Here is a 55,871-nt window from a genome sequence, read left to right on the forward strand (position 1 = left end):
ACCTGCTCCAACCTCTTCCAACGGGGCGATCAAACTACCCGCGGTTGATAGGTGTTTCGGACCGGGACTGGTTCATTAACTCTGACGCGGAAGGATCCTGAGTGACCAGTTTTAGCAGGAGTGATGCGAACCCACTCGCATCTGATGCATGATTCATGCGTCTGATGGCGGGAGGCGTTCCGTGGGTGAAGGCAAAGAGCTGCTTCCGGGATCGGCTCGTCTTGAGCTGGTCGACGGCGTGACGCTGCTGCACCCCGAGGATGCTGTCCTGGAGGCGATGCTCGACGGCTGGTTGAAGCAGCAACAGGCACGGCGCCTCGATCCCTCGACGATCAAGGACCGCCGGTCGGTGATCTCTCGGTTCGTCGACTTCAGCGGTGAATATCCGTGGAACTGGACCTCAGGCCAGGTGGACGACTGGTCGTCAACCCTGGTGGCGGACGGCGGGAAGGCTTCCACGCTCCGCAGCTACCAGGGGGCGCTACGCCTGTTCTGCGACTACATCACCTCACCGCACTACGGCTGGGCAGCCCGGTGCGAGGCCCTGTTCGGCACGCATCCAGTGCAGGTGTGCCACGAATGGAACACCGCCGCGCACCTGACCGGCTACGAAGGCGATCCTGACCGCCGGCCGATGACCCGGGAGGAGATTCAGGCGTTCTTGGATCACGCCGATAACCAGGTCGAGCGGGCGGTGCGACTGGGGCGCAAGGGCGCGCTCGCCGCCTACCGGGACGCCACCGTTTTCAAGACGATCTACGGGTGGGGGTTGCGGTGCGCTGAGTCATGCGGCCTGGACACCACCGACTTCTACCGCAATCCAGCGGCCCCCGAGCTGGGGCGCTACGGGAACACGAACGTCCGCTGGGGCAAAGGCTCACGAGGGTCGGGGCCGCGCCGCCGCATGGTCGCCAGCGTCATGCCGTGGGCGGTGGACGCGCTGGAGGACTACCTGATCAACATCCGGCCCCGGTTTCGGAACCCTCACGATCTGAAAGCGGTGTGGTTGACCGAGCGCGGCGGGCGCCTTCAGCCCCGCCACGTCGAGGCCCGGTTCGCCGCCTACCGCGACGAGCTCGGCATGGATGCGGATCTGGTCCCGCACTGCCTCCGCCACGCCTACGTCACGCATCTGGTGGAAGACGGCGTCGACCCGAAGTTCGTCCAGGACCAGGTAGGCCACCGGTTCGCCTCGACCACGGCGATCTACACGGGCGTGAGTACGGACTTCATGAACACGATGATGCGCAAGGCCCTGGACCGGGCCTTCGAGCAGGAGCGGGAGAGAAGATGACCGCCAAGCTGGACTACCGGTGGCACCTGCGCGAGGTCATGGCGACCCGCGGCATGTTCTCCACCACCGATCTGCGGCCGCTGCTGCTGGAGCGGGGCGTGAATCTGTCGTCGAGCCAGATCTACCGGCTGGTCGCCGAGAAGCCCGAACGGCTGAGCATGAAGATCTTGATGGCTCTGCTGGACATCCTCGGCTGCCGAATGGAAGAGCTGATCGAACCGGTCCGGGAGACCGGCCGCCGCCGCAAGACCGCCTCCGGAGAGCAGCCCGAGGATACAGGCGGCCCAGAGCCCGGTGTCGGTGACTTCCGTCCGCGACGGGCCCGCGTAACCCCTGAGCCCTGATGACGACGCCTTCCCGGGTGCTGACCGAGCCCCGCGAATTGATCATCGAGGCCGTGGCCGAGGCGGAACCCGCCCTCAAGGTCGGCTGGATCGCGGTGGCGGTCGACCAGGTCGCCGACACTGTGGCGAAGCTTCGGCGGCTGGCCGTTGCGTTGGCGAAGGACGCCGACCTGCTCACCAGCGGCCGGCCTGAAGGTCCGCGCCTGATCGAGCTGCTGATCCGTGAGCTCCAGCCGCACAACCCCACGCGGATCACGCCACCCCGGTGCGGCCGCTGCGACAGGCCTGGCAACCTCGCTCGGGTCGTGGAGGGGCGCCGAATGTGCCAGGCCTGCGCCGCTTCGACCGTTGGCAAACCCAGATCGCCCTGCGCGGTGTGCGGCAAGACGCTCGAAGTGTCCGGACGTGACCGGGACGGCCGTCCCCGCTGCCGGCAGCATCGGCCCGAGCCTCAAGACGAGATCGCCGAGATTGCCGTCATCGTGAACACCCTCGACACCGGCCTGAGTGGTGAAACCCTCACTCAGATCTTGGAGGAAGTCCTTCCAACCGCCGCCCAGCGACGCGGGGTTCTCCAACAGCTCCGCGACCGGCCGACCTTGCTCACCGGCGAAGGAGCCCACGGGTCGCCGCGGGTGATCGCGCTAACCGAAGCCCTGATCAGCCGCGGTGCCCGCTCGATCATCGCGCCATCCTGCCCGATCTGCGGCCGCACCCTCCCACTGAGGTTCAAGCACGGTGACCTGCGCTGCTGCCGCCGCTGCTACGCCATCGGCCTTCGCCGCACCTGCGGACGCTGCGGCGAAGTCGGGGATATCGCCTCCCGGACTCCGGACGGCGATCCGGTCTGCGATCGGTGTACCAAAGCCGACCCCGCAAACCATGAGACGTGCGGCGGGTGCGGACGCCGGGCCCCGTGCCGACGCGGCCCCGCCGGTACACCCTTGTGCAGGTCCTGCCATACCGAGCCGGTAGCGGTCTGCTCCCGGTGCGGCAAGTCCAAACCCTGCTACCGGTCCACGACCGAAACCCCGATCTGCCTGTCCTGCTCACGAGGCAAGGCGCCGTGCGTCCGCTGCGGCAACGTCCGGCTGATCGCATACCGGGCCGAAGACGGCGGCGCACTCTGCCAGGCGTGCGGAGAGACCACCGAGCCGTGCTCGACCTGCGGCCGCGACTCCCGCGTCATCACCCGGACGTCCGACGGGCCGATCTGCCGCAACTGCCATCGCGCCGACCCGCGGTTCCTCCGTGAATGCCGCACCTGCGGCACCGTCGAGCACCTGTATCACGACCTGCTATGCAACCGCTGCGCCGCGATCCGCTGGCTGCGTGACCTGTTCGCCGACCCCGACGGAGCCATCCGCCCCGACCTCGAGGGCATCGTCCAAGCCCTCACCTCCGGCCGTCCCCTGCCGCTGCTCAACCTCTTGGAGAGGACCAGCAAACGCGAGCAGCTCCAGCGACTCCGCACCGCGGATGGCGGCCTCGACCACGACTTCCTCGACCAGCTCGGCACTTCTCGCGATATAGCCAGCCTCCGGGCAGCGCTCGTCGCCGCGGGCCTCCTGCCGTTGCGCGATGAATACCTCGTCGCGTTCGAGGCTTGGCTGACGAAGACCATCAACCAGGTAGAGAAACGCGACGACCTGAAGCTCATCCGCAGCTTCAGTACCTGGTCGGTCCTTCGACAACTGCGTCGGGCCTCAGCCCGCAAGCCCTTGAGCTACGGCCAGGTCGCCCCGCCACGAACCGAGATCCGCGCCGCGATCCGTTTCCTCAGCTGGCTCCGCGACCACGACCGCACTTTGGCCACCTGCACTCAGGCCGACCTCGATGCCTGGCTCACCTCCGATGGCCCCGGCCGACAGGAGGTCCGCCGGTTCATCAGCTGGGCCACCAAGCAACGCCACCTCAGCGCCGTCACCTTCCCCAACACCGACCGTCCGTGCCGGGGCCAGACCGCCATTGAAGACGACGAACGCTGGCGCATCGTCCACCAGCTCCTGCACGACGACAGCCTCGACACCCGTACCCGCGTGGCCGGCTGCCTCGTCCTGCTCTACGGCCAGACCGTCAGCCGGATCGCATCCCTGACCGCCGACCAGATCATTGCCAGCCCAGGCCGGATGCGTCTCCGACTCGGCACCAGACCGGTCGACGTCCCGGCGCCTCTGGGTGAACTCCTCCGCAAGCTGGCCGCCGCGGGCCACCATCCGGCCGTCCTCGGGGAAACCGGCCACCGCTGGCTGTTCCCCGGCCAGTACGCCGGAAAGCACATACATCCTGCGAGCCTGAACCACCTCCTGAACGCGGTCGGAGCGCACAGCCGCCCCGGACGCAGCACCGCGCTGATGGACCTCGCCTCGCACCTGCCCGCCGTTGTCGTCAGCAAGCTCCTCGGCCTGCACATCTCCACCGCTACCGAATGGACCCAAGCCGCTGGGAACACCCGGCCCGGCTACGCCGCTACCGTCGCCCGCAGACGGCGATGACCTCAGGCGGGACGACAGCCGCTCGCACTTCTGCGCTCGGACCCTGCTCGGCGAGATTGGGGTTGCATCCGATACTTAGGTACAGGCTTACCGTCGGGGTGTGGCCGCCGCCGGGGTAGCCGGAGAAGGGCGCCGATGATGAACGACCTGCCGATCATGTGCACGTTGACGCCGAACAAGATGGTCGACCGGCTGACCGATTTCGAGGCGCTGTTCGCCACGAGCCTAACCGGGATGGAGCGTGAACCGCTGCGGCTCCGGCTCACCTTCGACGCTGGCGCCGATGCGGCCCGAGTGCGGGAGTTGTTCGAAGCCGAGCAGCAGTGCTGCGCGTTCCTGGCCTTCTCCTATGAGAACACCGAGACGGGCCTGGCGGTCTCGATCGCGGCGCCTCCGGACGCCGAGCCGACGCTGGACGGATTCGAAACCCTCGCCCGGCGCAACGCCTCGCCGGAGACGGTCGCTGACGGGTGGACGGGATGAGCGGCTACGAGGGGCTGCGCAGCGGCGAACTCGCCGACGCCGCCGGGGTCAACCTCCAGACGCTGCGTTACTACGAGCGGCGCGGCCTGCTTGCGGAACCCGAACGCACCTTGGGCGGCCACCGTCTCTACCCCGCCGAGGCCGTCACCGTCCTACGGGTGATCAAAGCGGCCCAGCGGCTCGGATTCACCCTGGACGAAGTCGCCGAACTGCTGGAGACCGCCACCCACCACCACGGCCGCGCCGACACGGCGTTGGCCGAGCGGGCGAAGTTGAAACTCATCGAGGTCAACGAACGCATCGCCGACCTCACCGTGATCCGCACCGCGCTCGAGCAGACCATCGAGGCCGGTTGCTCGGATCTGCTCGAATGCGCTCAAGCGGGCTGCTGCCCACTGCCGTTCCTCCAACTCGCCCGCCCCGAGCAGCCGGAGATCACCCCGTGAACAGCACCTCGAAGAGCGGCACCGGCTTGAGTGTTCTGGCTGGGATCGCGTGCGTCGTGTAGGATCCGCAGTTTCGTGTCGGATGGCAACGTCTGGACCTGCGCTTGGTGGACAGTCCGCGCGATCTGTCGGGTGCGCTGGTCCGCGCGGGCGTGTCGAATCCTCCCGTCATGTCGGCTCGCTTGGAAGCTTGAGTCGAGTGGACTGAAACCCTGATCTGCCGGTCCGCCTCGGCATGTCGAATCCGACAACCAACTGACACGGAGGTGCGGATTTCGACAGAAGAACGCGGATCCTACAGATTGGCGTGCCCGCGGCCCTCGCCCGGCGGAGCAATCGTTATCTTGGGTTCTTGGCCTCTTCTCGCAGGTCAGAGTGAGATGATTTTTTAAGGCATGTCAGGCACGTTGGCTGGCATTGAAGGCATGTTGCATCAATGGCGGAACCGATGTCGGAGCTGGGGGGCTGGCTTGGTCAGCGGGTGCGTCGACGACGGGCGGAGTGGTGCTCGGCGGTGATGCGAGCGGAGATTGCTTCGCCCAGGCGTGACCGGGTCAGGGGCAGATCGGCTCGTAGGCTGTGCCTGATACATGTTTGGCCCATTCGGCTTCGGTGATCTTGTCTCCCGCGGTCGCGCAGATCTGGTGGATGACGTGGTCGGGTTCGATGTCCCAGAGGTTTATGTCGCCTGTCGCGGCGGCCAGGTCGCTTGTCGCGGCGGCCAGGATGCGTCCGTCCGGGCTGAACTGCACGCTCCAGGCGGCCCCCTTCGGTGACTGAAGGACGGCCAGCGGGAGCGGGTGTCGTTGATCGGCCATGTCCCAGATCCACGTCTGTCCGGTGCCGCTGCCGCCCGCGAGCTTCGACCCGTCGGGGTTGAACGCCAAAGCATTGAGGACGCCGTCGGGTCCGGTGATCGGTTCTCCCAGCTTGATCGGTGCGGCGGGATCGGCGATGTCCCAGAGGCGGACGCTGCCGTCTCCTATTCCTATGGCGAGGGTGGTGCCGTGTGGACTGATGGCGAGCGAGCGGGCGTCATCGAGGGCCACGGCGATCGGCCGGCCGATCGCCGTGGGCTGTCGCGGGTCGCGGATGTCCCAGAGCAGCAGGTAACCGTTCTGCGTCGCGGCGGCGAGAGTATGTCCGTCGTGGCTGAACACGGCGGCGTAGATGAATCCGATGCGCGGAGTGAGGGTGGTCAGGGCGGTGGGGCGGTGCGCGTTCGTGGTGTCCCACAGCCGTACCGTGCCGTCGTCGTCGTCGCCGTCGCCGCCGTCGTCGCTGGTGCTGGCGAGCAGATGACCGTCATCGCTGAAGGTGACGTTCCGGATCAACGCCATGTGGCCGGGCAGGCTGATGGGTTGCCCGGGGCGGTCCGGGGCGGTGATGTCCCACAGCAGGACGGTGCCCTGGGCGAGGGTTCCCGAAGCGAGGGTGTGACCGTCCGGGCTGAGGGCGACCGTGCCGGTCAGGCGATCGGAGCCGGCTGGGGCGCTCAGCGGCCGCCCGACGGGCGATGGCCGGTCCAGGCTGGTCAGATCCCAGATCTGCAGATCCGTCCCCCCGTCGACCAGCAGTGGACTGCCGGGATGGAAGACCAGCGCGGTGATGGAGCGTCGCGCTGTCGGCAGGGTCGGGCCTGGCACCCTCCACTCGCGGATGATCCCGTCGGTGCTGTTGGTATAGAGAACGTGATCGTGGTCGCGGAAGGCGACAGCGGTGACCGGCTCCGCGTGCGGGAGGTCCAGTTGCCGTTCGTGGCGCTTCATGTCCCAGATCTGGACCTTGGCGCCGTCGTTGGCGACGGCCAGGCGGGTTCCGTCCGCACTGAACGCGATCGCGTTGACCCAGCCTGATCCTCCGGTGAGCGTCCCCGCCGGGGCCGGTCGAGCGGGGGCGGTCATGGTCCACAGGCGCACGGTGCCGTCGATGCTTCCGGCCGCGAGGGTCGCGCCGTCAGGGCTGAACGCGACGGCGTTGACGGGGGTGGGCAACCCCAGGGGTGGGCCCAGCGGTCGATGGCGTGGGTCGGCGAGGTTCCAGACGTGCACGGCTCCGCCCGCGTCCGCGGCGGCCAGCAGGCGGCCGTCGGAGGTGAAGGCGATGGAGGTGAAGGCGATGGAGATGAAGGCGTCGGAGGTGAAGGCGTCGGATTGCACGGCGTCTGCCGCTCCGGTGAGCGCCGGGCCGGTCACGACTGGATGTTCACGCTCGCGCACATCCCAGAGCCTGACGGTTCTGTCGCGGCCGCCCGCCGCCAGGACGGTGCCGTCCGGGCTGAACTCGACTGCGAGGACCTCGCCGAGCGGTCCGGTGAGGGGCCTGCCGAGCAGGCCGGGATGCGCGGGGTCGGAGACGTTCCACAGTCGCACCGTCATGTCGGCTGATCCGGTGGCCAGCGTCCGGCCGTCAGGGGAGAACGCCACGGCGGAGATCGGTGCGGTATGTCCGGCCAGCGGTGCGCCGAGGAGCGCGGGCCGGTCGGGCCGGCGCAGGTCCCACAGCAGGACCGTGGTGTCGGACTCGGTCGCGCCGGCCGCCGCGACCAGGGTTCCCGCCGGGTTGACGGCAATGGCCTGCCGCGCACCGTCTGGACGCAGCATGCGCGTCACCGCCGGGCCGGCGGAGGAGGCGATCAGGCTCGAACGTGCCTCGACCGTGGGAGCGATCTGGTAGGCCGCGACAGCCAACTGCGCGGCCAGCGCCGGATCCCTGTCGCGTAATCGGTTCGCCGTGCTCGCGACCTGCCGGGAGATCGCCGAGTTGCGTTCCCGCTCGGCGATCGCCTGTTGCTGGACCGAATAGACCGCGGTGACCCCGGAGAGCACCAGCAGCGTGGCGAGCGCCCCGGCCAGCCAGCGCAGACGTTGTGTCCGGGCGCGTTCCCGTAGACGTTCGGCCCGGCTGACCTGGCTGCTGGCGTCGACGAACTGCTGCTCAAGGCGGTTGAGCACCTCGCGATGGTCCTGCCTGTTGACCCAGTCGAGCACCGCGTCGAGTCGTACACCGCGATACAAGGCGGTCGGGTCGCGATCCGCGTCCTGCCAGCTTCGGGCGGCGTCGGTCAACCGCCGATGCAGACGGTGGCCGGCGCGATCGGTGTCGATCCACTCCCGCAGTCGCGGCCAGGCCCGCAGCAGCGCCTCGTGGCTGATCTCCACCCCGTCGGCGTCGGCCGTGATGAGCCGCTGGTCGACGTAGCGGCCGAGCAGTTGCCGGGTCTCGGCATAGAGGGCCTCCTGCGGGCTGCCGGTGAGTTCCTCCAGACGGACCCGGCGGTGGGTGTCGGGCGTGTCGTCGCCCACGTGTACCAGCCGCAGGAACAGCCGCCGCGCCAGACCCCGCTCCGCGTCGGTGAGGTCGGCATAGACCGCCTCCGCGGTCTTGGCGATGGCCCCGCGGATTCCACCCGTCGCCGCGTAGTCCGCGACGGTCATCGTCGGATGCGGGCTCTGCTCCCAGGTGGCCAGCAGGGCATGGGACAGCAGCGGCAGCACACCGATGTCATGGGCGCCGCGGGCCGCGTCGGCTGGGGCGAGCTCGCGGAGCAGCAGGTGCATGAGCCCGTCGTCGACCTCCATACCGGCGAGACGGGCCGGCTCGGCTATGGCCTGCCGCAGCTCGGATTCGGTCATCGGTCCGACCGTCACCTGGTTGTCCTGCAGCGCCCGGGCCAGCAGCGGCCAGCGGAGCGCGTCCGGATAGAAGTCCGCCCGCATGCCGGCCACCACCCGCGGTCCAGACTCCGGCCGCTCGGCGTCGCCGGTCGGCGCCCACAGGGCCTGCAGCGCCGCCAGGAAGGCGCCCTGCTCGGCGGTGTCGTCGCACAGAGTGAAGATCTCCTCGAACTGATCGATCACGATGATCAGCCGGTCGGTCACCAGCCGCCGTATCCGCTGCGCGGTGAGCGCCGGTCGAGCCCGCAGTTCGGCTTCGAGCAGGTCGCCCGGAATATCGCCCAGCACCGCGAGCTGGGCCGCCAACGCCGAAACGGGATGCTCGCCCGGTGTCAGCACCACACCGTGCCATGGCCGGCCACCGGTCTGCGTGTCCCCGCACAAGGTGGCGACCAGGCCCGCACGTAACACCGACGATTTACCCGAACCCGACGGGCCCACCACGATCACCAGACCCGGTGGCTCCGCTGTGGTGGTGACGCGCTTCAGCAACGTCTCCGTCAATCCTGACCGGCCGAAAAACCACTCGGCGTGCTCGGTCTGAAAGGGCTCCAGCCCACGGTACGGGGTGGAGACGCCTGTTCGCCGCTGGCCCAGCGGACGGCGCAGCCGCAGCCAGCAGTCGACCCACTTCTGCAGGCGGTCGTCGTCGGTCACCCCGCACTCCGCGAGCAACCGGAGGAACATCGCCTTCTGCGACAGGGTCGGCAGGTGACGACCGGTGCCCCAACCACTCACCGTCCCGGACGGCACGTCGGCTTTCCGGGCAAGATCCCTTACGGTCAGGCCTGCCGCCTCGCGCGTAGCCGTCAACAAATGGCCGAAGCTTTTCTTCGTCGACACGGTCGACAGGTCCGGGTCCCCAGTGCTGTCGCCCATCTGGACTCCTGAAGGCTGTATGGACTTGTGCGGACCGTCCGGCAACCTTTCCCAGATCAGGTTAGAAGTGGTCAACTAGGGGCGCAAGGCACCTGGCGCACGACAGTCAAGTGATCGCGACAGTCCGGTCAACGGCGCATGCGCACGCTGTTGATCATGAATGGCTCCCGCACCAGGCGGGCTGAGACCGCAGCGTCTCGTCGAGCCCGCTCATCGCATTCGGGCAGCGCTGTTCCGCCGCCGGGACGAATATCGCTCACCTCGCCACACCGACCATCGGCGTACGTCCGCGACGGCGTTCTTCGGCACCGCATGCCGTTTTACCTGGAGGTCAGATGAGAACAACGTGGATCGGCCCGATCGTCGCGGCTGCCGCCGTCGTGCTGATCGCCGGCGATCACCCGGATCTACCCGCGCTCCTGCGAGATCATCGATTACGGCAGCGACGAGTTCAGCACCTTTGGCCGCGTACCGATCGTCTACGACCTCAACGACCTCCACCAGTACGCCCTCGGCTGCCAGATGCACCCCCCGAACGGGAAATTCACCCTCCGGAGCGGCTTCCCGCCCCAGCTGAACGCCGAACTCGGCCAGGTCGACCTGCATCAGGTCGGCGCCGGCTACATGGGCCACATGTGGTTCACCCACGTGTACCCGCCGGTCAACCGCCTCGACCCGACCTACAACACCAACCACCAGGTGACCGCGACCTGGTCCCCGGACCTGGAAGGCACCGGACACCGGCGTTACGACGTCGTGGCCCACCTGCCCAGCCACGGCGGCGAGTACGAGCACGCCGAGTACGTCATCTGGCCGGACCGCACCACGGACGGCGACCCCGGCACCTGCGAGATCGACCAGCGCACCACCGGCTGGTTCGACGACCTGGGTGAGGACGAATGGGTTTACCTCGGTAACTACGACCTCTATCCCGGGGCGCGGGTGCAGCTCAACAACATCGGCGACGCCTCGGCCGACAGCACCATCAACATGGCCTTCGACGCGATGGCCTTCATCCCGATCCAGGGAGCCGGTAACGAATGCGGCGACGAATTCTGACCGGCCGAATCAACGACACGGAGGAAGAATGAAGATCTGGAAATCGCTCCTGATCAGCGCTCTCGTACTCGTCACCACCACACTCGGGCTCACCACACCGGCATCGGCCGCCGGAGCGATGGGCGCCACCGTACCGGCCCAGGCGGCCTCCACGCAGAACCCGGGCAAGGTCGTCGCGACCCACCCGGCAGCGCCCGCGGACGCTCGAACCCGGTCCCTGGCCGCAGCGTCACCGGGGATGTCCCCGGCACCGGGGCGGAACTACCACAGCGACCCCGGCAGCCCCTGGGTCTGCGCATCCCAATGGCTCTGCATCATCGTCTGGGACTACTCCGTCGGCAAGTGGGAGGACTTCGAACTCCTCAGCTGTAACCGATACGGGCTTTCCAACTGGGAAGACACGGGCTACTTCCTGGACAACCAGACCAATAACGTTCTATCCACATTCTATGATCAGGGCAGCAATGTGCTGAGGACGTTCAGGCCGGACAATCAGGTGCACGACCAGTACTGGTCGCCCGTCTGGTCCATCCGCAATTGCTGACCACCTCGTGGTGAGCTGAGCCGGTATTAGTTCCTTATTCTCCACGAAACCGCTCCGGCGCGCGCCGGAGCGGTTTCGTGGTCAAAGTGATGGATGGCGCCGGCCGCCGTCGAGCAGAGCAGGGCGAGGATCGGTCACAGGTAGGCGCGCTCGGCGCGGATCTCCACCTTCGACGAGTCGTCCGTGCTCGTCGCCGAGGTCGAGACCACGGCGCGGCTGAACGGGTCGGCCACGGCCACGCTCGGTGTGAGGTGCAGCTCCGGCTCCCCGACGGCAGCACGCGCACGCACGGCCCGGTCCGAGACCGAGCCCGCCGCGATCGCCGCATTCGCCGAGGACAACTCCTAGCCACCGATCAGTAAGAAATAACCCCTGAGTTCCCAGCCATCTCTACCGCCCCTGTTACCGCCTTTCTGGCCTGGGAGCTGGAACTTTCTGCCTTCTCAAGTTCGATCACGTTGAGTTGATGTAGCTTCACTCTTCGTGAAGCTCTGTCGATACGGCCGAGCTTCCTGCCGCTCAAGTGAAGGCGAGGAGGCCGACGTTGGGTCTGGCGGTGGTGAAGGATCTTCGGGTGGCGCGGGCCCCGGCCACCGCCGAAGACGTGGAAGCGCTGGAGACCGACGTGCTGGCCGGGTTCGTGCTCGCGCGGGCGGCGGCGGGATTGTCGGACGGGACGATCTCCTCCGACGTGATGCACCTGGAGCAGGTGCGTGCCTGGTTCGGCCGCCCGCTGTGGGAGATGGAGCCCGCCGACGCCGACGTGTACTTCGGCAAGGTGCTGCGCACCACGGCCAAGGGCACCCGGCTGTCACGAGCGCAGGCCTTAAAGACGTTCTTCCTGTTCCTGGAGTTGCGGCACAAGGTGGAGATCCACCAGATGACCGGCCGCGTGGTCGAGTGCCCGATCGATGAGATGAACCGGCCCCGCGGCCGGCAGGAGGCCCGGCTGCGGATCCCGCCCAGCGCCGAGCAGGTCGGCCGGTTATTCGCCGGCTGGCGCGAGGACCTGGCCACCTGCCGCAAGTTCGCCCCGGCCGCGCGTAACTACGCCGCCGCCAAGCTGATGAGCGAGGTCGGGCTCCGGGTGAATGAGGCCTGCAAGCTCGACCTGGCCGACATCAAGTGGGACCTGGGTCACTTCGGCAAGCTGCACGTCCGGCACGGCAAGGGCGCCCGCGGCTCCGGCCCGCGCGAGCGGATGGTCCCGCTGATCAACAACGCAGCGGCCACGCTGCGCTGGTTCATCGAGGATGTGTGGGGCCACTTCGGCGACGACCACGCCCGCCCCGGCGTCCCTCTGCTGCCCTCCGAACGCAAGAACACCGACGGCAGCGCCGCCCGCGTCGGCGACGAGACACTCCGCTCAGCGCTCGCGACCAGCGCCGAACGCCATCTGCCGGATTGGCCCGATGTCCTCACGCCGCATGTGCTGCGGCACTTTTGCGCCTCGGAGCTCTATCTGGGCGGGATGGACCTGCTGGCCGTCCAGTCCGTCCTCGGCCACGCCTGGGTGGCCACCACGATGAAGTACGTCCACGTCCCCGGCACTCACATCGAGGACGCCTGGATCGCAGGTCAGCAACGTGCCGCCGCCCGCCTGACGGGATTGCGAAGGGACCGGCCATGACCGCACACCCCGCCGGACCGGCCGAGAGCTACTGGGCCCAGAAGGATCTGGCCTGCGCGCTCATGCTCGGCGCCACCGGCCTCACCTGCGTCCACGCCGGGGTCGAACTGCTCATCGACACCGACATCTGGCTGCGTCGCCCCGACTTCGTCGAACAGTTCATCACCATCGACGACAGCGTGGCCACCGCGCTGGCCTTCATCGACTGGGACGCGGCGATCACGGCGCTGAACGCCGGCCGGCTGCCCTGCAGCGGCGGCGAACGCGCCGTGCTGCGGATCGCCGCGAGTATGAGCGGCGGCATCTCGGTCGACCTGCGCGACGCGCTCACCAGCCTGGACCCGGTCAACCTCACCCTGGCGGCAACCGCTATGAGCATCGCGGCCGGGTCCCCGACCAGACCGCCCACCCTGAACAGGGAGAACACATGAGGTGGAACCTGCGGCTGGCCGCCGCCAACCGCGGCATCTGGAAGGCCAGCGAACTGCAGCGGATGCTCGCTGAGCACGGCTTGAAGATCAGCGCCGGGAAGATGTCCGGGCTGTGGTCGGGCGAGCCGGCCAGCATCAAGCTCGACGACCTCGACGTCATCTGCGCCGTCCTCGGCTGCGGCGTGGAGGAGGTCCTTATCGCCGAGCCCGACAAGGTCAAGCGTGCCGACGAACCAGCCGAGCATAAGCCCGCGGTGGCCTCCTCAGGAGGCCCCTCGGTGATGCCCAGGCGGCGGGACGGACGCTCGTTGCCGCCGGTGTGACATGGCCCGCCACCGCGGATGCCCGCGACCGCCCTCGACCTGCACTGGCTGCCTGGCTTGGGGATCATTGCCGCTGCGGCTGTTTTGCGGAGCCTGTCAGTCCTTCGGCGTGAACCATGAGCCCGGCCAGTGCGCGGCCTGTCACCGGACCGTGCCGTTGAAGAAGGGATATTGCCGGCTGTGCTGGATCCAGGCCAGCTTGGAGGCCAAGGACTCACCCCAGGCACGGGGCACGGTCCTGGAACCGTTCCTGCGCACGATCCACTACCAGCAACTCTTCCTGGCCGACCTGCAGCGCCCGCGGTCAAAGAGTTCTCCCGTCGGGCGGGCAGGTCGCCGCAGAAGCCGTCGTCCTGCGCCACAGCCACCACCTTCTGCGCCGCCCACCGGCTGGGTCCAGCTGAAACTGCCGGTCGAGGTCCGCAGGGACTTCAGACGCTTCGACCGTCGCCGACACGCTGATCTGGCCAATCCCTGGCTGGCCCGGGCACGGGATGCCGCCCAGTCCCTCGGTGAGGCGCGCGGCTGGACCCGAAGTGTCATCAGCGCCGTCGACCGCGGCTTGGTCATCCTGCTCAGCAGCGCCGACGGCGGCAATATCCGCTACTCCGAGCTGTTCCCGGTGCTGCGCGCTTATGGGCTGAGCGTCGGCCGCACCGTCGAAGTACTCGACCGGATCGCCCTGTTCGACGACGATCGCGTCCCCTCCTTCGAGTCCTGGCTGCAGCGCAGCCTCGCCGAGCTGGCGCCCGGCATCGGTGCCGAGGTTGAACACTGGATACGAACCTTGCGACAGGGCGGCCCCAGATCACGGCCGCGCAGCCCGGAAACCGTCTGGACTTACCTGCGCGCCGTGCGTCCCGCGCTGCTGACCTGGTCCGATCGCTACGACCACCTGCGGGAGGTCACGCGCGAGGACATTCTCGCCGTCATCGACGATCTCAGCGGCCACGAACGGCACCACACGATCAGCGTCATCCGATCCCTGTTTCGCCACTGCAAAAAGAACCGTGCCATCTTCCGCGATCCCGCCGCGCGGCTTCGGGTCGGCGAGAAGCCGCGAAAGGTGATCCTTCCCCTGCAGGACACCGAGATCGACGAGGCCGTGAAGGCTGCCACCAAGCCCTTGGACCGGCTCATCGTGGCGCTGTCCGCCATCCACGCCGCTCGTCCGAAGACGATCCGCGAGCTCCAGCTCGATGACGTCGATCTCGGCAATCGCCGCCTGACCATCGCCGGACGGACCCGGCCCCTGGATGACCTCACCTACCAGATGCTCCACAGCTGGTTCCAGCACCGGCAGACGCGCTGGCCCAACACCGCCAACCCGCACCTGGTCATCAACCAGCAGACCGCGATGGAGACCGGCCCGGTCAGCAAGGTTCACCTCACCGAATCCTTCCGCGGCCAGGCTGCCACCCTGGAACGGCTCCGCGTCAACCGTCAGCTCGACGAAGCGCTGGCATGCGGTCCGGACCCGCTGCACCTGGCCGCGGTGTTCGGCCTCGACCCCAAGACCGCCATCCGCTACGCCGACTCCGCGCGGCGCCTCCTGACGAGCACGGCAGAAGAACAGGACCCCGCCGGTTCAGGCGAACCCAAGGGTCGAAACCATCCATGAAGCCTGAAGACCCTTGGGTTCAGCGTGAGGAACCCTCGGTTCGGCTGAACTCTGGGATTTCAAGGCCCGACGCTCGGGTCGGCGCGGCCAGCCCCAAAGAGTGATTAGTAGTGCTGAGTAACCACGGATACGGGATGCAGTGGGGCAGCCCCGGTCTGCTGGCCTCCCGGCCTTCGGGAAGATTGCTGCTCGAACAGAGCGGGATAAGTCCGGCGCGGTAACGCGATCTTCAGTCTTTTCCCAGGTCCTGATGCTCGCTAAGGGGCCTTATGTCAACCCCTCCGGGCCCGGCGCGCCCTCCACTGTCTCGCCCTTCTCCTCCGGGGCGGCCGCCCGGCTCAGCGTCTGCCACCCGTCCGCGCCCGCCTCCGCCCGCCAGCCGGGCGGCCACATCCGACGCACGTCCGCGCCCTCCGGCGCCACCCGCACGCTGTACAGCTCCACCCGCTCCAGCCCCCTCGCCCCGTTGAACATGGCGTCGCCGGTGAAGGTCGCCCCTCTGAACATGGCGGTGCCGGTGAAGGCCGCCTTGCTGAACCAGACGCCGTTGGTGAAGGTCGCCCAGTCGAACCCGGCGCCGTGGGTGAAGGTCGTCTCGGTGAACCCGGCGGTGCCGGTGAAGGACGCCCCGTTGAACATGGCGTCGCGGGCGAAGGTCGCCCCGTCGAACCCGGCGCCGCGGGCGAAGGTCGCCTCGCTGAACCCGGCGGTGCCGGTGAAGGTCACCCGGGCGAACATGGCGTCGCCGGTGAAGGTCGCCCCTCTGAACCTGGCGCCGCCGGTGAAGGTCGCCCCGTCGAACCCGGCGTCGCCGGTGAAGGTCGCCCCGTCGAACCCGGCGCCGCGGGCGAAGGTCGCCTCGCTGAACCCGGCGGTGCCGGTGAAGGTCGCCCGGTCGAACCCGGCGGTGCCGGTGAAGGACGCCCCTCTGAATACGGCGTCGCCGACACGGGAGCCGGTCAGGCCGAAGTCAATGAGGGTGGCACCGGTGAGGTCCAGATTGATGCCGGGCCAGTGCCGCGAGGCGGGCTCAGGGGGTCGGCGCTGCCACCAGCGGGGCGGAGGCACCTTATAGCCTAGGAGGGTCTCATGGCGTAGATGGGTGGTCAGGATGCGCTGGGCGGTCAGACGGACCTCCTGTTCCCCGTGCGGGTCGCGGCCGCCAGGCGCGGTCGGGCGCGCGACGTCGGCGCGGGCGGCTGGCGGGGTGAAGGGCATGCGCAGATAGCCGCAGATCACGTCCACGATGTCCTGCCGCAGGGCCGGGGTTTGCTCGGCGAGACGTTCCAGGGCGTACAGGGCGACCAACCGGACCGGGGCCTGGTCGCTGCCGAGCGGTGCAACATCCGCGGCGGTCAGCGCGGCGGGGTGCGTGCCCCCGCTCGACTTCGGCTTCTGGCTGCCGGTCGAACGCCATGCTGCTGCGGCTGCCAAAAGGGCCCCGGCACCGGAGACGAGCGCGGACAGCGCCGTGACGACGGTGCTGATGTCGTCCACGCCGGTGAGTTGGCTGCCCGTAACGCTGAGCAGGAATCCGCCAGCGACGAGGAGCAGCATGACGACCAGGGTTAAGCCGATGCGGCGCATTGAGAAACCAGGCTTCACGCCCTCCACCTTGACCCCAATCGACGTCCGCAACTAGACCTTCGCGCCCTGGTGCTCCACAACCTGCTGATCATGTCTAGCGTCGCATCACTGACCTGCGATAACACCGCTACTTTGTGGCTCATCGCACCGACCCTTGCGACATGAGGTCGCAGTGCGCCGTGAGGCGCTGGAAATCGAAGGAGGTGTGAGACCTCCTCGCCGACCTGCCGCGCGAGCCCGGCGGCCCCGGTGGTCGGCTACGTGGAGGGCGAGGACCGGCGCGGCAAGGACGCCGAAGAGTTGGCGAGACAGGATCCGACGGACGGCCGCCCGTGACGCCAACGTGGCGAGACGCCACAACGGGCCCATCGCGCGCGAGGATGCCCCGCCGTCCACGTGCGCCGACATCAACAAGGAGCACCAGCGTGATCGAGTTAGCGCGTCAGTCACGCGATCGTGGGCTGGAAACCCAGCCCTCGCGCATGGCCTTGCCTGGCGCGACGGATATGGCGCATGACGTCACTTCCCTGGGCGCGGCAGACCCTCTTGTTATCGCACCCAACGTAGCCATACCGTCACGGTGAGCGTTTCACTGGCGAAGGAGAGCGAATGCCCGGCAAGCACGAAGGCGAAGAGAAGCACACCTACGAGGACATCGACATCAGCGGCGCGGGCAAGGACCCGGACGGCAAGCCTCAGGGCGGCGGTCGGCATGAGGGCGACGACGCGCAGTGACAGGTCTTTCCCAGCAGATCGACAAGTTGATCGGCGCGATCGCACAGGGTCGCGCCGGTGTGCTGGCTCCCATCGAGTACGCCCTGCAGGACGTTCCCCGGCATCACTTCATCCCTGTCCGGGCTCTGGTGGCCGATGCGAAGAAGGAGACGGTCATCGACCGCGAGAAGGATCCGGTCGCGTGGTGGGATGCCGTCTACTCGGAGGAGTCCATCCTCACCCAGCTCGACGACGGCGCCACGCCGATCTGTGCAGGCGACGGCTCCTACACCTCCTCCAACTCGGCGCCCGCAGCCCGACAATGCAGCGGGTGTACCAGTCCATCGCGACCGTCAACTCGCAGTTCACCCACTTGAGGGTCATCGGGTCCAGCGCGAAGACGTCCAGCCTCGTGGTGTCCATCAGCACGTACTCGCCCGGCCGGGTCGGCCGCAGCTTGCCGTAGGCGCCCTTCGGGCGGTCCGCAATGTCGCGGTTCCGCTTGGTGCTGTGCCGGAACGTCGGGTGCCGCTTCTCCAGCTCCTCCATCGCCTTGTAGGCCGTGGAGCGGCCCGGGATCTGCACCACGCCCTCGCCATACCGGGCGATGGTCCGGGCCCGGGCCCGCTCGAGGACCGTCTTGATCATCGGGGTGGCGTCGTCGACATGGTCGAGCATCACCTCGATGGCGATCTCCACCCACCGCTGGTCACACCGATCCAGGACCGCATCCGCGCGGATCGGCGGCGCCAGTCCGGCCTCTCCGCTGCCATTGGCATCGCCCACCCACCGGCAGATCGTGCGCACCGTGACGCCGAGTTCAGCGGCCTTCGCCTCATACCTGGCCATGAGCGGCAGACCCGGATCGTATTCTGGCCGGGGCTCCGCAGGGCCGGCCAGCTCAGCACTCCCAGACTTGTAGCCGGTGCGGACCTCTCGAACATGCTCGGCTCGCTCAAGGATCTTCGCCATCGTCTTGCGGTGCTTCCGGTCGGCGAACATCGACAAGATCGCGCCGCCCAGCTCTTGTCATCGCTGGAGGAGGGACCCGGCTCATCCGGCACGACCCGGGCCCGCTCCGAGAACAGCAGTTCCCTGGCCGCGACCCGGACCACGCCGAGACGGTCTCGCAGCACGACCTCGGTCCCGCTCATCGTGGCGACGATCTCGACGACCACGGCCGCTTCACCGTCGTAGAGAATCCGGGTGCCTACCCGCAGCCGGACCGACCCGGCGTTCACACCGCCCTCCGCAGCACGTGGCCAGGCCCGAGCGGCGTCTTCAGATCCGTGGTCAGCCTGCCGGCCCACATCTGATGGAACACCGAGGCCCGCGCCAGGCGGGAGTCGAACTCCGGCGCCATGGCGAACGCCTCGGCCAACGGCGCACCGTCCAGCTCAGCCCGATCCAGCGCTTCCAGGATCTCCGGTGCGAACAACCACTCGCGCCGGAACCCGGCCAGGAAACGGAGGTTCTCCAGCTCCGCGACGGGAGGCTCGCTCCACACCTGGTAACCCCAACCACGCGACTCGATCACCTTGCGGGACCACGCGAACGTGAAGGCCACCTCCTCCTTCGACAACCTGTGCGCCGGCTTGACGTCGACGACCACCGGACCGGTATCGGCGAGCAGGAGGTAGTCGGGAACGTGTGCACGCGTCGCCCCATCGACGTGTGCCGTCATCCGGAACGGCTGGGCGATGATCCGTCTCACCCTCGGATCGAAGTCGGCGTACAAGAGCCGGGCGAGCTCCAGCCGAGACTCATAGACCACAAGGTCAGCTTCCGTGGCCGACCAGTAAGCACCCGAATAACGCGCCTGGCCCAGATGCCAGCGGAACGTCCGCCACGGTCCCGCAGCGAACAGCACCTCCACGGGAACCTCGCTGAAACCGTACGTCACAGCATCGTTCTTGCCACGTGCCCTGACCTGCAGCGTGGCACTGGCGATCACACCTTGATCCGGCATACAAGCTCGCCCCCAGAAGCGGCTTCTCGACCCTCATGCCCACCATGGCGCGAAAGACAGAAGACGTCACAGGAACCGCCTCAAAACTCACCCCGCCGAGTGATACTCCTGGCCTGCACGTCCGCAGTCCATGTCGAATTCGACATCCATTTGACATGCGAGCATGGATTTTGACGTCGGAGCGTGGACCCTACACGTCGCCTGTAGGATCCGCAGTTTCGTGTCGGATGGCAACGTCTGGACCTGCGCTTGGTGGACAGTCCGCGCGATCTGTCGGGTGCGCTGGTCCGCGCGGGCGTGTCGAATCCTCCCGTCATGTCGGCTCGCTTGGAAGCTTGAGTCGAGTGGACTGAAACCCTGATCTGCCGGTCCGCCTCGGCATGTCGAATCCGACAACCAACTGACACGGAGGTGCGGATTTCGACAGAAGAACGCGGATCCTACATCGCCTGCTGCGCCCTTCCCCTTCTCATCGCCGCGATCGTTATCTAGGGTTGATGGGCCCTTCCAGCAGGTCAGAGGAAGATGATCTCTTCTTTCACGTAGGCCAAGTTGACTGAGCTCGGCCCGGACGATCAAGTTCCGCGTGGCGATGGATATCTGGGTTGCCAAGCGAATCGGCTGGTCAGCCGCTTGGAGGTCTGTCAGACAAGTACGTGGGAGCACCCACAAGACGTTATTAGAACGTCTGTTCCCATTCGTGCAGGAGGTCCTCGTGCGCCACCCACTGGTTCGCCGATTAGCCGCTCACTGCGGCGCCGCCGGCCTGATCACCGGCCTGCTCACTGTCGCGGCCCCCGCCGCCTCGGCGGCCGACACCACGACCGACCTCGGGGTGACCCTCGACTCCTACACCGCCGACCTGGCCGTCGGCGGCGGCCGGGTGTTCGTCCCCGCCGACGACCGGATCATCGTGGCCGACACCGGCGGAAACCTCACCGGCGGCGTCGTCACCGGCCTGTCCGGCGTCCGCGAGCTGGCCATGAACGCGGACGACACCCGCCTGTACGCGGCGCTCACCGGCTCGAACGAGGTGGCCGAGATCGACACCGCGAGCCTCGCCGTCACCCGGCGGATCAACCTGTCGGCCCACCCGTGCCCGTCCACCCTGGCATTGCTGGGCGAGCGGCTGCGGGTGGGGCACGGGTGCGACAACGGCCCTGGCGGCGTCGTCGGCCTGGATCTGAGCGCGGCCACACCGGCGCCGGTGGCGGTCGGGGGCGAGCACCTGCGCGCTCCCGTGCTCGCGGCCGCGGGCGACACGCTCGTGGTCGGCGGCTGCTGCTGTGGCGGGTGACGGGCGTCGCGCTGCCGGCATCCAATCTGACGGTGACGGCCCCGGCGCGCGCGTATGTCGGCTCGCCGGTCACCGTCGAGGGGCGGCTCACCCGCACCGACGGTAAGGCGCTCGGGCTCAAGCCGCTCGCGGTGACCCGGCGCCTGCTCGACGGGACGAAAGAGCCGATCGCCGGCGTGACGACGCAGGAATTCACTTTCGAGGACACGCCGCCGGACATCGGTGAGGTGACCTACTTGGTGTTCTGGGACGGCGACGACCACTACCGCCGAAGCAGCACCTCCGTCACCGTGACGGTCAGGCACAGATCCACTCTCACCATGGACGGGCCGCAGTCAGGCGTCGTCGGCACGGCCATGGAGCTGACCGGCGTGCTGACGGCGGGCGGCAAGCCGCCCTCGCCGGGGGCCACGCTCACCGTGCAGCGCAGCGTGTACGTCGACAACGTCAGCGATGGAAGCGTCAAGCTCCCGCCGGTGAGCGTGAACGCCGACGGCACGTACACGTTCACCGACACGCCCGCCATCGCCGGCAGGTACAGCTACCTCGCCTTGTGGTCAGGGGAGGCCACGGCCGGGCCGGCCAAGGCCACCCATCAGATCATGGTCGAGTGACCTGACGGCCGTGCCCGGCCATCGCGCCGGGCACGGCCGTCAGCCCTTCATCGCACCGCCGAAGTTGAACGAGCCCGCCAGGTACTTGTTGACCGCCACGTAAAGGATCACCGCTGGCGCCGTGTACAGGATCGAGAACGCGGCGAGTTGCCCGTAGGCGACCTGCCCGTACCGGTGACGGTTTCCGGGGGTTCGGGTGGCGTCGATCGATCGGACGGCCGCGCGAATGACAGGAAGGTTCGCGGGCCGAGACAGCCAGACAACCGGCCGACGGCGGCCAGACCCGCAGGTCAGAGGCGGCCGAGTGACAGATCCCTCGCGGCCGTCACTCACGCTGTCACCCCGGTTTTCCCAGGTCAGGTGCGGTGTCCTATCGCACGCTGCAACATCCCGCCTTGAGGCGCTCGTGCCGCCTGGTTCCCGGCCAGCACGGCGTGTCCTCACCGACCACGACCGCGTTCCACGTGCGGGCCGGCTCCTTCATGGCAGCGCACCCCCTCGCGAACCGCGCTCAGACTGGGCGTGATCCTGGCGTGGAAGCGCGGCACCTGGCTGGACGGGGTGCTGCCGGCGGCCACGTTCATGCACGCGGTGCCGTACTTCTGGGTCGCGCTGGCGCTGGTGTTCGTCTTCGGGGTGACGTTGCAGTGGTTCCCGGTCAGCCGGGCGTACGGGCTGGACGTGATGCCGGGGCTGACCGGTGAGTTCGCGCAGAGCGTGCTCTACCACGCGGCGCTGCGGCGATCACGATCGTGCTGGCCTCCATGGCCGACCGGATCCTCGGCATGCGCAACGTCATGGTGACCACGCTCGGCGAGGACTACGTGGTGATGGCCGAGGCCAAAGGGCTGACCTCACGCCGGGTCATGTGGGCCTACGCCGCCCGCAACGCGATCCTGCCGAACATCACCAGCTTCGCGCTCTCGCTCGGCTTCGTGGTGGGCGGCTCGGTGCTGACGGAGATCGTCTTCTCCTATCCCGGCATCGGCTCAATGCTGCTCAAGGGCGTGGAGAACGAGGACTTCCCGCTCATGCAAGGCATCTTCCTCGTCATCTCGCTGGCCGTGCTCGTCGCCAACTTCCTGGCCGACCTGGCGTACGTGGTGCTCGACCCCCGGACCAGGCAGGAGGCGGAATGAAGATCAAGATCGGGGCCGGGATCCTCGTCTTCTTCGCGCTGGTCGCCGTCTTCGGGCCCCTGCTCATCGGCGCCGATCCCGCCGCCACCAGCGAGGACGGGCTGCAGTGCCCGTCGGCGGAGCACTGGCTCGGCACCACGCAGACCGGGCAGGACATCCTCGTCCAGATCGTGTACGGCGCCCGCGTCTCGCTCGGCGTCGGCGTGCTGTCGGCGCTCATCGCCACGGTGCTGGCGGTCGCGGTCGGCCTGGTCGGCGGCTACGTCGGCGGCGCCGTGGACGAGGCGCTGTCGGTGCTGACCAACATCTTCCTTGTGCTGCCCGCCCTCCCGCTGATCATCGTGCTGGCCGGCTATCTCCCGCAGCGCGGCGTGGCCTCGGTCGCCGTGGTGATCGCGGTGACCGGCTGGGCCTGGGGCGCGCGGGTGCTGCGCGCCCAGACCCTGTCGGTACGCCGGCGCGACTTCGTCCAGGCCGCCAGGGCGAGCGGCGAAGGGCCGCTCCGGATCGTCTTCTACGAGATCCTGCCGGTCCTGCTGCCCGTCATCGCCACCAGCTTCCTGGCCACCGTGGTCGCGGCGATCCTGGCCGAGGCCGGGCTGTCGTTCCTGGGCCTCGCCGACCTCTCCACGGTGAGCTGGGGCAGCATGCTGTACTTCGCGCAGAACGGGCAGGCGCTGCTCATCGGGGCCTGGTGGTGGTTCATCCCGCCCGGCCTGTGCATCGCGCTCATCGGCACCGGACTAGCCCTGGTGAACTTCGGCATCGACGAGATCGCCAACCCGCGGCTGCGTACGATCAAGGTCCCCCGGAAGGCACGCGCATGAACGTCCTGGAGATCCACGACCTCGGCGTGGACTACCTGTCCGCCTCCGGAGCCGTGCACGCGGTGTCAGGTGTCTCGCTCGACCTGCGCCGCGGCGAGATCCTGGGCCTGGCGGGCGAGAGCGGGAGCGGCAAGTCCACGCTGGCGGGCGCGGTGGCCCGGCTGCTGCGCCCGCCCGCCTCGATCACGTCGGGGTCGGGTCGTCTACCGCCGCCAGGACGGCTCGGCCGTGGACGTGCTCGCCCTGGGCAGGAACGAGCTGCGCGCCTTCCGCTGGAAGGAGCTGGCGGTCGTCTTCCAGAGCGCCATGAACTCCCTCAACCCGGTCATCACCGTGGGCGCCCAGATCGACGACGTGCTGCGTATCCACGCGCCCCGCATGTCCCGCAACGAGCGCACCGAGCGGTCGGTGGAGCTGCTGCAGCGCGTCGGCATCAGCGCCGACCGCCGCCGCTCCTACCCGCACGAGCTGTCAGGGGGCATGCGCCAGCGTGCCGCCATCGCCATCGCGCTCGCGCTCAACCCCGAGATCATCATCATGGACGACCGCGCTCGACGTGGTGGTGCAGCGCGACATCCTCGCGGAGATCAGGGCGCTGCGGGAGGAGTACGGCTTCGCGGTCGTCTTCATCACCCACGACCTGTCGCTGCTCATGGAGATCTCCGACAGGATCGCCACCATGTACTCGGGCCGGGTCGTGGAGACCGGGACGGCCAAGGCGCTGCACCGGACGCCGCGGCATCCGTACACGCTGGGGCTGCTGCGCTCATTCCCCCGCCTGCGCGGGCGGCGCGAGGAGCTGCTCGGCATCCCCGACACCCCGCCCGACCTGCGCTCGCCGCCACCGGGCTGCGCCTTCCACCCCAGGTGCGCGATGGCGGTGGCGGAGTGCTCCGAGAGCCTGCCCGCGCTCAGGGCGGAGGCGGACGGCGAGGTCGCGTGCCTGCTCAACGACGGGAGGGGAGTGTCATGAACATCCTGGAGGGGCGCAACCTCACCAAGCACTTCACCGCCGCCCGCGGACCCCGGGGCCGCTTCGGCCAGCGCCCGCCGGTGCGGGCGAAGGAGTACCGGCACCAGGTCCAGCTCATCTTTCAGGACCCCTTCGCCTCCCTGAACCCCTTCCACCGGGTCCACTACCACCTGGCCAGGCCCCTGCGCCTGCACGGGCACGCCCGCTCCGACGCCGAGGAGCGCGAGCAGGTCGCCGAGCTGCTCGAATGCGTCAGCCTCACCCCGGTCGAGCAGTTCATGGACAAGATGCCGCACGAACTGTCCGGCGGTCAGCGGCAGCGGGTGGCGATCGCGCGGGCGCTGGCGGTGCGGCCCATCGCGCTGATCGCCGACGAGCCCGTGTCGATGCTGGACGTGTCCATCAGGCTCGGCGTGCTGCGGCTGCTGGAAGGGCTGGCGAGGGAGAACGGGCTGGCGCTGCTCTACATCACGCACGACATCGCCAGCGCCCGTTACTTCGCCGAGGACATCACGGTCATGTACGCGGGGCGGCTGATCGAGAGCGGGCCGAGCGAGGAGCTCACGCAGTCGCCGCGGCACCCGTACACGCGGCTGCTGCTGGAGTCGGCGCCGGATCCCGACCGGGTGGCCCCGCCCGCGGGCGAGCGCCACGGCGAGCCGCCCAGCCTGATCGACCCGCCGGGCGGCTGCCGGTTCCATCCGCGCTGCCCGGTGGCGTTGCCGGTGTGTTTGACCGAGGTGCCGGGGCGTACGGAGCTGGGCGAGGGACGCTGGACGCACTGCTGGCAGGCCGACGCGGCGCTCACCCGCTAGACCCGCCCCATCAAGGCCGCTCTCTTCATCCGCCGATGCACGACCCAGGCAAGGTGATCGACATGACCGCCCGGATCCGCCATCGAAGGACCGTCACCGGGCTGATCAGCGAGAGCAAAACCCCAGATCAAACCCCGTGACACAATATTCGGCACCTACAGGGTGCACCGGACCGAGGTCCTTCATCCACGCCGGATTGCGGCCCGGAGCTCCTGCTCAGAGATCAGCTTGACTCGGGGGCGCGCTTTGCGCGCCAAGTTCACGCTCGCGCTCGTCAATCAGACGCCATCCCTGGAGGTCGACGTGGTTCGGGAGCGCATCGCCAATACCCTCGGAGGGCAGGGGCGGCGTGCCCAGCCGACCTTCCTGATAATCATCCAACAGGGCGGCCACGGTGTCCTTGGCGCACTTCTTGTTGGTGCCGATGACTCCTGAGGGTCCGCGCTTGATCCAACCGGTGACGTACGAACCATCGATGTGTTCACCCGTGGCTGGGTCGACAATGCGGCCTTCCGCGTTGGGAATGATCCCGCGGGACTCGTCGAAGGGGACACCAGGGACGGGCTTTCCGCGGAATCCGACCGACCGGAACACCACACCACAGCCGAGGACATCGGCCGCTTCGGCAGCGACCGCCGTGAGCCCGCCGCTTTAGTTCGGCACGAGCCTCGTCCGCCGGAACTTCACGCCCTCGACACGATTGCGGCCGACGATCTCGGTCGGAGCGGAAAGGAACCGCAGCGTGACCCGGCGCCCCGCACTTGCGGGTCTCTTGCTCGCGATGGCTGTCAGCATCCGCACTTTGGACAGCGGGACGGAACCGTCGGCCATGCCAAGTGCGTCACGGCTTGTCTCGTCGAGGCTGACGTCGTCCGGGTCGACACAGACCTCGACCCCTGGAGTCTGCGTCAGGCTGAGCAGTTCCTTGCGCGTGAACGCGGCTTCGGCCGGCCCGCGGCGACCGACGACCACCACTTCTCGGATCTTGCTGGTGCGCAGCTTCTCGAGGGCATGGTCGGCGATGTCGCTCTTGGCCAGGCGATCGGGGTCGGAGGCGAGGATGCGGGCCACGTCGAAGGCAACGTTTCCGTTGCCGATGATGACGGCGCGCTCGGACGAAAGATCGAAGTTGAGATCGGCGAAGTCCGGGTGGCCGTTGTACCAGCCGACGAACGCAGCCGCGGAGTGACTGCCTCGCAGTTGCTCGCCGGGGATGCCGAGCTCTCGGTCGGAGAGCGCCCCGGCGGCGACGATCACCGCGTGGTAACGCTGATGCAGTTCCTCCATGGTGAGGTCCACACCGATCTCGGTGTTCAGGAACAGCCGGAACCCACTCCGACGCGTGGTGGCAGCGAAGCTGCGCGCAGCGTCTTTGGTGTCCTGATGATCCGGAGCCACGCCGAACCGGACCAGCCCCCCAGGAGTCAGCAGACGCTCGAACATGTCGACGTTGACGTCGATCCTGCGCTGGGAGAGAAGCTCCTGGGCGGCATAGAACGCGGCGGGCCCGGACCCAACGAGGGCCACCCGCAGCACCTCGCCTGCCTTGTCATCCCAGCGTCGCGGCCAGGGCAATTCGGGGTTCTCCTCATAGTCTCGACGCCCAGGGCCCGTGAACCAGTGGGCGCTGATGTCGGCGTACGGCGCCTGGGCGGGCGTGAGGTCATAGTCGGCCGAGATCGCCCCGACGGGACACGCGAGCACGCACGCGCCGCAATCTACGCACGATTTCGGGTCGATGTAGAGCATTTCGGTGGTGCCGTAGTCCGGCTCGTCAGGCGTGGGGTGGATGCAGTTGACGGGGCACACGGGGATGCATGAGGCGTCGCTGCAGCATGAGCGGGTGATGACGTACGTCATGGTCGGTGTTCTCCTGGTGCCGTCGTCAGCTGACCGCGCGGAAGGTCAGGTGGACGGCGGTCGGGACGCGGAAGCCGAAGCTGAGTTCGGGGAGAAGATCGCTGTGCGCGTCGTCGAGGCGGATGTCCTCAAGACGGTCGAGCAGCTTGTTGACGGTGACGTCGGCTTGGAGCTTGGCCATGTCGGCGCCTGCGCAGCGGTGCACTCCGCGACCGAGTGTGAGGTGGTTGCGTTCGATGTTGGGGCGGTCGATGTCGAAGACTTCTGGGCTGGAGAACTCGGCTGGGTCGTGGTTGGCCGCGACCGAGGCGACCAGTACCAGCGAGCCGGCGGGCACGTCGACCTCGCCGATGGTGGTGTTCTCGACACACTGCCGGAACAGCCAAGGCAGCGGGCTGTCGAAGCGGAGGCTTTCGTTGGCAAGAGAGCGGATCAGGCTCCGGTCCTTTCTAACGCGCTCCTGCAGTTCGGGGTCGCGGCCGAGCCGTGCGGCGATGTCGGCGAGGTGGCCGCCCATAGCATGGTCGGCCCCGAAGATCGTGACCGCGAGGTGCTTGGCGAGGGCGTTGACATCGAGGGCGCCGTCCTGCGCCTTTTGGTACTGCACGAGCTCAGAGACGTAGTCACCCTCGATCGGGTTTGCCTCTCTTGCACGAAGCAGTTCGACGTTGAGGTTGAGCAGGTCGACCCAGGATTGGCGCAGCTCCTCGATCTGCTCGTCGGTCTGGGCGGGGTTGTTGTCGTTCTCGGTGAGGGCGCGTGAGAGTCGCTTGACCATGGCGTCCGCGGCGTCCGGCAGTCCCATGATCTGGCGGACGAGATGGGTGGGCATCCGGTCGGTGAGCTGGGCCCGGATGTCGCAGTGGCCATCAGCGATGAAGGCGTCGATCAGCCGGTCAACTTCGGCCTCGATGATGGGCCGGAACGATTCGAGTTTCTCTCGGGTCACCAGCTTGAGAACCCAGGAGCGCTTGATCTTGTGATCGGCGCCGTCGGAGAAGAAGACGTTGTACGCCTCATGGAAGGTCGGGACCTCAGGTGCCGGCGACGGCTCCTGGTTGTTGTCGAAGGCCGGGAGGACACCGGAGAGATTGTTGACGAAGATCTCGGGCCGCAGCAGCACCGAGGTCGCCTCCTTCCAGCTGGTGACGACGAACATCGGCGGCTCGCCGTCGCCGGCATCGGCGTACCGATGGACCGGCGCGGTCTCGCGCAGCTCCTTGAAGTAAGCGAACGGGCAGCGCACCGTCTCCTCGCTCGGCGGGCACGTCGTGCAGTCCATCGTCGGCTCCATGCCCCCTCCCGGGTCTCACTATGGACATCTGTCCACAACGTGGTGATGCTAGCTCTCGCCGCATTCCGCTGCAATGGGGAAGCTCGACCTTTTCCAGGGACGTCATGCCGGGCTCATTGATCGCGAGCCCACGTGCTCGATGACGAGCACTCACTCTGGGTCGTCTCACGCGCGAAGGCGCAGCACTCTAGACGGGTTTCACCAGAAGACTCTATGTTGTACACCTGTACAATGCAGGATAATCCACCTTTCCGGGAGCTAGCCAATGTTCCTGACCATCTCTGTCAGCGGCGTACTGCTTCATGAGCGCACCGACACCAAGGCCCTCAAAGCCGTGGCCGCACAGGGCACCACAATCGAGACCATCGACCGGGAGCTCCGAGCAAGAGGCTTCGGCCATCTTGACGAGGCCGGCGAGCACGCGTGGCTCTCGGTCGAGACTCTTCGTGCCCACGCGACCGCGCCTGGCGGGACCTCGCTCGATGAGTACGGGGCAATGATCGCCTTCGCCGAGAAGCATGGCTGGGTTCAGGACGGATATGTGCGCGCCCACCTCGAGCTCGCCGTCTCCGAGTTCCGTGCTTCCGCGCCGGAGCAGCGCCGCAAGTGGTGGCGGAGCGTGCTGGGCGAGTACCCGACCGGCGTTGCCATCATTTCGGCGCTTGACGGTGCCGGTCATCCTCAGGGGCTCGTGGTCGGCACCTTCACGTCGGTCTCAATGGATCCGCCTCTGGTGTCCTACATGCCAATGCGCACCTCTCGGTCCTATTCGGCGGTGGCGAACGCCGAGCGGTTCCGCGTCAGCGTGCTCGGCACAGGGCATGAAGACCTCTGCCGTTCCTTCGCCTCGGCTCCGCCTGAGCGTCGCTTCGAGGTGGGCAGCTGGCTGTACGACCAGAACGGACTCCCTCGCCTGGCCGACTCGGTCATCTGGTTCGACTGCGTACGCACCCAGACCATCGAGGCCGGTGACCACGACATCGTGCTCGGCGAGGTAGAGGACCTCGGGTTCGGCTCCGGCGGCGGCACGATGCCGATGCTTTTCCTCAAGGGAGGCTATGGGTCGTTCACCATGCCGCGACTGGAATTCGACGCCCAGCACCTCGGCTCCCATCTCCGCGTTGCCAGCCAGATGGGCGACGTCGTGCAGGCGCTCGCCGAGAGCATCGACGCCATGGTCACGCTCTGTTCTCTGACGCAGGACAGCGTTGTGGTCCTGACCGCGGCCAATCTTCGCCCTTCCCCCGCACAGGTGTTCCCGGTCGGCAGCACGTTCCCCTTCGCGGCGCCGCTGGGTGTCGTGTTCGCCGCTTGGGGCGACGAAGGGCGCGAGTCGATGTGGCAGAAGTCGGGGCGCGCCTTCGGCTTCGCCGACGACAAGGTCCTCAAGCAGATGCTCCAGCGTGTACGCGAGCGCGGCTACGCGGTGAGCGTCGGACCGGCAATGGCAGAGCAGTTCGAGCAAACCATCTCCGACCCGGCTCAGGGCGACGCCGATCTTGCCGAGCTCTGGGCTGCCGTAGCGCGCGACTACGCCGATCTCGGAGAGAACTCTGATTGGGCGGGCCACGTAAGCTCGATCCAGGTCCCGATCTTCGAGGCCGGCGGAGAGGCGAACCTCGCGCTCGCTGTCTCGGGCCTGCCACGGGGCCTGAACCAGCAGGATCTCGACCGAATCGCCGGCGAATGCAAGCGAGTCGCATCCCAGCTATCAGCCATGATCGGGGGCTCCAGTACCGAGGCCGCATGACATTCCCTGCATCCATCTCAGACTGCAACGCCGGCTCGTTGCGGGTTTGCTGCGGCCGTGGCCGGCCGGCTCGTAGGGACGTAGTTGAGCGGAGGGCGCCAGATCACGCGGATCCAAGCGTGTGCGAGCACGTGGACGGCGTAACGAGGGTGTTCCAGCGTCCGAGTCCGCCGGCCAGTCCTCATATGCTCGGACGGTGGACAAGCCGACACGTCGGGCACCCGACAACGCCAAGCGTGACCTGATCCTCGACGCCGCCGCCCGAGTTCTGGCCCAGCAGGGTGTACGCGCATTCACCCACCGGGCGGTGGCCGCCGAGGCCGGCGTCCCTCTCGGATTGACGACCTACTACTTCAAGGACCGCGAAGAGCTCCTGGCCTCTGCCATACGCAAGGCACGGGCTGCGACCGAGGCCGAAGTCGCCGTGACCATTCGCGAGTTGATCGACCAGTGGGGGCCGGCCGAAGGCCTTGCTCGATACATTGAAGACGAGACCACCCGTCGGCTCGATACCCTGATCATGGACTACCGCCTCTACATGAGTGCGCTCTATCAGCCTGACCTGCAAAGCGAAATCGCCACGTGGCATCCCGGGCCGCTGCTTGCGAACTACGTCGATGAAGTCGCGGCTTCCTATCTGGGATACCTGGTGGAGGGCTATCTCATCCACGCGGTGGTCAATTCGCGGTCGTTCTCAGCGGCGGAGGTGCAGCCCGCCTTCGAGAGGGTCCTTACCGGCAACTGATCATCCGTCCCGGACGCGATATGGGGTAGCGCCCTTCGTGCGGCGCCACCCCATGTGACTCTTGACTCAGCAGACGGCGATCAGAGGCTGGACTCGCGTGTGGCGCCCCTGTGTGCCCATGCCTCGAACTCGACGACCATGCGGGGATCAGCGAGCTCCGTGATCGTCATAGCCGCCGATGCCGGCGCGGGCGAGCCCACGAAGTCCCGCAGAGCGGCGTCAACGATGGGCAGAACCTCACGGCTGGTGACGTAAGGCTTGAACCAGACGATCTCCTCCACCGAGCTCCCGGCCTGTGCCAGGAGAGCCGCGACGGCCTCCAGCGCGTCCTTGACCTGCGCCTCGGGGTCCTCGGCGATGGAGCCGTCGGAGTGGTGGCCACCCACCCCGCTGACCAGGACCCACTCGTCGTTGCTCGCCGACATCGAGAACGGATGCGGCACCGGCGGGTTGAACATCTTCCACGTACTCATGCGAGTCGCCTTCCTCACACCTCAACTTTCTTGTACAACTGTACAAGGAGCCAGACGTTATCGGTCGCCGAAGGCGGGAGTCAACTATCAGCCGACGTACTGGTGGTACTCGCTCTGGATCTGCGCAGAGGCTGACTGCAGCCCGTCGACATGCCGCTCCAGTCCGTGCGCTCGGTTGACGGGCGTAAGGATCGCGAGGCTGCCGATGGCCACCCCGTTCACCCCCAGGACTGGCACGGCGATGCCATGCACGCCCATCTGGAGTTCATCGTGCGAGAGTGCATAGCCGTGGCTTCGAATGGCCTTGAGGTCCTCGGCGACACGCTCCGGATCGTCCGCGTTCCTTACGATCTTGGCGGCGGTCTCGGTGGGCAGGAACGCAAGGATGGCTCGACCACTCGCACCGGAGTTCAGTGGGTGGCGCGAGCCGATGCGATGCCTTACCTGCACAACGTGCTCGGTTGCTACCGCTTCCCCCAAGACGACGGCCTGAGCACCGTCGACGACGTGAAGGACGACCGTCTCCCCTGCGTCGTGGGCTACCTTGCTCATGATCGGGACGGCAACGGCGCGCAGGTCCGGCTCGATCGTACTGGCGATTCGGACGAGCGCCGCTCCGGGGCGGTAGTTGACGCCCTGGCGCAGAACGAAGCCGCGTGCGGCGAGGGTCTTGAGAAGCCGGTGAACCACTGTCCGGTTCAGGTCAAGTCTCTGACAGAGCTCCGTAGGGCTCAGCGGCTCGCCTTTGCCGAGTTCCTCAAGGATACGAAGGGCATGGTCTGCGGTCTGCGCGATCTCGGACACACTGTTCAGCGTACCGTTATTCGGACTCCGATCCCGCGACTACTTCCGATGCTCGGAACATCCCGGTCCTCGTGTCGACGCGCCTTCAGGCGAGAAGACCCAAGTCAGCCAAGTCGCCCAGCGGTTCCATGATGCTGCACGACCCGTAGGAGACGAATCTCTCGCGCGCGGCCAGGAGGTCGGGCGGGAATGCGGCCTTGACCTCGCCTGCGATCGCGCCGGGATCGCGCTGCGCTACGACGTCAACGAGATCTTCGAGTTTGGCGCCTCTGGACGCGCGCAGCGTCGCGAGCAGGATGTTGAGGTAGCCATGGTGCTCAAACCCCGTGCTCCCGCCGGTGTGCCGGATGGCGTTGTGGAGACCCGCGGTGCACTTGAACGGCACATCAAGCGCGACCGCCGTTTGGATCCAGGTTGCGACCTCCAGATCGGCCGGGAAGGCAGATGCCTCGGTCCCGCCGGTGCGGAACTTGAAGCGCGCCCCGTGCCTTGCTATTGCCTGCGCGGTGGCAGGCCACTCAGCGTGTCCCGGTCGCGGGGCCTCGACGTAGACGGCGACGCCAGATGGACGCTTCTCGGCGGCGACGCGCACCTGCTCGGGCAGTGATCGCTTGGGATCCAACTTGACTTCGATCGCCATAAGGTTCAGCAGGCCGACTGAGGTATGAGAGACGACCGGCACGATGGCCTCCGGGTCGGGGACCACGACGCTGAGGTCGAGCCCGTCCGGATAGAGCGAGGGCGTGACCAGGGCCACGACACTGGGCAGGTCTTTCGCGGAGACCACCAGTGGGCCGACCAGATTTGCGTGCTCGGAGCGCATGTGCTGCGCATGGTCAGCCACCGCCGCAGGAAGCGGCGCAAGGCCCGGAGGGAAGATCGCGGCATCATCCACCAGGCCGCGGAAGCTCAATGGGATCGACACCCCGCAACCTTACCGCGCCGTTCCGGAATATGAACTCATGTGACCGAATATCGGGCTAGCACTTCCGCGACGTGGTCGTGTGCCCTATATTCGAACTCAGTGTTCCGTATATAGGGATAGGAATCATGACCAAGTCGTTCGCGTCATCCGCCGACCTCTCCGCCACGGAGCAGACCCTCGAGGTGCTAGCTCCCGGCGTTTACGGGCTCACAGCCGAGGGAGACCCGAATCTCGGGGCCATCGAGGGCGAGAACTTCCTGGTCTGCTTTGAAGCTCTCGCCACCCCGACTGCGGCCCGCAAGTGGCTCGCCAAGCTCCGCGAGCACACCGACAAGCCCATCCGCTACCTGGTCCTGTCTCACTACCACGCGGTCCGGGTCCTGGGCGCCAGTGCCTTCGACGCGGACATCATCGTCGCCCACGAGGCGACCAAACTCCTGATCGAGGAACGCGGCAAGCAGGACTGGGAGTCGGAGTTCGGACGCATGCCCCGGCTGTTCGACGACCCCGGCTCCATCCCGGGCCTGACATGGCCGACCGTTACCTTCAACGACACCTTCACCATCGACCTCGGCGGCGATCGTGGCGATCTGGTCTTGCAGCACCTCGGCCGCGGGCACACCGCCGGCGACATCGTCGCGTGGCTGCCCCAGCAGAAGATCCTCTTCGCCGGCGACCTCGTCGAGGCCCAGGCAGCGCTCTACACCGGCGACGCCTTCCACCAGGAGTGGTCGACCATCACCCTCGACCGCATCGCCGCCCTTGGCGCCGAGCAGCTGGTCGGTGGCCGTGGTGCTGTGGCCCGCGGTAGTGCTGCAGTCGAAGCGGCCATCAGCCAGACCCGGGGGTTCCTGACGACGATGATCGACCAGGTCAGAGCAGTCCAGGAGCGGAGCGGCACCCTCAAAGAGGCTTTCGAGGCCACCCACGCGGCGCTTGCGCCGAAGTTCGGGGCGTGGCCGATCTTCGAGCACTGTCTGCCGTTCGATGTCTCCCGGTTGTGGGACGAGCTCAGCGGCGTCGACTGGCCCGCCATCTGGACCGCGGAGCGCGACCGCGCCGTCTGGGACCAGCTGCAGGACTGAACCGATGACGACCTCTTTCGACGGAGCGCCTGTCCTCGTCCTGGGCAATGGGCCAGTCGGTCAGACGGCCGCGCTCCTTCTCGCCCGCTGGGGCATCCCGGCCGTCGTCGTCGATGGCCGCCCCGAGCGGGACCTGACCGGCTCCAAGGCGATCGTTCAGCAGCGCGACGTCCTCGACATCTGGGAGAGCGTGGGCGCCGGCGCCGAGATCGCCCGTAGGGGCCTGACGTGGAGCACGTCGCGGACGTTCTACCGGGACTCCGAATTGTTCAGCGTCGACTTCGCCGATCGAGGGCGCTCGCCGTTCCCGCCGTTCGTGAACATCTCCCAGGCCGAGACCGAGGCGATCCTCGATGCGCGCATCGCCTCGGAGCCGCTCGTCGACGTGCGATGGGGACACCGGGTCACCGGCATCGCCCAAGACGGGCACGGAGTCAGCGTCACGTGTGCCACGACGAGCGGAGAGGTCGTCGTCCGCGGTTCGTACGCGATCGCCGCCACCGGCCCGCGCTGCGACGACATTCGCGCCATGCTCGGCCTCAGCTTCGGCGGCGAGTCTTTCGAGGACCACTTCCTCATCTGTGACATCCGTACCACCCTGCCGGGATGGGAGAAGGAACGACGCTTCTACTTCGATCCGCCGTGGAACCCCGGCCGCCAGGTCCTCATCCACCCCTGTCCCGATTCGACTTTCCGTATCGACTGGCAGGTGCCACCGGGATTCGACCTCGCCGCCGAAGAAGCCTGCGGCGGTCTGGACGACCGCATCAGGAAGGTCATCGGCCCGCGGCCCTACGAGATCGTGTGGAAGTCGGTCTATCGCTTCCACTCCCGGGTCGTGGACAGGATGCGGGTCGGCCGGGTGCTCGTGGCCGGCGACGCGGCCCATCTGGTCTCGCCCTTCGGCGCCCGCGGGCTCAATTCGGGCGTCCAGGACGCCGAGAACGCAGCGTGGAAGCTCGCCTTCGTGCTCCATGACTGGGCACCAGAGACGTTGCTTGACAGCTACCACGACGAGAGGCACGCGGCGGCCCTGGAGAACATCGACGTGACCGGGGCGACCATGCGGTTCCTGGTGCCCACCGGCGACGAGCAGATGCGCCACCGCCTCGCGGTCCTCCAGAGCGCCCGAACCGACGAGGTCGCACGCGCCAAGGTCGACTCCGGCCGACTGGCCGAGCCGTTCTGGTACGTCGACTCACCACTGACCACACCCGATGAATCGCATCCTTTCGCCGGTCGACCTGCCCGGGGCGAAGTGCCAATGCCCGGACCGGGTGTCCTGGTGCCGGACCTTCCCCTCTCCGCCGCCGAGGGCGAAGGTCGTCTCAGAGTCCTTGCACGTAGCGGCGTTGCCGTGCTCTACGGCGGCTCTGTGGATCCCTCGGACGTCGCGACCGCTCTCGAAGACATCCCAGGTCCCGTCGGCGCACACGCCGTAAAGGATCTCGCTCGCGAGGCCGCGGTCGTGCTCGGCATCGCTCCAGATGAGGTCTGGGTCCTCCGGCCCGACGGATACGTCGCGGCGGTCCTGCACGCACCCCACATAGCCGACATCACCGGAGCTGTGGGCCGCGCCCTTGGCCATCGGCCCGCGATCACGACCGGTCGCCAAGCACACAAGCGACGACCCATCGTTGTTTCGAACAACGAACAAAGCCAACCGGTTATCAAGCCAATCACGTGACCAGCGCTATTTCCCACTCCGCCAAAGGAGGGCACCCATGACCAGCCTCGAGGCCCCGGCCGACCTCACCACAACTCAGCCGACTGCCCAGTTGTGCTATCTCGCCGGATTCGGCAACCAGCACGTCACCGAGGCCGTCCCTGGCGCTCTCCCGGAGGGCCGTAACAGCCCGCAGCGGGCCCCGCTGGGCCTGTACGCCGAGCAGATCAGCGGCACTGCCTTCACCGCGCCCCGACACGACAACCGACGCACCTGGGTCTACCGCATCCGCCCGTCCGCCAAGCACGGTCACTACCGTCAGGTCGCCGGTAACCTGCTTGCCAGCCCGATCAACAACCCCTCCCCTGAGCCCAACCGGCTGCGGTGGGACGCCTTCGAGCTGCCTGCGGCGCCCAAGACGTTCGTGGAGTCGATGTTCACCATCGGCGGCACGGGCGACGTCCGCGCCCAGGACGGCGTAGCCATCCACATGTACCTGGCGACGAAGTCGATGGACCGCGAGTACTTCGTCAACAGCGACGGCGAGATGCTCCTGGTTCCCCAGCAAGGCCGGCTCCGCGTCGCCACCGAGCTGGGCCTCCTCGACGTCCGCCCGGGCGAGATCGTGGTCGTCCCGCGCGGCATCCGGTTCAAGGTCGAGCTTCCCGACGGCACGGCTCGCGGCTACATCCTCGAGAACTACGGTCACCTGTTCACGCTGCCCGAGCTCGGCCCCATCGGCGCGAACGGCCTGGCCAACCACCGAGACTTCCTCTCCCCGGTCTCCGCTTTCGAGGACCACGACGAAGACGTCGTGCTCTACCAGAAATACCTGGGCAACCTATGGGCCGCCGACTACGACCATTCCCCGCTGGATGTCGTCGGCTGGCACGGCAACTACGCGCCCTACAAGTACGACCTGGGCAAGTTCATGGCCATCGGCACCATCTCCTTCGACCACCCCGACCCGTCGATCTTCACGGTGCTCACCTCACCCAGCGGCAAGCCCGGCACGGCGAACGCCGACTTCGTGATCTTCCCGCCGCGCTGGCTGGTCGGTGAGAACACCTTCCGCCCGCCGTGGTTCCACCGCAACATCATGAGCGAGTTCATGGGCCTGGTCCATGGCGTCTACGACGCCAAGGCCGAAGGCTTCGTCCCCGGCGGCGCCAGCCTGCACAACTGCTTCACCTCCCATGGCCCCGACCGCGAGACCTACGACGTCGCCAGCACGATCGACCTCAAGCCGCACAAGGTCGACGACACCCTCGCCTTCATGTTCGAGATCAGGCTCCCGATCATCGTCTCCGAGCAGGCCATGACGGCACCCAACCTCCAGACCGGGTACGACGAGGTCTGGAACGGCATCGAGCGCCACTTCACCCGCTGAGATACACGTCCGCACATCCAGTGGCTGAAGACATCCCGACGCCACCCATCACACGAGGAAGCAAACCGGCATGACCGCAGTCGAGGTCGTTACTATCCGGCCCAAACAAGGTGCGCTGCCGCGCCTCAAGGAGCTTCGGCGCACCATGCTCGCCGAATATCACGCCCGGCACCCTGAGGTGACGACGCAGTGGTATGAGCAGGAGGACGGCTCCATCGTCGACATTTGGATCTGGCCCGACCGGGCCTCGGGAGAGGCCGCGCTGGGCGATCCGACCACCTCGCCGACGTTCACCAACGAATGGCAGCCACTCGTCGAGGTGATCTCATTCCACTGGGCGACTCCGGTGGGAGCCTGAAATGACGGTGGACTTTGGAACTCGCACGCTGCCCTACGGCGTCTTCCGGCCCGCGGGACACGACCCGCGAATCGGGGTCGCAGTCGGTGAGCTCGTCCTCGACCTCTCCGACCTGATCGACTCCCCTGCCGAGTTCGCCCAGCCCAGCCTCAACGCCTTCATGTCCCGCGGCCCTTCACGCTGGCAGGAGGTCCGCTCCGCGGTGACTGCCCGCGTCGCGGCAGGCGTGGAAGCCGGCCAGGGCGGCGTCTACAGGATCCAGGACGTGGAGGTCCTGCTCCCCATCGAGGTGGCCGACTTCGTCGACTTCTTCTCCGGCATCGAGCATGCCACCAACATGGGCCACATCCTTCGCCCAGAGGACAAGGACCCGCTCAAGCCGAACTATCGCTCCCTCCCGGTCGGCTACCACGGCCGAGCCGGAACCGTGATTCCCTCCGGCGTCGACGTCGTACGCCCCAGCGGCCAGGTCAACACTGCCGACGGTGTCGCCTTCCAGCCCAGCGCGCGGCTCGACATCGAGGTCGAGCTCGGGTATGTGATAGGGGCCCCCTCCCAGCTCGGCACACCCGTGAAGGCAAGCGAGTTCCGAGACCACGTCTTCGGCGTCGTCATCCTCATCGACTGGAGCGCACGCGACATCCAGGCGTGGGAGTATCAGCCACTCGGACCTTTCCTGGCGAAATCCTTCGCCACCACGATCAGCCACTGGGTCGTCCCGCTGGACGCGCTGGACGATGCCTGGGTCGACGGCCCTGCTCAGGAGCCTGCCGTGCTGTCGTACTTGCAGACCACAGAACCACGCAATCCAGACATCCTGCTAGAATTCGAGCTGAACGGGAAAGTCCTCACTCGGCCTGAAGCCGGTCTCCTGTACTGGTCCCCCGCCCAGCAACTGGCCCACATGGTCCGCAACGGAGCATCACTGCGCACTGGCGACCTCTACGGCACCGGCACGATCTCCTCCTTCGACCAGGGCGCGATGGGATCCCTCATGGAGATCTCCTGGGGGGGAACAAAGGAGATCGACCTCGGTGCGGCCGGTAGCCGGACGTTCCTGCAAGACGGAGACCAGGTGGTTCTACGAGCCACCATCGCCAGCGACCCCACACGTCCGCTCGGCGAGGCCACGGCCACGATCCTCCCTGCGATCGCCGAGTAGCGCCAGATGAGAAGGACGTGACATGTCGAATCCCGTGATTTCCGTCCACCCCGCCGCCGGCAAGCCCGCCGCTACCCGCGTCATCATCGTCGGCCTCGGCCATCACGGTCTGCTGCTCGCCTCGCAGATCGTCGAACGCGGCTATGACCTCGTCGGCGCGGTCGAGGTCAACGACCTGGTGGGGCAACCGTTGTCAGCGATCGTCCCAGGCGCCAAGGAAGGTGCGATCGTCCACGCGTCGCCGGCCGAGGCTTCCGGCACGCTCCCCGATGTCGCCGTTCTGGCCGCCACCGTGCCGACCACCGTTGCCGTCGAGCTCGCGCGCGAACTCCTCGCCGCAGGCGTCAACGTCGTGGCACTGCCGGCCGAGCTCTTCGACCCCGAACAGTCCTGGCAGCCCGAGCTCGACGCGCTCGGCAAGAAGACTGGGGCAACGCTGCTGGCCACAGGCGTGCAAGACACCTGGTGGGTCCACATGCCCGCGCTGGCGGCAGGCTCCTCCAGCAACATCTCCCGCATCGCCGTCGAACACGTGGTCGATGTCAACACGCTCTCGATGGACGTGGCCAGCTTCCTCGGAATCGGCCGGCCGCCCGATGCGACCTCCGCGTCTGGACCGCAGCCGTACGTCGCCGGCGAAGGGGAGGCAGTGCTCGGTGCCGCGCTTCAGGAAGCCGCCCGGCTCATCGGCCTGACGCCCACGTGCACGACGCTCTCGGCAGAGCCCGTCCTGGCCGGCGAGCCGGTCAGGTGGACCGCCGGCAACCGGACGATCATGCCCGGGCGCATCATCGGAACCAAAGAGCGCACCCTGATCGAGACCGCGCAGGGGGTCGCCCTGGAAGGAACGCTGCACACCGTCATCCTCACCGACGACCAGCAGCCCTCCGACCGGTTGACGATCGACGGCACCCCTCGGCTGGTCCTGGAACACCGGCCATTCCCGGGCGAGCAGATCACCAACATCGCCGTTCTCAACCGCATCCCCGACGTGATCGTAGCACCAGGTGGCGTGATGGGCGCCTCCCAGCTTCCGGCGGCCAGACCCTGGCTCGGACTGACACGAAGAGCTCATTGATGAACGATGCGCTGGAAGGCCGGAAAGGTGCCGTCGGCTGGAAGCCGCCGGTCGAAGACGACCGCCTGCACGAGAAGGCCCTCGATGTGATCTGTCAGCATCCTGGCGGTCGCGTCATCAGCGAACCGGCGCATCAGATTGAAGGAGTCCTCGATCCAGCGACCGGCAGCAGACCTGAGTGCCGGCTTGCGCCTGGCGGCGAGGAAGATTTCGTAGTCCAGGATCAGCTGCTCACGGTGATCCGTGGTGAGCACCTCCACGAACCGAGCCAGCGCAGAGGCCAGATCGTCTTGCGGCCGCTCGGCAAGGAAGATCGCCTCGACGACGGCCGTACTGCGCTCCTCCGCCGATTCGATGGCCGCCAACAACAACTCGTCCTTGCTGGCGAAGTGATAGGTCGTCGATCCGACCTGCACGTCGGCCTCCGCAGCCACCGCACGGTGGGTCAGTGACTCGATTCCGTCGCGTGCCAGCACTCGCAGCGCCGCGTCTGCGATTCGCGCACGCCGCTCGGGGTCATAGCGCCGCGAACGGCGCCTGGTCGTATCCTTCACGCCGGGGACGCTACCAATCCCTCCCTCGGGCATCTAAGCGTCCCTATCCCTTATCCCTTGCGTCAAGGGCGCAGAACCGTGGCCCACAGCAAGCCTCGGCGCCTCTGACGAGGAGTCTCCCGGGCAGCGACCAGGGAAAAACCTAATTACCTTGTTCTCTTCACAACTACATGCGTATTCGTTTAATGTCTGGGATCAGCATCGCGGTTCACTAGCAGCTCAACCCCCAAGGAGCCTGGCGTGGCCAATACCGAACAGATCACCACCGGGCCGCCGACGGTCAGGCGGACACTCAGCACCTGGAAGATCATCGTGCTGATCATCGCGACGATGACGCCGCTCTCCGCGACGGCTGGAACGCTCCCACTCGGGCTCGCGTTCGGTGGTCCGTCGACGGCGCTGATGTTCATCGTCGCCGGCGTCATCGTCGGCATCTTCTGCATCGGCTACGCCCAGATGGTCCGGCGGATCAACCGTCCCGGCGCCTTCTACAACTACATCACCCGAGGCCTGGGCCGTCCTGCCGGAGTAGGCGCGGCGATGATCGCCGTGGTGGGCTACCCCGTCGGCCTCGTCGCGACCGCCGCCGTCCAGGCGATCGTCGCCCACGAGGTGCTCTCCTCCACCCTCAACGTCAACATCGATTGGCAGTGGCTGCTGCTGATCAGCACGGTCATCACCGCCTTGTTCGCGTGGCGGCAGATCGACTTCAACGCCAAGGTCGTCAGCGTCGTCGTCGTGGTCGAGGTGGTCGCCATCCTGGTGCTCGCGATCGCGATCATCGTCAAGCACGGCTCGTCCGCCATCCCGCTCGACGTCTTCTCCTGGAGCACCCTGGAGATCGGCGACTGGAAGGTGGCCCTGGTCTTCGCGATCCTGTGCTTCCAGGGCTACGAGGCGGGCGCGCTGTACTCGCCGGAGGCCAAGGACCCCGAGCGCACTGTCCCGCGTGCGCTGTACGGCGCCCTGATCATCCTGACCGGTGTACTCGCCTTCGAGTCCTGGACGCTGACCGGTCTCGCCGGGCGCCACGAGCTCATGGACACCGTCCAGCAGCAGGGCTTCGTCGGATTCATCTTCGGTACCGTGCAGGAGAGCCTCGGGACGGCCGGTCTGAACATCTTCGCGATCTGCGTCCTGGTCGCACAGCTCGCGTGCGCGATCGGCATCACCAGCTTCATGGGCCGCTACCTCAACGGCCTGGCCAAGGACAGAGTCCTGCCGAGCTTCCTGGCCAAGGACAACAAGCACGGGGCGCCCGGCACGGCGGTTCTGCTCCTGTCGGGGCTGGGGCTGGTCGTGCCGCTGATCCTCAGCGCCGTCGGCATCGACCCCTACACCCAGCTCGCCGCCGTCGGCTTCGGGCTGGGCGCGCTCGCCGCGACCGCGCTCCAGGGCCTCGCCTCGGCGTCCGTGATCGCGTTCTTCCTCCGAGAGGGAGCCGGGAACCTCAACATCTGGAAGCGTCTGATCGCACCGGCGCTCGCGACGGTGCTCCTGATCACTGCGTTCGTGACCGAGATCCAGTCGTTCACCTACATCACCGGCAACCAGGAGACGTGGACGAAGGCAATCCCGTGGATTCTGCCGCTCGTCTTCGTCATCGGGCTCGGGGTCGCCTTCTACTTCAAGGCCAACAGGCCGGATGTCTACGACGGTCTCGCATCTGGTGACAGCGCCGAGGAGGCGGCTGCGCTTCGCGCAGGCCGGGTGGAGGTCTGACGCTCTCACCGCAACCAAAGCCACGGCCGGGGTGGACACCACCCCGGCCGTGACTTTTCTGTGCTCGCATGAACCAGCCGGCTGTACCGGCGGACGGACCACAGTTGCGGATGAGAGGAAACGCAGTCAGTCGAGGACGACCTTGACCGCGGTGGCTGCCGCAGTGCGACCAGCGAGGACAGCGCCTTCCATCCAGTCTTTCTCGCCGTTGTCGGCCCCGGCCCACACGATTCGGCCGACCGCAGGATGCAGGGTGTGCCCGACCGATGTCAGGACGCCGGGAGGCAACTGCGTACTACAGCCTCGTGACCAGCGGTCGCCGGCCCAGGAGAACGCGTAGAACTCCTTGGCTGCGCGCGCCCTCTCACCGAAGGCGCGAGCGAAGAGGTCAAGGACGTATGCTTCGATGCCTCCGGGCCTGGCCTCGGCCTCCACCAGCGCAGGCGCGGTCTGACTGCTCTCGAAGTAGAAGGCCAGCAGGACGCCTTCGGAGCCGTCGGCCGGCGAGACGTCGATGACCAACGGCAGCGGACCGGGTGCGATGGCCATGCCGGCCAAGCCGTCCTCGCGCCAGAAGGGCGTGTCGTAGAAGGCGATGTACTTGCCGCCGTGCCCGGCCAGCCAACGCGATTGCAGACGGGCCCGGTCAGCCGGCAACGGGGGGATGAACTCCAGCGACGCGGCCTGTCCGGGCTCCATCGCGACCACGACGGTGCGTGCTGTCGTGGTCCCGCGATCGTGACGCACCGTGACTTGGTCGCCGTTCTGCTCGATCGTCCGGACTGCGGTGCTCAGGTGGATCTTGTCACTGAGCCGCTCTGCGAGACGACGCGGTATCTGAGCGCTGCCGCCGATGAATCGGCCGCTGAGATCGTGTGAGGCCTCCCAGCCACCGGCTCGGGAGACCCCCCACAGCAGAGACAGGAACGAGGCCTCGTGGAGGCTTCCGTAAGCGACGAGGTCGCTGCTCATTGCGGCTCGGGCGTCAGCGTTGGCGACGTTGCCCTCCAGCCAGGTGTTGATGCTGATCGAATCCCAGCTCCGGGCGCGGTGTGCCTGCCAAGGGGCTGCGGGTGGGACGGTCAGGGCGAGTTCGTCGATGGCGGCGACGGCGGCTTCGTAAGCAGCGCCGGCCTCTCCATCGTCCTCGAACGGGTATGCCTCGACGACCCGTCCGGTCGGCGTCAGACGGACGATGGCGCCGGCACCCGCGGCATCGGGATCGGCTGCTTGCTCGACCTCTATCCCGAGACTGGAGGCGAGCAACCGGAGTTGGGTCTGCCAGGCTCCGGTGAACTCGCCGCCGGTCATGATCTCCTGGCCGTTGGGTCGTTGTGCGCCGTGGACGCGCCCACCGATCCGGTCGCGGGATTCGAGGACGAGCACGTCCTCGATTCCGGCGGCTCGTAGCTCGGTGGCCGCGACCAGGCCCGACAGTCCTGCCCCGACCACCACGACCGAAGCGTGTCCGGGGACGGCGTGGAGGGTCACGCCTTCGGGCTCCAGGGCTCGATGACCGTCCGTGCCTCGGCGACGTGGGCGGTCTGGGCGTTGACCAGTCCGTCACCGAAGGTGACCAGCGGCGCCGGGGTCTCGCCGCGCTTCGCGCCATACTCGGCCAGCGAGTTGAAGCCCTGCGTCTCCGGACCCTTCTTGGTGCTCTGGCGCAGCTTGGGGAGCACCTCTTCGGCGAAGAGCTGCAGGGTCTTGTTCGCGAGCCACTCCGGCTTGGTGTCGGCCATCGGGTCGAGCAGCACACGGCCGGGGCCGACGCGCTCCAGCATGGCCTCCATCTGCTTCAGCACGGTCTCAGGGGAGCCGACGATGAGGGTCCCGTTCTCGATCGCGCGGTCGAAGGTGCTCTTGTCGGTGGACTCGCTGCGGTACCCGCCGCCGAGAACTCCGCGCATCGATCCGGCAGTCAGGTAGGCGGGCGGGAAGTTGTCGTGGAACGGCGACAGGAAGAAGTTCTGCGAGGTCCACAGCGAGTGAGCCTCGGCTTCGAGGCGCGCCTGCTCGTCGGTCTCGGCGACGTGGACGGAGACCATGGACCACACCTGCTTGGGGGCGGCGGTGTAGCCCTCGGCCTCGCAGAGGCGGCGAAGCTTGTCGGCGGCCTTCCACATCGCGTCCTGGGAGAGAGCACCGACGGCCTGGTAGCCGTAGCGCTGCTTGGCAACCATCTCGAGGGTTTCCTGCGAACCGCCGCCGAGGATGACGATGTCCGGCTTGTCCTGCAGCGGTCGCGGCCACAGGTTCACGTAGGGGATCTGGTAGAACTCACCGAACCACTCAAACGGCCCATCGTGGGTAAGCGCCTTGATGAAGAGGTCGTGTGCCTCCCGGTAGCGCGCGCGTGCGGTGGCGGGGTTGACCGCGCCGATGGAGTGGTACTGCATGCCGTGACCCATCGGCAGACCCAGCAGGAGCCGTCCCCGGGACATGATGTCGAGCGCCGCGTACTCCTCCGCCATGCGTAGTGGCGTCAGGTAGCCGTTGATGATCGGGCCGACCACGCCGATCTTGATGGACTTGGTCTGTGCGGCGACGTAGGCACCGGCGAGCATCGGGTTGCCGAGCAGGCCGATCGGGCCGTTGTGCTGCTCGCTGACCACCCCGCCGTCGTACCCGAGCTCCTCCAGCGAGACGAAGGTACGCAGCTGGCGCTCCAGAACCCGCTGGCCCTCGGCCTTGTCGTAGACGGAGTTGGGCAGGTCGATGTAGTTGGAGCCCCTCTTGGGGGCGTACGGCACCTGGGGGTAGGCGCCGTTGAGCATGACGAAGAATTCGCGGTCGGTCATCTCGGTCCTCACTTCTCCTGACACGCGGCGACGTGCGCGGTGATGAGCGCCGCGACCTCGACGGGCTGCTCGATGGTCATGGCGTAGGAGCTCGGCTCGCCGTTCGGACCCGCGAGCTTCTCCAGGTGTGCTCCGGGAATCAGTTCCGCGTATCGTGCGGCGGCGCTTCGGCCGCCGATCTGGTCCTCTTCCGGCGCGATCACCAGGGTTGGCACGGCGACCCGCCCCAGCCGGTGCGGCAGCTGCACGTCGAAACGGTTGGTCCAGGTCATAAGCGCGTGCGCGGTGGAGTCGCGGTAGGAGTCGAGGGTGTCCTCCGGAAAGCCCTTGAGCTCGAAGGCCTCCTTGAACTGGTCCTGGCGACCGTTGAACTCAGCGGCGTGAAGATCCTCGGCGGACTTGCGGAACAAGTCGATCAGCGGCTCGTCATCGGCTCGCAAGCCCGACGGGGCGATCAAGGTCAGCGAGGAGAAGCGGCTCGGGTAGTAAGTGGCGAGATGGGCCGCGAGACGCGCTCCCAGTCCGTGGCCGGCCAGGTGGATCTTCTTCGACTCCGAACCCTCACCGAGGGCGGCGATGAAGGCGTCGTAGTGCTGGACGTAGTCGGTGAAGTCGCGGTAGTAGGCCGGCAGAGTGGTGTCACCGAAGCCGGGGTGCTCGGGCGCGACCACGTTCAGGGTCTTGGCGAGCGTGGCGTACAACGGCAGCCACTGTCGGGTGAAGCCCACGCCGTGCAGAAACAGAAGCGTCTCTCCGTCCCCATCGCGACGGACCGCGACCTCGAGGTCGTAGACCTTCAGACGCTCAGCCTCACGACGGTACGTCCAGTCCAGCGCCGATGTCGTGGTGTCGGTCATCGCCTTCCTTTCTCAGCAGGGCTCAATCGTTCCGATAATGAGCACAGGGAAACCGGATATCGGCACACTATCCCGCCGGGACCTACTTGTACAGATGTACAAGGTAAAAGTCAGACCTTGTCGGCAAGCTCCCGCACTCGTGCGGCGATCCGGTGCGGCTCCTGCACGACGAGCAGGTGTCCCGTGGGCCGTTCGGCTCCCTCGATCCGGATTACGTCAGGGTTGCCGAGCGCAGCGGCCCACTGCTGGGAGATCTCCGGGCCGAACAGCCGGTCCTCGTCCGGCACCAGAATCTGGGCCGAGGCCTTCACGCGCGCCAGCTGACGGTAGAGCGTTGTCGGCAGTTCAAGTCCCAGGGCGTCGACGGGCGGGGCTGCGTACCTGTCGCCGTCGTCATCACCGAGCAGATCGCCGTTGTCATCGGCGTGCCGGAAGTCTGGATAGTCGGCCTGATTGCCGTTGAAGAGGACTTCGTCGAAGTCGAAGTCAGCGGGAACTTCCTCTGGCACCTCGAACGGTGGGTTGATCGTCGGCAGAGGGCCGGGCGCGATGAGCGTGAGGCTGCGGATCCGGTCAGGGAAGGTTGCGGCGAAGGAGCCGGCCAGCAGTCCGCCGAAGGAATGGCCGACCAGATCCAACCGCCCGGAAAGGCCGAGTTCGTCGAGGAAGTCGGCATAGTGCAGCACGAGGTCGTGGATCGACCGGTACCAGCGAGGCCGAGGGGTCTGTCCGAAGCCCGGGTGCTCGGGGGCGATCAGGTCATGGTCAGAGGCGAGTTCCTCATGCAGCTCGAGCCACCGGCAAGTGAGGCCCGCCCCGTGCAGGTACAGCAGTCGTCTGCCCTCGCCCTTGCGCCGGTAGGCGGTGCGAACCTCGCGCACCATGACGAAGGTCGGCTCGACATCAGCCTTCGACGACATCAGCGGTTCCCCTATATTCGTGTGCGGTTGTGCCGCGGTGTTCGCCCTGGCCTGATACCGGCTGCGGACGTACCTCGTTGCTCAACCTTCGATGAAGGCCGCGGCACGCGGATAGGTGTGGATGATCCACACGTGGGCGTCGTTCCCGATCGCATGCCAGCGATGCGGGCAATCGGCCAGGTAAGTGACGTAGTCGCCCGCCGAAACCTCGACCTCGTGGCCGACTGGTCCAAGCTCGATCGTCCCGCTGTGGACCAGCACATGCTCGCGAGCACCCGCGCCGTGGGAGTTAGAGACCTCCGAGGCTCCCACTCGAAACGTCTGGGAGTGGATCTCAAGAGTTCCGGCACCGATCACCTGGCTGCGCAGGATCTCGCCTCTGGAGACGTCGTCTGACATATCCACGCCTTCGCCGGCGTGGACGACGTCGACGACCGGCGAAGGCGCCATGGTCAGAAGGTCGATCACGGTGACGTCGAAGGTCTCGGCAATCGCGGTGAGAGTGTCGAGCGTTGGATTGGTCTGGCCACGCTCGATCTTGAACAAGGTCGCCTTGGCGATCCCGGAGCGCTCGGCCAGTTGCGACAGGGAGAGCCCGTGCATGGCACGAAGCGCCCGGATGTTCTCCGCCAATGCCTGCAACTGGTCCACATGCACTCCCGTCTTCGTTGACTCGCCCATCGTCGGGCACCGCAGCGACCAGCATTATCGCGCCTCTACAGGTGCTTTCCCCCATCGACCATAAAGGTCGTTCCGGTCGCCACCCGCAGGTTCTGCACCACCCCCAGCACCGCCTCGGCGATGTCATCAGGGTGGACCAGCACCTGCAACGGCGTCGACGCCGCCTGGGCGGCGATCGCGTCACGGCCGCGGCCGGCCACGAAGTCCGTCTCGACGGCTGCAGGAGCCAGGCCGACGAACCGGATCCCTGGTCCGAGCGCGCGCCCCAGGGACATGGTCAGGTTGTCGAGGGCTGCCTTCGCCGCGCAGTACCCGATGTTGCTTCCCGATGCGGTCGTGCCCGAGAGCGAGGAGATGTTGACGACGATGGCGTCGCCGCTCGCCCGGAGGAGCGGTACGAACGTGCGGGTGACGGCGAACGGGCCGCGTACGTTGATCCGGAGCATCGAATCGAACAGCTCGTCGGTCATCGCCTCCAGGTCCCTGTGGGCGACCTTCGCCGTTGAACCGGCCGAGTTGACCAGAACGTGGACCTTGCCGAAGCGCTCGCCGATGTCCGCCGCCGCGGCCTCGAGCGCCGGGGTGTCCTCGATTGGCAGGCGAAGGGCCTGGTGTCCTTCGCCGGGTAGTTCGCGGACGACGCTGTCCGCGCGTTCCGGACTGCTGTTGTAGCCGACCACCACGTGTGCGCCGGCTCGTGCCAGCGCCCGTGCGGTGGCCGCGCCGATGCCGCTGCTGGCTCCGGTCACCACGGCGACCTTGCCGGGCAGTTCGTACGGCCCGAGACCGCCGCTGCGCAATTGGATCTCAGTCATGGCGTGCAGCCCTTCTCAGCCGACGTGCCCGGTGAAGCCGACCGTACGGTTGGCGATGGATATGAGTGAGGAGGGCTTGCCGGTGCGGTGCTCATTCGCATCTCCTGCGGCGCGTGCGGCCCAGATGACGCCGGCACCGACGTAGCGCAGCGGCTCCGGCTCCCATCTGCGGCCGTTCATATTCGTCCACGGCAGGCGCGTCATCTCGGTGTCGCGGCCGAGGATGAGGTCACGTAGCGTTCGGCCGGCCATGTTGGAGGGCGCAAGGCCCTCGCCCACGTAGCCGCCGGCGACGGCGAGGCCGGTGGCGCGGTCAAGGCTCACGTTGGGGGCCCACTTCCTGGTCGTACCGAAGACGCCCTGCCAGGTGTCGACGATCTTGATGCCGTCCAGGAAAGGGAACAGCTTGACGAGCTGCCCGTAGTAGTGATCCCGAACCTCCGGTTCGGCCGGACCGTCGGCGCTCGGCGCCGAGCCCCACTTGTAGGGCACGCGCGGGTCGTCTCCGCCGATGGTGATGCGGTTGTCGCTGGTGAACTGCAGGTGCAGGAAGGGGTGATCGGCGAGCAGCGCCTCGTGGCCGGCCCAACGCAGCCGGGCGATCTGCTCGTCAGTTAGCACCTCGGTGGCCAGCATGGTGGTGTGGATCGGAATGATGGTGCGCTCCTGACCCTTGATCGACTCGCTGTAGGCCTCGGTGGCGCGGACCACGAACTTGGCGCGAACCGTTCCGCGAGCCGTGATGGCCTTGCCCGGCTCGATACGGATCACCCGGGAGTTCTCATAGATCACGCCACCCCGCTTCTCCACGGCCACAGCCAGGCCGCGGGCGAGACGACCACCGTCGAGGCTGGCGCAGTGGGCGCTCCATCGGGCACCGAGGGCTCCGGCGATGTTGATCTTATCGAGGATCTCCGACTGCGAGAGGTAACGGGAGTCCTCGGGCCCGAAGCCGTACTGACGGTCCTCGTCGATGCCGGCTTTGAAGCGCCTGGCCTCCAGCTCGGTGCGGGCGACCATCATCACGCCGTTGTGTGCGTAGCCGCACTCGATGCCTTCGGAGGTGATGATGTCGCCGACCTGATAGACAGCCTTCTGGACGGCGCGCTCCATGTCGATCGCAGCCTGCCGGCCGCCTCCGCGCTTGGCCCAGAACGAGCGTGAGCCGTTGAGCTGGGCGATCACAGCGCCGCCGTTCCGGCCGGACGCGCCGTAGCCGGCGACGTTGGCGTCCAGCAGGACGACCTTCAACTCGGGGACGGACTTGAGAAGTTCCAGAGCCGTGTAGAGACCGGTGTAGCCCGCGCCGACGATGGCGACGTCCGCCTCCTCGTCCTGCGCAAGGGCGGGACGCTCGGGAATAGGCCCTCCGTTTGTGATCTCCATCTTGTGCCACCAATGCGACAGCGTGGACTTGTCCATGGGTCTCTCCTTGGTGAGGGATTTGCGGATCAGGGCAACTGCCCGTGCGGTTGCTCATCGGCACAGCCGTAAGGCTCCGTCAGAGCCTGCAGGGACTCGGGGTGGGTGGTGACGTTCAGCAGGCTGCCGATCGCACCGAACTGGTGGTGGAGGATCTCCTCGGTCCTGGCTTCCCAGCCGAACATGCGTCCGTAGGTACGCATCGCGGCGAGGTCCACGAAGAGCATGGACTCCACGGGCTGCACGTGCTCGCTCCAGCCGAAGAAGTACAGGTCGGCGGCCACTTCATAGGCGCGAGTCCGATCGAGTTCGGTAAGCCCCTTCTCAATCCCCGCGATGCACTGCCACGCGAAGTTGTGGGAGTTCATGTAGATGTGGTCGTAACGGTCGGTGTCGCTGTATTGCCACATCACGCGCTTCCCGACCATGCCCGCTGAGCGGGGGTGCGCTCCAGGCCGGACCCCGTTGACGAACCAGTGCTCGTCGACGCTGCGAACCCAGCGGGTGTTGTTCAACCTGTCGTGGACGTAGGACGTGACGATCGTGACCAGGCCGCTGTTGAGGTCGAGCGCCCAGGTCTCGTTGACAGGCAGTCCGGCGACAGCGCCCTCATGGTTGACGGCGGTCGTCAGGATGTCGACCAGGTAGATCCCCGGGCGTACCAGGGTGGCGTCGTACTCGCCGGCCGTCGTCACGCCAGCGAGAGTGCGATGCAGCTGGTGGGCACTCTCGAAGGAGCAGGACATCTGCGATCCGACCGTGTCGACGAGATTCAACGTGCGCCCCGAAAGGTCGCCCACGAACGGCGGCCGATACTGGGTCTGCTGGCTGATGCCGACCGTGAGGAGCGGCAGGTCTTCGGGCGATTCCCATGTCTCGTAGCTCATACAACACCCTTGATCGAATCGACATCTGTGACAGGCGCGGCCCTTCAGGCGCTACTTTAGATGATACGCTCATACTCTTCAAATGAACGCGACTGGTGATGTGGACCACGTCGCAAGGCGCCGGAGGAAGGCCGAGGCATGAAGCCGACATCCATCAAGTTGCCCCGCACCGAACTGTTCATCGACGGCGAATGGGTGCCGGGGAACGGCGGGACGTTCGCCGTGGAGAGCCCCACTGACGGGAGTGTCATCGCCGAGCTGCACAGTGCGGACGCTGGTGACGTGGACCGCGCTGTCGCGGCCGCTCGCCGCGCCTTCGACTCCGGCCCCTGGTCCAAGATGCCTGGCGCCGAGCGCGGCAAACTCCTGTACCGCCTGGCCGACCTGATCGAGGAGAACGCTGCGAGCTTCGCCGGGCTCGAGTCGCTCGATGTCGGCAAGCCGTATCTCGACAACCTGGCCATCGACGTCGACATGGCGATCCAGACCTTCCGGCATTTCGCCGGATGGGCCGACAAGCTCCACGGTTCCACCATCCCCGTGCCGAACCACATGGGACGTCCACGGTTCTCCTTCACCGAGCGGGTGCCGGTCGGTGTCGTCGGCGCGATCACCCCCTGGAACGCTCCCACGATGATCACCAGCTGGAAGCTGGCTTCGGCGCTCGCCGCCGGCTGCACCGTGGTGCTCAAGCCCGCTGAGGACGCGCCACTGGTCTCCCAGCTCTTGGCGGAGCTCGTGGCCGCAGCCGGCTTCCCCGCCGGTGTGCTCAACGTGGTCAACGGTCCCGGCCACGTCACCGGAGCAGCCATCACCGGTCACCACGACATCGACAAGCTCTCCTTCACCGGATCTCCCGAGGTCGGCAAGCTCATCGGCCGTGCCGCCGCTGACCAGTTCAAACACGTCACCCTCGAACTCGGAGGCAAGTCTCCGCAGATCGTCTTCAAGGACGCGGACATCGAGGCCCTGGCCCCGATTGCGGCCGCGTCGATCTTCGCCAACAGCGGTCAGACCTGCGCAGCCGGCACCAGAGTCCTGGTCCACCGCAGCCGCATCGACGACGTGGCCGGCGCGCTCGCCGCGCAGGCTCAGAAGCAGCGGCTCGGCGATCCGTTCGATGCTCACACCACGATGGGAAGCCTCATCAACGCCTCACAGCGCGAGCGTGTGATGAGCTACGTCAACGCCGGTGTCGAGCAGGGCGCCGAACTGGTCACCGGCGGCAAAGCCCTCGACCGGCCGGGATACTTTGTCGAACCGACCTTGTTCGTCGGCACCAACGACCTCAAGATCGCGCAGGAGGAGATCTTCGGGCCGGTCGGCACGATCATCCCGTTCGACGACACAGACGAAGCGATCCGGCTCGCCAACGCCACGCCGTACGGACTGGCCGCCGTGATCTGGTCCCAGAACATCGGTGAGGCGATCATCGCCTCGCGTGCTCTTCGAGTAGGCGCCGTGTGGGTGAACTCCTGGGGCGCTCCCGACCCCCGGGTCCCGTGGGGCGGGATGAAGACCAGCGGCATAGGCCGGGAGCTCGGGCTGTCGGGTCTCCTCGCCAACACCGAGGAGCGCCTGGTCAACGTTGTCTGCTGACCGTCGGTCGGTAGCAGGTGTGGTGCCGGCCCCGCCATCGTGGCAGGGCCGGCACCACTCAGGGAGATCGGTGGCCGCTTCGCTCGCTCACGGTGGCCGCGGTGATGACGTTCGAGTTTGAGAGGTCTACGATTCTTCCCCTCTAGCAATTACGGGAGGCTCAGTCTTGGCACGTACCTCGGCCTCGGTAACGTCAGGGGCCAACTCGACCAGTCGCAGCCCCTCGGGCGAGACGTCGAGCACACACAGGTCGGTGATGATGCGTTGCACGACCCCCTTGCCGGTGTAGGGAAGGGAACAGTCGTTCACGATCTTGAGGGTTCCGTCCTTGGCTACATGCTCCATCAGGACGATGACTTTCTCCGCGCCGTGGACCAGATCCATGGCACCGCCCATCCCCTTGACCATCTTGCCGGGGATCATCCAGTTCGCGATGTCGCCGTTGGCACTGACCTGCATGGCACCGAGGATGGCCACATTGATCTTCCCCCCACGGATCATCCCGAAGCTGGTAGCGGAGTCGAAGAACGATGCACCCCGGCGGACAGTGACCGTCTCCTTGCCCGCATTGATCAGGTCAGGGTCGACCTCTTCCTCGGTCGGGTACGGTCCGGTGCCGAGGATGCCGTTCTCGGACTGAAGAACCAACTCCACGTCGTCATCGACGTAGTTGGGCACCAAGGTCGGCAGGCCAATCCCTAGGTTGACGTAGTCACCGTCCTTGAGTTCGGCTGCCGCCCGAGCTGCCATCTGCTCGCGGCTCCACGCCATCAGTCCTCACCCTCTCCCTGGTTGGTGCTCAAGAGCGCCGCACGCCATTCCTCAGGCATCAACGGCTCGACGACGGCCTCATTCCTCACGACTGGCTCCTGACGGTGCGCTTCTCGATCCGCTTCTGCAGAGCCTGTTCAGGCGTCAGCGGCACGACCTGATGGATGTAGACGCCAGGGGTGTGGATCTCGTTCGGATCCAGCTCACTGGGCTCGACGAGGGTCTCGACCTCGGCAATCGTGAACCGGCCGCACATGGCGGCGAGGGGGTTGAAGTTGCGGGCAGCGTCCTTGAAGACCAGGTTTCCGTGGCGATCGCCCTTCCACGCCCGGACAAGGCCGAAGTCGGCAGTGATGGCGCGCTCGAGGACGTACTCCACGTCGTCGAACATCTCCACCGGCTTCGCAGGTGAGGCGACCGCCACCGACCCATCTGCGGCGAACTTCCACGGCATCCCACCTTCGGCCACCTGGGTGCCGACCCCCGTGCGTGTGTAGAAGGCGGCGATTCCGGAACCACCCGCTCTCATCCGCTCGGCAAGCGTTCCCTGCGGGGTCAACTCGACCTCGAGTTCGCCTGCGAGGTACTGGCGAGCGAACTCCTTGTTCTCGCCCACGTACGACGCGACGACGCGACGAAGTCGCCCCGCGCTCAGAAGCAGGCCAAGACCCCAGTCATCTACGCCGGCGTTGTTGGAGACGACCTCAAGGTCGGTCGTTCCCCGCTGCAGCAGCGCTTGGATCAGAACCGACGGGATCCCGCACAAGCCGAAGCCGCCGACTGCGAGCGACGAACCTGACGGAATGCCGGCGACCGCTTCGCCCGCCGATGTCACCTTGTCCACACGTCCTCCGACGGGTTCTCACTGTGACGATAATCGAACATGCCAACACTACTATCGAACCCGCCGGTGCGGGTACCCGGAATCCCGGGCAGGTCGACCTGGAGTTTCGACCGGCAGACAAGCGCCGTCCACGAGCCGCACCATGCGGTTCCCCGGGACCCAAGGCCCCGACGGCGGTAGCGCCAGCCAGGTTGCGGACTTCGCCGGCTCTAGTTCCCAGTGGAGATCGGGGACAACGCGCTGTTCTGGGAACGCCCATACGAGTCGGTCGGCAGGTCAGCTCCCCGCTGGACGGTAACCCCACCGTAAGCGCGCCCGAGGAGGCCCTCGGTCCCCGCCGCGGCGATCAGAACGACCGTGGTCCGGGACCCGAGGCGTTCTGCGGCCCCCCAGCCTGTGCGATCAGCCGAAGGGACGTGGGCTTTGACCCCTCACCCGAGGCCCATCTCGCCGAGGGGCCGAGCCAAGCTTCCGAACGAGGCGGTCGAGTGGTAGCCGTTCATTCCTGGTAATCGGGTTTATCCACTGGGTAACTAGGGCCGGGCTTGGCGCGAACCTCGCTGACGTCGATGGGTTGGTCGCACTCGCTGCAGACGACGACAGCGTGCATGTTATCCCGCTCGAAAACCCGGTTTCGTCCTGTGAACTGGGGTTTCGCTGCGCGATCAGGGCGGGTGGCTGCGACCATCACGAGGTGTTGTTGTCGCTGGTTTACCGGTTGGTGACGGGCTTGTTCGGTCTGCTGGCGGTGCTGGTCCGCTCTGAGCTGTCCAAGGATGTTGAGCTGCTGGTGCTCCGCCATGAGAACCAAGTGCTCCGCCGGCAGCTCGGTGGCCGCCTGTGGTGGGGTTACGCCGACCGGCTCTGGCTGGCGGCATTGTCGCGGCTTGTCCGCCGCCGCCGGTGAGCGGAGCTGTCCCCGGTCACGCCGGCGACAATCTTGCGCTGGCATCGTGACCTCGTAGCGCGGAAGTGGACCTTCACCGACAGGCGGCGCCCAGGACGGCCCGGCACCCGCCGGCCGGTCAAGGTGTTGATCGCGCAGATGGCGCGGGAGAACCCGACCTGGGGGCACCGGAGAATCCAGGGCGAGTTGGCCCGGCTCGGTTACTCGATCGCGGCTTCCACGGTGTGGGAGATCCTGCACGCCGCCGGTATCGATCCGGCGCCCCGCCGGGCCGGGCCGACCTGGCGGCAGTTCCTGACCGCCCAGGCTCACGCGATCATCGCCTGCGACTTCCTGGTGGTCGAGTCGGCGCTGCTCAAACGGCTGTATGTGCTGGTCTTCATCGAGCACGGCACCCGGCGACTGCACGTGGCCGGAGTGCCTCGCACCCGACCGGAGCGTGGGCGGTGCAGCAGGCCCGCAACCTGGCGATGGACCTGGGAAATCGCATCGCCGGGCTGCGATTCTTGATCCACGATCGGGATCCGCTCTTCACCTCCGCCTTTCGGGAGGTCTTCACAGCCGAGGGACTGCGGGTCGTCACCACACTGCCGCGGACTCCTCGGATGAACGCCATCTGCGAGCGGGTCATCGGCACCCTACGCCGCGAACTCCTGGACCGGATCCTGATCCTCAACGAATGCCACCTGACCTTTGCGCTCCAGGAATATCTGATCCATTACACCGGGCATCGGCCGCACCGGTCGCGGCACCAACGTCCCCCGGACATCGCAACGCAGCCCGCCCGGCACGTGGCCGACCTCAACGACCTGCGATCTATCCGCCGAAAACCCGTAGTTGCAGGCACGATCAACGAATACCACCACGCCGCTTAACCGCAGCTCAGACCACATAACTCAATATTCGAGCGGTACACCGGCGCACACCCGCCGGTTCCTCAAGGAAGCCAAAACGCATCGCCTGTTCGCCCTCTACCAGTTGATCGCGCTGCGCGGCCTGCGCCGGGGCGAGGCGTGCGGGCTGCGCTGGAAGGAGGTCGACCTCGACGGCCAGGCCCTGACCGTGAACTGGCAACTCGTGCAGCTGGCCTGGCAGGTCCACGAGGGCACCCCGAAGACCGACGCCTCGGTCCGGACCATCGCTCTGGACACCGACACCGCCCAGGTTCTGCGCGCCCAGCGGCAGCAGCAACTTCAGGAACGCCTGCCCATGGGCGAGGCGTGGACAAACACCGAGTTCGTCTTCACTCAGTCCGACGGCAGCCGCCTGCATCCGCAGCATGTATCCGACCAGTTTCTCTGGCTGGCCTACCTGGCCGGACTGCCGCCCATCAGGCTGCA

General features: G+C 67.1%; 56 protein-coding genes and 2 pseudogenes (1 of these 58 running past the window's edge). 35 read left to right on the forward strand and 23 right to left on the reverse strand.

Translation table 11 applies throughout. From position 1 onward, the window contains the following. Positions 1–181 precede the first annotated feature (181 nt). The 5 genes from AB0F17_RS53715 to AB0F17_RS53735 all read left to right on the forward strand — a co-directional run bounded on the left by AB0F17_RS53715 (position 182) and on the right by AB0F17_RS53735 (position 5,062). The gene (locus AB0F17_RS53715) at positions 182–1,294 is read left to right on the forward strand and encodes a tyrosine-type recombinase/integrase (RefSeq protein WP_358040954.1); all 1,113 of its coding nucleotides are present in this window, start codon (positions 182–184) and stop codon (positions 1,292–1,294) included. Further along, a complete protein-coding gene (locus AB0F17_RS53720; RefSeq protein WP_358040957.1) occupies positions 1,291–1,638 on the forward strand; it encodes a helix-turn-helix transcriptional regulator in 348 nt (115 codons plus the stop codon). The genes AB0F17_RS53715 and AB0F17_RS53720 overlap by 4 nt, the downstream gene beginning before the upstream one ends. Further along, on the forward strand, positions 1,638–4,133 hold the full coding sequence (locus tag AB0F17_RS53725) for a hypothetical protein (RefSeq protein WP_358040959.1): 2,496 nt from the start codon (positions 1,638–1,640) through the stop codon (positions 4,131–4,133). The genes AB0F17_RS53720 and AB0F17_RS53725 overlap by 1 nt, the downstream gene beginning before the upstream one ends. Before the next feature lie 135 nt (positions 4,134–4,268). Then, entirely contained in the window at positions 4,269–4,616 is a 348-nt protein-coding gene (locus AB0F17_RS53730; protein WP_358040961.1) for a hypothetical protein, read from the forward strand. Then, on the forward strand, positions 4,613–5,062 hold the full coding sequence (locus AB0F17_RS53735; RefSeq protein WP_358040964.1) for a MerR family transcriptional regulator: 450 nt from the start codon (positions 4,613–4,615) through the stop codon (positions 5,060–5,062). Before AB0F17_RS53730 ends, AB0F17_RS53735 begins: the two co-directional genes overlap by 4 nt. Before the next feature lie 554 nt (positions 5,063–5,616). On the opposite strand, the gene AB0F17_RS53740 is transcribed toward AB0F17_RS53735, so the two are convergent. Beyond that, on the reverse strand, positions 5,617–9,618 hold the full coding sequence (locus tag AB0F17_RS53740; protein WP_358040967.1) for a helix-turn-helix domain-containing protein: 4,002 nt from the start codon (positions 9,616–9,618) through the stop codon (positions 5,617–5,619). 522 nt (positions 9,619–10,140) lie between these two features. On the opposite strand from AB0F17_RS53740, the gene AB0F17_RS53745 reads away from it, so the two are divergent. Both AB0F17_RS53745 and AB0F17_RS53750 read left to right on the forward strand, forming a co-directional pair. Continuing rightward, positions 10,141–10,677 (forward strand): hypothetical protein, encoded by a 537-nt coding sequence (locus AB0F17_RS53745; protein WP_358040970.1) that lies wholly within the window; start codon positions 10,141–10,143, stop codon positions 10,675–10,677. 28 nt (positions 10,678–10,705) lie between these two features. After that, complete coding sequence (locus AB0F17_RS53750) at positions 10,706–11,221, forward strand: hypothetical protein (protein WP_358040974.1); 516 nt, start codon at positions 10,706–10,708, stop codon at positions 11,219–11,221. Positions 11,222–11,355: 134 nt separating this feature from the next. Here AB0F17_RS53750 and AB0F17_RS53755 read toward each other — a convergent pair whose 3' ends face one another. After that, a complete protein-coding gene (locus AB0F17_RS53755; protein ID WP_358040977.1) occupies positions 11,356–11,562 on the reverse strand; it encodes a hypothetical protein in 207 nt (68 codons plus the stop codon). Positions 11,563–11,795: 233 nt separating this feature from the next. Here AB0F17_RS53755 and AB0F17_RS53760 point away from each other — a divergent pair, with 233 nt between their 5' ends. The 4 genes from AB0F17_RS53760 to AB0F17_RS53775 all read left to right on the forward strand — a co-directional run bounded on the left by AB0F17_RS53760 (position 11,796) and on the right by AB0F17_RS53775 (position 15,226). Continuing rightward, positions 11,796–12,851, forward strand: a complete 1,056-nt coding sequence (locus AB0F17_RS53760; RefSeq protein WP_358040980.1) for a site-specific integrase — start codon at positions 11,796–11,798, stop codon at positions 12,849–12,851. Then, a complete protein-coding gene (locus AB0F17_RS53765; protein WP_358040983.1) occupies positions 12,848–13,282 on the forward strand; it encodes a hypothetical protein in 435 nt (144 codons plus the stop codon). Before AB0F17_RS53760 ends, AB0F17_RS53765 begins: the two co-directional genes overlap by 4 nt. Beyond that, complete coding sequence (locus AB0F17_RS53770) at positions 13,279–13,605, forward strand: helix-turn-helix transcriptional regulator (RefSeq protein WP_358040985.1); 327 nt, start codon at positions 13,279–13,281, stop codon at positions 13,603–13,605. Before AB0F17_RS53765 ends, AB0F17_RS53770 begins: the two co-directional genes overlap by 4 nt. 67 nt (positions 13,606–13,672) lie before the next feature. Then, the gene (locus tag AB0F17_RS53775) at positions 13,673–15,226 is read left to right on the forward strand and encodes a hypothetical protein (RefSeq protein ID WP_358040988.1); all 1,554 of its coding nucleotides are present in this window, start codon (positions 13,673–13,675) and stop codon (positions 15,224–15,226) included. 267 nt (positions 15,227–15,493) lie between these two features. Here AB0F17_RS53775 and AB0F17_RS53780 read toward each other — a convergent pair whose 3' ends face one another. Next, on the reverse strand, positions 15,494–16,831 hold the full coding sequence (locus AB0F17_RS53780) for a pentapeptide repeat-containing protein (RefSeq protein WP_358040991.1): 1,338 nt from the start codon (positions 16,829–16,831) through the stop codon (positions 15,494–15,496). A gap of 591 nt (positions 16,832–17,422) precedes the next feature. Between AB0F17_RS53780 and AB0F17_RS53785 the strand changes: the two genes are divergently transcribed. Further along, positions 17,423–17,548 (forward strand): hypothetical protein, encoded by a 126-nt coding sequence (locus AB0F17_RS53785; RefSeq protein WP_358040994.1) that lies wholly within the window; start codon positions 17,423–17,425, stop codon positions 17,546–17,548. A gap of 216 nt (positions 17,549–17,764) precedes the next feature. On the opposite strand, the gene AB0F17_RS53790 is transcribed toward AB0F17_RS53785, so the two are convergent. Continuing rightward, positions 17,765–18,529, reverse strand: coding sequence for a hypothetical protein (locus AB0F17_RS53790; protein ID WP_358040997.1), 765 nt, complete (start codon positions 18,527–18,529; stop codon positions 17,765–17,767). A gap of 235 nt (positions 18,530–18,764) precedes the next feature. After that, entirely contained in the window at positions 18,765–19,496 is a 732-nt protein-coding gene (locus AB0F17_RS53795; protein WP_358041000.1) for a TnsA-like heteromeric transposase endonuclease subunit, read from the reverse strand. 715 nt (positions 19,497–20,211) lie between these two features. Between AB0F17_RS53795 and AB0F17_RS53800 the strand changes: the two genes are divergently transcribed. After that, positions 20,212–20,793: a hypothetical protein gene (locus AB0F17_RS53800; protein ID WP_358041003.1), complete on the forward strand. Its 582-nt coding sequence runs from the start codon at positions 20,212–20,214 to the stop codon at positions 20,791–20,793. A 32-nt stretch (positions 20,794–20,825) separates the two neighbouring features. Further along, positions 20,826–21,407, forward strand: a complete 582-nt coding sequence (locus AB0F17_RS53805) for a hypothetical protein (RefSeq protein ID WP_358041006.1) — start codon at positions 20,826–20,828, stop codon at positions 21,405–21,407. Positions 21,408–21,446: 39 nt separating this feature from the next. Here AB0F17_RS53805 and AB0F17_RS53810 read toward each other — a convergent pair whose 3' ends face one another. Beyond that, positions 21,447–21,740, reverse strand: coding sequence for a hypothetical protein (locus tag AB0F17_RS53810; RefSeq protein ID WP_358041009.1), 294 nt, complete (start codon positions 21,738–21,740; stop codon positions 21,447–21,449). Between the two features lie 189 nt (positions 21,741–21,929). Here AB0F17_RS53810 and AB0F17_RS53815 point away from each other — a divergent pair, with 189 nt between their 5' ends. From AB0F17_RS53815 to AB0F17_RS53845, 7 genes and pseudogenes are all read left to right on the forward strand, one after another. Then, positions 21,930–22,211: a hypothetical protein gene (locus AB0F17_RS53815; RefSeq protein ID WP_358041012.1), complete on the forward strand. Its 282-nt coding sequence runs from the start codon at positions 21,930–21,932 to the stop codon at positions 22,209–22,211. After that, positions 22,172–22,546, forward strand: coding sequence for an ABC transporter permease (locus AB0F17_RS53820; protein WP_358041015.1), 375 nt, complete (start codon positions 22,172–22,174; stop codon positions 22,544–22,546). The genes AB0F17_RS53815 and AB0F17_RS53820 overlap by 40 nt, the downstream gene beginning before the upstream one ends. After that, positions 22,543–23,373 carry an ABC transporter permease gene (locus tag AB0F17_RS53825; RefSeq protein WP_358041018.1) on the forward strand — a complete coding sequence of 277 codons (831 nt, stop codon included), beginning with the start codon at positions 22,543–22,545 and terminating at the stop codon, positions 23,371–23,373. The genes AB0F17_RS53820 and AB0F17_RS53825 overlap by 4 nt, the downstream gene beginning before the upstream one ends. Beyond that, positions 23,370–23,537: pseudogene (locus AB0F17_RS53830) on the forward strand (ATP-binding cassette domain-containing protein); the annotation flags it as partial. The gene AB0F17_RS53825 and the pseudogene AB0F17_RS53830, both read left to right, overlap by 4 nt. Before the next feature lie 142 nt (positions 23,538–23,679). Beyond that, positions 23,680–23,859, forward strand: a pseudogene (locus AB0F17_RS53835) (ABC transporter ATP-binding protein); the annotation flags it as partial. A 70-nt stretch (positions 23,860–23,929) separates the two neighbouring features. Then, positions 23,930–24,346, forward strand: a complete 417-nt coding sequence (locus AB0F17_RS53840; RefSeq protein WP_358041275.1) for an oligopeptide/dipeptide ABC transporter ATP-binding protein — start codon at positions 23,930–23,932, stop codon at positions 24,344–24,346. Next, on the forward strand, positions 24,343–25,161 hold the full coding sequence (locus AB0F17_RS53845; protein WP_358041278.1) for an ABC transporter ATP-binding protein: 819 nt from the start codon (positions 24,343–24,345) through the stop codon (positions 25,159–25,161). Before AB0F17_RS53840 ends, AB0F17_RS53845 begins: the two co-directional genes overlap by 4 nt. Positions 25,162–25,377: 216 nt before the next feature. On the opposite strand, the gene AB0F17_RS53850 is transcribed toward AB0F17_RS53845, so the two are convergent. Genes AB0F17_RS53850 through AB0F17_RS53860 form a run of 3 tightly spaced genes read right to left on the reverse strand, consistent with a single transcriptional unit; the run spans position 25,378 to position 28,303 of the window. After that, positions 25,378–25,755, reverse strand: a complete 378-nt coding sequence (locus AB0F17_RS53850) for a hypothetical protein (RefSeq protein ID WP_358041021.1) — start codon at positions 25,753–25,755, stop codon at positions 25,378–25,380. A gap of 57 nt (positions 25,756–25,812) precedes the next feature. Beyond that, complete coding sequence (locus AB0F17_RS53855; RefSeq protein WP_358041024.1) at positions 25,813–27,021, reverse strand: 4Fe-4S binding protein; 1,209 nt, start codon at positions 27,019–27,021, stop codon at positions 25,813–25,815. Between the two features lie 25 nt (positions 27,022–27,046). Beyond that, positions 27,047–28,303: a cytochrome P450 gene (locus AB0F17_RS53860; RefSeq protein ID WP_358041027.1), complete on the reverse strand. Its 1,257-nt coding sequence runs from the start codon at positions 28,301–28,303 to the stop codon at positions 27,047–27,049. Between the two features lie 277 nt (positions 28,304–28,580). On the opposite strand from AB0F17_RS53860, the gene AB0F17_RS53865 reads away from it, so the two are divergent. Further along, on the forward strand, positions 28,581–30,065 hold the full coding sequence (locus AB0F17_RS53865) for a flavin reductase (RefSeq protein ID WP_358041030.1): 1,485 nt from the start codon (positions 28,581–28,583) through the stop codon (positions 30,063–30,065). A gap of 196 nt (positions 30,066–30,261) precedes the next feature. Beyond that, the gene (locus AB0F17_RS53870) at positions 30,262–30,810 is read left to right on the forward strand and encodes a TetR family transcriptional regulator (RefSeq protein WP_358041034.1); all 549 of its coding nucleotides are present in this window, start codon (positions 30,262–30,264) and stop codon (positions 30,808–30,810) included. A gap of 80 nt (positions 30,811–30,890) precedes the next feature. On the opposite strand, the gene AB0F17_RS53875 is transcribed toward AB0F17_RS53870, so the two are convergent. From AB0F17_RS53875 to AB0F17_RS53885, 3 genes are all read right to left on the reverse strand, one after another. After that, entirely contained in the window at positions 30,891–31,283 is a 393-nt protein-coding gene (locus tag AB0F17_RS53875; protein WP_358041037.1) for a Rid family hydrolase, read from the reverse strand. Between the two features lie 87 nt (positions 31,284–31,370). Next, a complete protein-coding gene (locus AB0F17_RS53880; RefSeq protein ID WP_358041040.1) occupies positions 31,371–32,087 on the reverse strand; it encodes an IclR family transcriptional regulator in 717 nt (238 codons plus the stop codon). A gap of 85 nt (positions 32,088–32,172) precedes the next feature. Then, positions 32,173–33,012, reverse strand: coding sequence for a hypothetical protein (locus AB0F17_RS53885; RefSeq protein WP_358041043.1), 840 nt, complete (start codon positions 33,010–33,012; stop codon positions 32,173–32,175). A 122-nt stretch (positions 33,013–33,134) separates the two neighbouring features. On the opposite strand from AB0F17_RS53885, the gene AB0F17_RS53890 reads away from it, so the two are divergent. From AB0F17_RS53890 to AB0F17_RS53915, 6 genes are all read left to right on the forward strand, one after another. Further along, positions 33,135–34,097, forward strand: a complete 963-nt coding sequence (locus AB0F17_RS53890; RefSeq protein ID WP_358041281.1) for an MBL fold metallo-hydrolase — start codon at positions 33,135–33,137, stop codon at positions 34,095–34,097. Positions 34,098–34,101: 4 nt separating this feature from the next. Further along, positions 34,102–35,784: an FAD-dependent monooxygenase gene (locus tag AB0F17_RS53895; protein ID WP_358041045.1), complete on the forward strand. Its 1,683-nt coding sequence runs from the start codon at positions 34,102–34,104 to the stop codon at positions 35,782–35,784. Between the two features lie 37 nt (positions 35,785–35,821). Next, positions 35,822–37,153: a homogentisate 1,2-dioxygenase gene (hmgA, locus tag AB0F17_RS53900; protein WP_358041048.1), complete on the forward strand. Its 1,332-nt coding sequence runs from the start codon at positions 35,822–35,824 to the stop codon at positions 37,151–37,153. 70 nt (positions 37,154–37,223) lie between these two features. Then, positions 37,224–37,511: a hypothetical protein gene (locus AB0F17_RS53905; protein WP_358041051.1), complete on the forward strand. Its 288-nt coding sequence runs from the start codon at positions 37,224–37,226 to the stop codon at positions 37,509–37,511. 1 nt (position 37,512) lies between these two features. Then, on the forward strand, positions 37,513–38,673 hold the full coding sequence (locus AB0F17_RS53910; RefSeq protein WP_358041054.1) for a fumarylacetoacetate hydrolase family protein: 1,161 nt from the start codon (positions 37,513–37,515) through the stop codon (positions 38,671–38,673). A 22-nt stretch (positions 38,674–38,695) separates the two neighbouring features. After that, on the forward strand, positions 38,696–39,751 hold the full coding sequence (locus AB0F17_RS53915) for a hypothetical protein (protein ID WP_358041057.1): 1,056 nt from the start codon (positions 38,696–38,698) through the stop codon (positions 39,749–39,751). Here the strand turns inward: AB0F17_RS53915 and AB0F17_RS53920 are convergent. Then, on the reverse strand, positions 39,745–40,305 hold the full coding sequence (locus tag AB0F17_RS53920; protein ID WP_358041060.1) for a TetR family transcriptional regulator: 561 nt from the start codon (positions 40,303–40,305) through the stop codon (positions 39,745–39,747). The two genes, AB0F17_RS53915 and AB0F17_RS53920, sit on opposite strands and share 7 nt — an antisense overlap. A 240-nt stretch (positions 40,306–40,545) precedes the next feature. Here AB0F17_RS53920 and AB0F17_RS53925 point away from each other — a divergent pair, with 240 nt between their 5' ends. Beyond that, on the forward strand, positions 40,546–42,027 hold the full coding sequence (locus AB0F17_RS53925) for an APC family permease (protein ID WP_358041063.1): 1,482 nt from the start codon (positions 40,546–40,548) through the stop codon (positions 42,025–42,027). Positions 42,028–42,153: 126 nt separating this feature from the next. Here the strand turns inward: AB0F17_RS53925 and AB0F17_RS53930 are convergent, their stop codons facing one another. The 8 genes from AB0F17_RS53930 to AB0F17_RS53965 form a co-directional block, all read right to left on the reverse strand. Beyond that, positions 42,154–43,518, reverse strand: a complete 1,365-nt coding sequence (locus AB0F17_RS53930) for an FAD-dependent oxidoreductase (RefSeq protein ID WP_358041066.1) — start codon at positions 43,516–43,518, stop codon at positions 42,154–42,156. Continuing rightward, on the reverse strand, positions 43,515–44,828 hold the full coding sequence (locus AB0F17_RS53935) for an LLM class flavin-dependent oxidoreductase (RefSeq protein ID WP_358041069.1): 1,314 nt from the start codon (positions 44,826–44,828) through the stop codon (positions 43,515–43,517). The genes AB0F17_RS53930 and AB0F17_RS53935 overlap by 4 nt, the downstream gene beginning before the upstream one ends. An 8-nt stretch (positions 44,829–44,836) precedes the next feature. Then, a complete protein-coding gene (locus AB0F17_RS53940) occupies positions 44,837–45,685 on the reverse strand; it encodes an alpha/beta hydrolase (RefSeq protein WP_358041072.1) in 849 nt (282 codons plus the stop codon). Positions 45,686–45,795: 110 nt separating this feature from the next. Further along, the gene (locus AB0F17_RS53945; protein ID WP_358041075.1) at positions 45,796–46,569 is read right to left on the reverse strand and encodes an alpha/beta fold hydrolase; all 774 of its coding nucleotides are present in this window, start codon (positions 46,567–46,569) and stop codon (positions 45,796–45,798) included. A gap of 117 nt (positions 46,570–46,686) precedes the next feature. Further along, the gene (locus tag AB0F17_RS53950) at positions 46,687–47,256 is read right to left on the reverse strand and encodes an XRE family transcriptional regulator (RefSeq protein WP_358041078.1); all 570 of its coding nucleotides are present in this window, start codon (positions 47,254–47,256) and stop codon (positions 46,687–46,689) included. Positions 47,257–47,321: 65 nt separating this feature from the next. Beyond that, a complete protein-coding gene (locus AB0F17_RS53955) occupies positions 47,322–48,101 on the reverse strand; it encodes an SDR family oxidoreductase (protein WP_358041080.1) in 780 nt (259 codons plus the stop codon). Between the two features lie 15 nt (positions 48,102–48,116). Next, the gene (locus AB0F17_RS53960; RefSeq protein WP_358041083.1) at positions 48,117–49,523 is read right to left on the reverse strand and encodes an FAD-binding oxidoreductase; all 1,407 of its coding nucleotides are present in this window, start codon (positions 49,521–49,523) and stop codon (positions 48,117–48,119) included. Between the two features lie 29 nt (positions 49,524–49,552). Then, on the reverse strand, positions 49,553–50,410 hold the full coding sequence (locus AB0F17_RS53965) for a MoaF C-terminal domain-containing protein (protein WP_358041086.1): 858 nt from the start codon (positions 50,408–50,410) through the stop codon (positions 49,553–49,555). A gap of 138 nt (positions 50,411–50,548) precedes the next feature. Between AB0F17_RS53965 and AB0F17_RS53970 the strand changes: the two genes are divergently transcribed. Beyond that, a complete protein-coding gene (locus AB0F17_RS53970; RefSeq protein ID WP_358041089.1) occupies positions 50,549–52,009 on the forward strand; it encodes an aldehyde dehydrogenase family protein in 1,461 nt (486 codons plus the stop codon). A 126-nt stretch (positions 52,010–52,135) separates the two neighbouring features. On the opposite strand, the gene AB0F17_RS53975 is transcribed toward AB0F17_RS53970, so the two are convergent. Then, positions 52,136–52,780 (reverse strand): CoA transferase subunit B, encoded by a 645-nt coding sequence (locus tag AB0F17_RS53975; RefSeq protein WP_358041092.1) that lies wholly within the window; start codon positions 52,778–52,780, stop codon positions 52,136–52,138. Positions 52,781–52,865: 85 nt separating this feature from the next. Then, the gene (locus AB0F17_RS53980; RefSeq protein ID WP_358041094.1) at positions 52,866–53,624 is read right to left on the reverse strand and encodes a CoA transferase subunit A; all 759 of its coding nucleotides are present in this window, start codon (positions 53,622–53,624) and stop codon (positions 52,866–52,868) included. Between the two features lie 574 nt (positions 53,625–54,198). Between AB0F17_RS53980 and AB0F17_RS53985 the strand changes: the two genes are divergently transcribed. The 4 genes in view from AB0F17_RS53985 to AB0F17_RS54000 are tightly spaced (at most 33 nt apart) and all read left to right on the forward strand, a layout consistent with a single transcriptional unit that may run on beyond the window. Then, on the forward strand, positions 54,199–54,531 hold the full coding sequence (locus AB0F17_RS53985) for a hypothetical protein (protein WP_358041097.1): 333 nt from the start codon (positions 54,199–54,201) through the stop codon (positions 54,529–54,531). Positions 54,532–54,564: 33 nt separating this feature from the next. Then, positions 54,565–55,041 carry a hypothetical protein gene (locus AB0F17_RS53990; RefSeq protein WP_358041100.1) on the forward strand — a complete coding sequence of 159 codons (477 nt, stop codon included), beginning with the start codon at positions 54,565–54,567 and terminating at the stop codon, positions 55,039–55,041. Continuing rightward, positions 55,002–55,406 (forward strand): integrase core domain-containing protein, encoded by a 405-nt coding sequence (locus AB0F17_RS53995; protein WP_358041283.1) that lies wholly within the window; start codon positions 55,002–55,004, stop codon positions 55,404–55,406. Before AB0F17_RS53990 ends, AB0F17_RS53995 begins: the two co-directional genes overlap by 40 nt. Further along, on the forward strand, positions 55,369–55,871 hold the 5' portion of the coding sequence (locus AB0F17_RS54000) for a site-specific integrase (protein WP_358041103.1). Its footprint extends 220 nt past the window's final position; the window shows 503 of its 723 coding nt (coding positions 1–503); its start codon is at positions 55,369–55,371; its stop codon lies off the right edge, out of view. Before AB0F17_RS53995 ends, AB0F17_RS54000 begins: the two co-directional genes overlap by 38 nt.

The organism is Nonomuraea sp. NPDC026600 (genome assembly GCF_040638335.1).
In the GTDB taxonomy this organism is placed as follows: domain Bacteria; phylum Actinomycetota; class Actinomycetes; order Streptosporangiales; family Streptosporangiaceae; genus Nonomuraea.

Coding starts and splice junctions, on each gene's coding strand:
- AB0F17_RS53970 (WP_358041089.1), top strand. CDS start 50,549: ATGAAGCCGACATCCATCAAGTTGCCCCGCACCGAACTGTTCATCGAC.
- AB0F17_RS53905 (WP_358041051.1), top strand. CDS start 37,224: ATGACCGCAGTCGAGGTCGTTACTATCCGGCCCAAACAAGGTGCGCTG.
- AB0F17_RS53855 (WP_358041024.1), bottom strand. CDS start 27,021: ATGACGTACGTCATCACCCGCTCATGCTGCAGCGACGCCTCATGCATC.
- hmgA (WP_358041048.1), top strand. CDS start 35,822: ATGACCAGCCTCGAGGCCCCGGCCGACCTCACCACAACTCAGCCGACT.
- AB0F17_RS53790 (WP_358040997.1), bottom strand. CDS start 18,529: ATGTTCGCCGACCGGAAGCACCGCAAGACGATGGCGAAGATCCTTGAG.
- AB0F17_RS53955 (WP_358041080.1), bottom strand. CDS start 48,101: ATGACTGAGATCCAATTGCGCAGCGGCGGTCTCGGGCCGTACGAACTG.
- AB0F17_RS53895 (WP_358041045.1), top strand. CDS start 34,102: ATGACGACCTCTTTCGACGGAGCGCCTGTCCTCGTCCTGGGCAATGGG.
- AB0F17_RS53785 (WP_358040994.1), top strand. CDS start 17,423: ATGCCCGGCAAGCACGAAGGCGAAGAGAAGCACACCTACGAGGACATC.
- AB0F17_RS53860 (WP_358041027.1), bottom strand. CDS start 28,303: ATGGACTGCACGACGTGCCCGCCGAGCGAGGAGACGGTGCGCTGCCCG.
- AB0F17_RS53935 (WP_358041069.1), bottom strand. CDS start 44,828: ATGACCGACCGCGAATTCTTCGTCATGCTCAACGGCGCCTACCCCCAG.
- AB0F17_RS53915 (WP_358041057.1), top strand. CDS start 38,696: ATGTCGAATCCCGTGATTTCCGTCCACCCCGCCGCCGGCAAGCCCGCC.
- AB0F17_RS53740 (WP_358040967.1), bottom strand. CDS start 9,618: ATGGGCGACAGCACTGGGGACCCGGACCTGTCGACCGTGTCGACGAAG.
- AB0F17_RS53750 (WP_358040974.1), top strand. CDS start 10,706: ATGAAGATCTGGAAATCGCTCCTGATCAGCGCTCTCGTACTCGTCACC.
- AB0F17_RS53770 (WP_358040985.1), top strand. CDS start 13,279: ATGAGGTGGAACCTGCGGCTGGCCGCCGCCAACCGCGGCATCTGGAAG.
- AB0F17_RS53960 (WP_358041083.1), bottom strand. CDS start 49,523: ATGGACAAGTCCACGCTGTCGCATTGGTGGCACAAGATGGAGATCACA.
- AB0F17_RS53945 (WP_358041075.1), bottom strand. CDS start 46,569: ATGGTGCGCGAGGTTCGCACCGCCTACCGGCGCAAGGGCGAGGGCAGA.
- AB0F17_RS53865 (WP_358041030.1), top strand. CDS start 28,581: ATGTTCCTGACCATCTCTGTCAGCGGCGTACTGCTTCATGAGCGCACC.
- AB0F17_RS53730 (WP_358040961.1), top strand. CDS start 4,269: ATGATGAACGACCTGCCGATCATGTGCACGTTGACGCCGAACAAGATG.
- AB0F17_RS53910 (WP_358041054.1), top strand. CDS start 37,513: ATGACGGTGGACTTTGGAACTCGCACGCTGCCCTACGGCGTCTTCCGG.
- AB0F17_RS53940 (WP_358041072.1), bottom strand. CDS start 45,685: ATGACCGACACCACGACATCGGCGCTGGACTGGACGTACCGTCGTGAG.
- AB0F17_RS53765 (WP_358040983.1), top strand. CDS start 12,848: ATGACCGCACACCCCGCCGGACCGGCCGAGAGCTACTGGGCCCAGAAG.
- AB0F17_RS53845 (WP_358041278.1), top strand. CDS start 24,343: ATGAACATCCTGGAGGGGCGCAACCTCACCAAGCACTTCACCGCCGCC.
- AB0F17_RS53725 (WP_358040959.1), top strand. CDS start 1,638: ATGACGACGCCTTCCCGGGTGCTGACCGAGCCCCGCGAATTGATCATC.
- AB0F17_RS53795 (WP_358041000.1), bottom strand. CDS start 19,496: ATGCCGGATCAAGGTGTGATCGCCAGTGCCACGCTGCAGGTCAGGGCA.
- AB0F17_RS53995 (WP_358041283.1), top strand. CDS start 55,002: ATGGACCTGGGAAATCGCATCGCCGGGCTGCGATTCTTGATCCACGAT.
- AB0F17_RS53735 (WP_358040964.1), top strand. CDS start 4,613: ATGAGCGGCTACGAGGGGCTGCGCAGCGGCGAACTCGCCGACGCCGCC.
- AB0F17_RS53745 (WP_358040970.1), top strand. CDS start 10,141: ATGCACCCCCCGAACGGGAAATTCACCCTCCGGAGCGGCTTCCCGCCC.
- AB0F17_RS53875 (WP_358041037.1), bottom strand. CDS start 31,283: ATGAGTACGTGGAAGATGTTCAACCCGCCGGTGCCGCATCCGTTCTCG.
- AB0F17_RS53720 (WP_358040957.1), top strand. CDS start 1,291: ATGACCGCCAAGCTGGACTACCGGTGGCACCTGCGCGAGGTCATGGCG.
- AB0F17_RS53820 (WP_358041015.1), top strand. CDS start 22,172: ATGGCCGACCGGATCCTCGGCATGCGCAACGTCATGGTGACCACGCTC.
- AB0F17_RS53975 (WP_358041092.1), bottom strand. CDS start 52,780: ATGGCGTGGAGCCGCGAGCAGATGGCAGCTCGGGCGGCAGCCGAACTC.
- AB0F17_RS53965 (WP_358041086.1), bottom strand. CDS start 50,410: ATGAGCTACGAGACATGGGAATCGCCCGAAGACCTGCCGCTCCTCACG.
- AB0F17_RS53825 (WP_358041018.1), top strand. CDS start 22,543: ATGAAGATCAAGATCGGGGCCGGGATCCTCGTCTTCTTCGCGCTGGTC.